General features: G+C 70.6%; 47 protein-coding genes and 3 pseudogenes (1 of these 50 only partly in view). 31 read left to right on the top strand and 19 right to left on the bottom strand.

The annotated features are described in order from the left end of the window. The first annotated feature begins 36 nt into the window (after positions 1 to 36). Positions 37 to 1302 carry a class I SAM-dependent methyltransferase gene (locus tag IL992_RS33220; RefSeq protein WP_193207279.1) on the top strand — a complete coding sequence of 422 codons (1266 nt, stop codon included), beginning with the start codon at positions 37 to 39 and terminating at the stop codon, positions 1300 to 1302. Between the two features lie 169 nt (positions 1303 to 1471). Further along, positions 1472 to 3436 (top strand): condensation domain-containing protein, encoded by a 1965-nt coding sequence (locus IL992_RS33225; RefSeq protein ID WP_193207280.1) that lies wholly within the window; start codon positions 1472 to 1474, stop codon positions 3434 to 3436. A gap of 139 nt (positions 3437 to 3575) precedes the next feature. Here IL992_RS33225 and IL992_RS33230 read toward each other — a convergent pair whose 3' ends face one another. Continuing rightward, the gene (locus tag IL992_RS33230) at positions 3576 to 4517 is read right to left on the bottom strand and encodes an NAD(P)/FAD-dependent oxidoreductase (RefSeq protein ID WP_226874206.1); all 942 of its coding nucleotides are present in this window, start codon (positions 4515 to 4517) and stop codon (positions 3576 to 3578) included. A 206-nt stretch (positions 4518 to 4723) separates the two neighbouring features. Between IL992_RS33230 and IL992_RS33235 the strand changes: the two genes are divergently transcribed. Beyond that, on the top strand, positions 4724 to 5458 hold the full coding sequence (locus IL992_RS33235) for a class I SAM-dependent methyltransferase (protein ID WP_193207281.1): 735 nt from the start codon (positions 4724 to 4726) through the stop codon (positions 5456 to 5458). Positions 5459 to 5667: 209 nt separating this feature from the next. Here IL992_RS33235 and rpsR read toward each other — a convergent pair whose 3' ends face one another. Together rpsR and IL992_RS33245 are read right to left on the bottom strand one after the other, a co-directional pair. Further along, positions 5668 to 5895, bottom strand: a complete 228-nt coding sequence (rpsR, locus tag IL992_RS33240; RefSeq protein WP_193207282.1) for a 30S ribosomal protein S18 — start codon at positions 5893 to 5895, stop codon at positions 5668 to 5670. Further along, the gene (locus IL992_RS33245) at positions 5892 to 7031 is read right to left on the bottom strand and encodes a CobW family GTP-binding protein (RefSeq protein ID WP_193207283.1); all 1140 of its coding nucleotides are present in this window, start codon (positions 7029 to 7031) and stop codon (positions 5892 to 5894) included. Before IL992_RS33245 ends, rpsR begins: the two co-directional genes overlap by 4 nt. 76 nt (positions 7032 to 7107) lie before the next feature. Between IL992_RS33245 and rpmG the strand changes: the two genes are divergently transcribed. From rpmG to IL992_RS33280, 7 genes are all read left to right on the top strand, one after another. After that, positions 7108 to 7272, top strand: coding sequence for a 50S ribosomal protein L33 (rpmG, locus tag IL992_RS33250; protein WP_142650039.1), 165 nt, complete (start codon positions 7108 to 7110; stop codon positions 7270 to 7272). Continuing rightward, the gene (locus tag IL992_RS33255) at positions 7269 to 7514 is read left to right on the top strand and encodes a type B 50S ribosomal protein L31 (protein ID WP_076443143.1); all 246 of its coding nucleotides are present in this window, start codon (positions 7269 to 7271) and stop codon (positions 7512 to 7514) included. Before rpmG ends, IL992_RS33255 begins: the two co-directional genes overlap by 4 nt. Then, a complete protein-coding gene (rpmB, locus tag IL992_RS33260) occupies positions 7514 to 7750 on the top strand; it encodes a 50S ribosomal protein L28 (RefSeq protein ID WP_193207284.1) in 237 nt (78 codons plus the stop codon). Before IL992_RS33255 ends, rpmB begins: the two co-directional genes overlap by 1 nt. Then, complete coding sequence (gene rpsN, locus IL992_RS33265; protein ID WP_193207285.1) at positions 7750 to 8049, top strand: 30S ribosomal protein S14; 300 nt, start codon at positions 7750 to 7752, stop codon at positions 8047 to 8049. Before rpmB ends, rpsN begins: the two co-directional genes overlap by 1 nt. A 2-nt stretch (positions 8050 to 8051) precedes the next feature. After that, positions 8052 to 8219: a 50S ribosomal protein L32 gene (rpmF, locus tag IL992_RS33270; RefSeq protein WP_193207286.1), complete on the top strand. Its 168-nt coding sequence runs from the start codon at positions 8052 to 8054 to the stop codon at positions 8217 to 8219. Positions 8220 to 8954: 735 nt separating this feature from the next. Beyond that, a complete protein-coding gene (locus tag IL992_RS33275) occupies positions 8955 to 9524 on the top strand; it encodes a hypothetical protein (RefSeq protein ID WP_193207287.1) in 570 nt (189 codons plus the stop codon). Positions 9525 to 9677: 153 nt separating this feature from the next. After that, positions 9678 to 11069, top strand: coding sequence for a PepSY-associated TM helix domain-containing protein (locus IL992_RS33280; RefSeq protein WP_193207288.1), 1392 nt, complete (start codon positions 9678 to 9680; stop codon positions 11067 to 11069). Positions 11070 to 11221: 152 nt separating this feature from the next. On the opposite strand, the gene IL992_RS33285 is transcribed toward IL992_RS33280, so the two are convergent. Further along, positions 11222 to 11614, bottom strand: coding sequence for a hypothetical protein (locus tag IL992_RS33285; RefSeq protein ID WP_193207289.1), 393 nt, complete (start codon positions 11612 to 11614; stop codon positions 11222 to 11224). 262 nt (positions 11615 to 11876) lie between these two features. Here IL992_RS33285 and IL992_RS33290 point away from each other — a divergent pair, with 262 nt between their 5' ends. After that, positions 11877 to 12494: a copper resistance CopC family protein gene (locus tag IL992_RS33290; RefSeq protein ID WP_193207290.1), complete on the top strand. Its 618-nt coding sequence runs from the start codon at positions 11877 to 11879 to the stop codon at positions 12492 to 12494. 59 nt (positions 12495 to 12553) lie between these two features. Here the strand turns inward: IL992_RS33290 and IL992_RS33295 are convergent, their stop codons facing one another. Beyond that, positions 12554 to 12769 carry a hypothetical protein gene (locus tag IL992_RS33295; protein WP_193207291.1) on the bottom strand — a complete coding sequence of 72 codons (216 nt, stop codon included), beginning with the start codon at positions 12767 to 12769 and terminating at the stop codon, positions 12554 to 12556. A 124-nt stretch (positions 12770 to 12893) separates the two neighbouring features. Here IL992_RS33295 and IL992_RS33300 point away from each other — a divergent pair, with 124 nt between their 5' ends. The 4 genes from IL992_RS33300 to IL992_RS33315 all read left to right on the top strand — a co-directional run bounded on the left by IL992_RS33300 (position 12894) and on the right by IL992_RS33315 (position 15747). Further along, positions 12894 to 13076 (top strand): hypothetical protein, encoded by a 183-nt coding sequence (locus IL992_RS33300; protein WP_193207292.1) that lies wholly within the window; start codon positions 12894 to 12896, stop codon positions 13074 to 13076. Positions 13077 to 13506: 430 nt separating this feature from the next. Further along, on the top strand, positions 13507 to 14436 hold the full coding sequence (locus tag IL992_RS33305) for an alpha/beta hydrolase (protein WP_193207293.1): 930 nt from the start codon (positions 13507 to 13509) through the stop codon (positions 14434 to 14436). 33 nt (positions 14437 to 14469) lie between these two features. Then, positions 14470 to 14925: a GbsR/MarR family transcriptional regulator gene (locus IL992_RS33310; RefSeq protein WP_193207294.1), complete on the top strand. Its 456-nt coding sequence runs from the start codon at positions 14470 to 14472 to the stop codon at positions 14923 to 14925. A gap of 9 nt (positions 14926 to 14934) precedes the next feature. Further along, a complete protein-coding gene (locus IL992_RS33315) occupies positions 14935 to 15747 on the top strand; it encodes a class I SAM-dependent methyltransferase (protein WP_193207295.1) in 813 nt (270 codons plus the stop codon). Between the two features lie 464 nt (positions 15748 to 16211). Here IL992_RS33315 and IL992_RS46805 read toward each other — a convergent pair whose 3' ends face one another. The 5 genes and pseudogenes from IL992_RS46805 to IL992_RS33335 all read right to left on the bottom strand — a co-directional run bounded on the left by IL992_RS46805 (position 16212) and on the right by IL992_RS33335 (position 19939). Next, complete coding sequence (locus tag IL992_RS46805) at positions 16212 to 16505, bottom strand: hypothetical protein (RefSeq protein ID WP_226874237.1); 294 nt, start codon at positions 16503 to 16505, stop codon at positions 16212 to 16214. Positions 16506 to 16567: 62 nt separating this feature from the next. Continuing rightward, positions 16568 to 17008, bottom strand: a pseudogene (locus tag IL992_RS49085) (DUF4158 domain-containing protein); the annotation flags it as partial. 135 nt (positions 17009 to 17143) lie between these two features. Then, entirely contained in the window at positions 17144 to 18328 is a 1185-nt protein-coding gene (locus IL992_RS33325; RefSeq protein WP_404804804.1) for an FAD-dependent monooxygenase, read from the bottom strand. Further along, positions 18277 to 18729 (bottom strand): GbsR/MarR family transcriptional regulator, encoded by a 453-nt coding sequence (locus IL992_RS33330; protein ID WP_193207298.1) that lies wholly within the window; start codon positions 18727 to 18729, stop codon positions 18277 to 18279. Before IL992_RS33330 ends, IL992_RS33325 begins: the two co-directional genes overlap by 52 nt. Positions 18730 to 19342: 613 nt before the next feature. Then, positions 19343 to 19939 (bottom strand): hypothetical protein, encoded by a 597-nt coding sequence (locus IL992_RS33335; RefSeq protein ID WP_226874207.1) that lies wholly within the window; start codon positions 19937 to 19939, stop codon positions 19343 to 19345. A gap of 282 nt (positions 19940 to 20221) precedes the next feature. Between IL992_RS33335 and IL992_RS33340 the strand changes: the two genes are divergently transcribed. Together IL992_RS33340 and IL992_RS33345 are read left to right on the top strand one after the other, a co-directional pair. After that, positions 20222 to 20863 carry a carbonic anhydrase gene (locus tag IL992_RS33340; protein WP_193207299.1) on the top strand — a complete coding sequence of 214 codons (642 nt, stop codon included), beginning with the start codon at positions 20222 to 20224 and terminating at the stop codon, positions 20861 to 20863. A gap of 186 nt (positions 20864 to 21049) precedes the next feature. Continuing rightward, positions 21050 to 21532, top strand: coding sequence for an STAS domain-containing protein (locus tag IL992_RS33345; protein WP_193207300.1), 483 nt, complete (start codon positions 21050 to 21052; stop codon positions 21530 to 21532). Between the two features lie 28 nt (positions 21533 to 21560). On the opposite strand, the gene IL992_RS33350 is transcribed toward IL992_RS33345, so the two are convergent. After that, positions 21561 to 22628, bottom strand: coding sequence for a LacI family DNA-binding transcriptional regulator (locus IL992_RS33350; RefSeq protein WP_193207301.1), 1068 nt, complete (start codon positions 22626 to 22628; stop codon positions 21561 to 21563). Positions 22629 to 22779: 151 nt separating this feature from the next. Beyond that, positions 22780 to 24252: an arabinosylfuranosidase ArfA gene (gene arfA, locus IL992_RS33355; protein WP_193207302.1), complete on the bottom strand. Its 1473-nt coding sequence runs from the start codon at positions 24250 to 24252 to the stop codon at positions 22780 to 22782. Between the two features lie 279 nt (positions 24253 to 24531). Here arfA and IL992_RS33360 point away from each other — a divergent pair, with 279 nt between their 5' ends. From IL992_RS33360 to IL992_RS33380, 5 genes are read left to right on the top strand one after another with little or no spacing between them, the layout of a single operon-like run. Next, positions 24532 to 25866 carry an ABC transporter substrate-binding protein gene (locus tag IL992_RS33360; RefSeq protein ID WP_319018983.1) on the top strand — a complete coding sequence of 445 codons (1335 nt, stop codon included), beginning with the start codon at positions 24532 to 24534 and terminating at the stop codon, positions 25864 to 25866. Positions 25867 to 25872: 6 nt separating this feature from the next. Then, a complete protein-coding gene (locus IL992_RS33365) occupies positions 25873 to 26799 on the top strand; it encodes a carbohydrate ABC transporter permease (RefSeq protein ID WP_319018984.1) in 927 nt (308 codons plus the stop codon). After that, entirely contained in the window at positions 26796 to 27629 is an 834-nt protein-coding gene (locus IL992_RS33370; protein ID WP_193207304.1) for a carbohydrate ABC transporter permease, read from the top strand. The genes IL992_RS33365 and IL992_RS33370 overlap by 4 nt, the downstream gene beginning before the upstream one ends. Before the next feature lie 12 nt (positions 27630 to 27641). After that, positions 27642 to 29120, top strand: a complete 1479-nt coding sequence (locus IL992_RS33375) for an alpha-N-arabinofuranosidase (protein WP_226874209.1) — start codon at positions 27642 to 27644, stop codon at positions 29118 to 29120. Beyond that, a complete protein-coding gene (locus IL992_RS33380; protein ID WP_319018985.1) occupies positions 29117 to 31162 on the top strand; it encodes an RICIN domain-containing protein in 2046 nt (681 codons plus the stop codon). Before IL992_RS33375 ends, IL992_RS33380 begins: the two co-directional genes overlap by 4 nt. A gap of 6 nt (positions 31163 to 31168) precedes the next feature. On the opposite strand, the gene IL992_RS33385 is transcribed toward IL992_RS33380, so the two are convergent. Next, a complete protein-coding gene (locus IL992_RS33385) occupies positions 31169 to 32158 on the bottom strand; it encodes a LacI family DNA-binding transcriptional regulator (protein WP_319018986.1) in 990 nt (329 codons plus the stop codon). A gap of 284 nt (positions 32159 to 32442) precedes the next feature. Between IL992_RS33385 and IL992_RS33390 the strand changes: the two genes are divergently transcribed. After that, positions 32443 to 34770 (top strand): AAA family ATPase, encoded by a 2328-nt coding sequence (locus tag IL992_RS33390; RefSeq protein WP_193207306.1) that lies wholly within the window; start codon positions 32443 to 32445, stop codon positions 34768 to 34770. Then, positions 34767 to 35111 carry a hypothetical protein gene (locus IL992_RS33395; protein ID WP_193207307.1) on the top strand — a complete coding sequence of 115 codons (345 nt, stop codon included), beginning with the start codon at positions 34767 to 34769 and terminating at the stop codon, positions 35109 to 35111. Before IL992_RS33390 ends, IL992_RS33395 begins: the two co-directional genes overlap by 4 nt. A 241-nt stretch (positions 35112 to 35352) precedes the next feature. Here IL992_RS33395 and IL992_RS33400 read toward each other — a convergent pair whose 3' ends face one another. Then, positions 35353 to 35568 carry a hypothetical protein gene (locus tag IL992_RS33400; RefSeq protein ID WP_193207308.1) on the bottom strand — a complete coding sequence of 72 codons (216 nt, stop codon included), beginning with the start codon at positions 35566 to 35568 and terminating at the stop codon, positions 35353 to 35355. Positions 35569 to 35777: 209 nt separating this feature from the next. Here IL992_RS33400 and IL992_RS33405 point away from each other — a divergent pair, with 209 nt between their 5' ends. From IL992_RS33405 to IL992_RS33425, 5 genes and pseudogenes are all read left to right on the top strand, one after another. Continuing rightward, positions 35778 to 37256: an LVIVD repeat-containing protein gene (locus IL992_RS33405; protein WP_193207309.1), complete on the top strand. Its 1479-nt coding sequence runs from the start codon at positions 35778 to 35780 to the stop codon at positions 37254 to 37256. Positions 37257 to 37333: 77 nt separating this feature from the next. Then, positions 37334 to 39313, top strand: a complete 1980-nt coding sequence (locus IL992_RS33410; protein WP_193207310.1) for a copper resistance CopC/CopD family protein — start codon at positions 37334 to 37336, stop codon at positions 39311 to 39313. A gap of 16 nt (positions 39314 to 39329) precedes the next feature. Continuing rightward, positions 39330 to 40082 (top strand): hypothetical protein, encoded by a 753-nt coding sequence (locus tag IL992_RS33415; RefSeq protein WP_193207311.1) that lies wholly within the window; start codon positions 39330 to 39332, stop codon positions 40080 to 40082. Positions 40083 to 40148: 66 nt separating this feature from the next. Next, positions 40149 to 41006, top strand: coding sequence for a YcnI family copper-binding membrane protein (locus IL992_RS33420; RefSeq protein WP_226874212.1), 858 nt, complete (start codon positions 40149 to 40151; stop codon positions 41004 to 41006). A gap of 85 nt (positions 41007 to 41091) precedes the next feature. Continuing rightward, positions 41092 to 41502 (top strand): annotated as a pseudogene (locus tag IL992_RS33425) (SDR family NAD(P)-dependent oxidoreductase); the annotation flags it as partial. A 405-nt stretch (positions 41503 to 41907) separates the two neighbouring features. On the opposite strand, the pseudogene IL992_RS49090 reads toward IL992_RS33425, so the two are convergent. The 5 genes and pseudogenes from IL992_RS49090 to IL992_RS33450 all read right to left on the bottom strand — a co-directional run. Next, positions 41908 to 42042: pseudogene (locus IL992_RS49090) on the bottom strand (LysR family transcriptional regulator); the annotation flags it as partial. A 96-nt stretch (positions 42043 to 42138) separates the two neighbouring features. Next, positions 42139 to 44391: a hypothetical protein gene (locus tag IL992_RS33435; protein WP_193207312.1), complete on the bottom strand. Its 2253-nt coding sequence runs from the start codon at positions 44389 to 44391 to the stop codon at positions 42139 to 42141. A gap of 13 nt (positions 44392 to 44404) precedes the next feature. Then, the gene (locus tag IL992_RS33440; RefSeq protein WP_193207313.1) at positions 44405 to 53794 is read right to left on the bottom strand and encodes a calcium-binding protein; all 9390 of its coding nucleotides are present in this window, start codon (positions 53792 to 53794) and stop codon (positions 44405 to 44407) included. Positions 53795 to 54315: 521 nt separating this feature from the next. Further along, on the bottom strand, positions 54316 to 55233 hold the full coding sequence (locus tag IL992_RS33445) for an aminoglycoside phosphotransferase family protein (RefSeq protein WP_193207314.1): 918 nt from the start codon (positions 55231 to 55233) through the stop codon (positions 54316 to 54318). A gap of 178 nt (positions 55234 to 55411) precedes the next feature. Beyond that, the gene (locus IL992_RS33450) at positions 55412 to 55990 is read right to left on the bottom strand and encodes a TetR/AcrR family transcriptional regulator (RefSeq protein ID WP_193207315.1); all 579 of its coding nucleotides are present in this window, start codon (positions 55988 to 55990) and stop codon (positions 55412 to 55414) included. Positions 55991 to 56074: 84 nt separating this feature from the next. Here IL992_RS33450 and IL992_RS33455 point away from each other — a divergent pair, with 84 nt between their 5' ends. Then, positions 56075 to 56956: an SDR family oxidoreductase gene (locus tag IL992_RS33455; protein ID WP_193207316.1), complete on the top strand. Its 882-nt coding sequence runs from the start codon at positions 56075 to 56077 to the stop codon at positions 56954 to 56956. 204 nt (positions 56957 to 57160) lie between these two features. Further along, on the top strand, positions 57161 to 57671 hold the 5' portion of the coding sequence (locus IL992_RS33460) for a metallophosphoesterase family protein (protein ID WP_193207317.1). 323 nt of this gene lie beyond the right edge of the window; the window shows 511 of its 834 coding nt (coding positions 1–511); its start codon is at positions 57161 to 57163; its stop codon lies beyond the right edge, outside the window.

The raw sequence follows: 57671 nt of genomic DNA on the forward strand, positions 1-57671 counted from the left end.
CGCGACGCTCATGCGGTACCCGACTGCCTGGCATCCATGGATCACGCCGCCCTGCTGGCCATGGCCCACACCCTGCACCGCGCCGGGCTCTTCGGTGACGACCGCTCGTACTCCACCGGGGAAATCCTCAGCGCGCTCGGGGCGGCCCCTCGCCATCACTGGATCGTCCGCCGCTGGCTCGCCGCTCTGACCCGCGAAGGAATGCTCCGCTCCGAGGCCGGGGAACATCACGGGCTGCGCCCGGTGTCGCGCCCGGAACTGGCCGCGGCGATGCGGAACCTGGAGGCCGGGCGACGAGGCATGGGGTATCCGGCGGCGATGGGCCGGTTCTTCCAGACCGCCCTGCGGAGCCTGCCGCATCTGGTCCGCGACGAGATCAGCCTGCAGTCGCTGCTTTTCCCCGGAGGGGAGACCGGTACGGCGCAGGGCAACTATCGGGACAACCTAGTCAGCCGCCACCTCAACGCGCTCGCGGCGACCGCCGTCGCCACAGCGTCCTGGGCCCGCGATGCGCAGGGAAGGCTGCGCGTGCTGGAGATCGGGGCGGGGGTCGGCGCGACCACGGAACTCGTCCTCGACGCCCTCGCCCATGTCCCCCTCGATTACCTCTTCACCGACGTCTCCGGCTTTTTCCTGGACGCCGCGCGCGAGCGGTTCGGCCACGTGCCCGGAATGCGCTATGCCCTGCTGGACATCAACGCCGGGATGTCCGCCCAGTTGTCGTCGGCCCGGTCGTCGTCGGCCCGGTTGTCGTCGGCCCGGTTGTCGTCTGCGCAGTGCGGCGGTGAGGCTCCCTTCGACATCGTCCTGGCGGCGAACGTCCTGCACAACGCCCGCCACACGGGCCGAACCCTGGCGTCCCTCCGTGACCTGCTCGCGCCCGGAGGGACGCTGGTGCTGCTCGAGTCCTGTATCGAGCATCACCTGGTCTCGACCTCGATGCATTTCCTGATGTCGCCCCGGGCCGAGGAGCCGCTGACCGGATTCGCCGACCTGCGGGAAGGGCAGGACCGGGTCTTCCTCACCCGCGCCGAATGGCTCCGGCAACTGGCGGCGGTGGGATTCCGGGACGTGCGGGTCCGGCCCGACCCCGACGACCCGCTCGCCGCCGCCGGACAGTACGTGTTCAGTGCCGTGCGCGGGGAGGGCGCCCATCGCCCCGACCCCGGCTCGCTTCTCGCCGCGGCCGCCGAACGCCTACCCCTGCACCTGGCGCTCCGCGAGATCCAGTCCGTTGATGCCCTCCCCGGCCCGGACCCCGGCATGGCGACGTCGCCGTGTCGTCGCCCCGGCGCCCGCTGACCGCCGTATTCGCACCGGACAACCGTCACCCTCATCCCGATGGGAGAAGCCCTTGCCGATCAGGCCCATGCACCCGCCCGCTCCAGCGGACGCGGTCTCCGCAGACGGTGCCCTCACGCCAGACCCCCGCTCGAACTCGTACGGTGCCACCCGTGCGGACGCGGAGGTCATGCTGCGCGGGATCTGGGCGGACGTCCTGGACGTCCGGGAGGATGAGATCGCTTCCGGCGACCGCTTCCTCGCTCTCGGCGGAGACTCCGTACTGGCCGTCCGCATGGCCGCTCTGGTGCGGCGACGGCTTGGAGTGGTGCTCGCGCTGTCCGACATCAGAGTCGAGCAGACCTTGGCCGAGCTCGCAGACGTCATCCGCGACCGTTCGGCAGGACGGACCGCCGACGCTCCCGACCTGCACATCACGCGACGGCCCGACCCGCTCACACCGTTCCCGCTGCTCCCGTTGCAGCAGGGATACTTCGTCGGCCAGCAGGACGGCTGGGAGCTGTCCTACGACTCAGCCCATCACTACCTGGACATCGGCCTCGTGGGTGTCGACGGTGAGGAAGCCCCCGAAGCACTTCAGGACGCGGTGAACCGGCTGGCCGCGCATCAGCCCACGCTGAGGGCACGCATCCTTTCCGACGGCCGCCAGCACATCCTCGACGTCGACGATCCGGCGGCGGTCGTGCCCCTTCGCGTCCACGACTGGCGCGGACTCGGTGAGCAGCAGGCCGCACGGCGCCTCGCCGAGCTGCGTGAGGAGATGCGCCGGCACGGCCCCGACCCGATGAGCGGGCCCGGCGTCGACCTGCGCCTGAGCCTTCTGCCGGGCGGTCGCGGCCGGCTGCACTCCGCCACCAGTCTGCTCCTTGTCGACGGCTGGTCCTCCGGGGTGTTCTACCGGGACCTGTTCGCCTTCGCCGCCGACTGGAACACCGTCCTGGCTCCGCTCGACGTCGACTTCGGGGACTACGTCACCACTGTCCAGCGGCTGCCCGAAACGCCCCAGTGGCAAGCCGACCGCGACTGGTGGTGGAGCAGGCTCGACGACTTCCCCCAGCCGCCGGCCCTTCCTCTGGCCGTCGAGCCGGATGCCGTACGGGTGCCGGTGATGGAGAGCCTGCACCAGCGGATGGACGCGTCTCGCTGGACCCGACTGCAGCAGCTGTGCCGCGAGCATCAGGTGACACCGTCGGCTGCGGCGCTCGCCGTCTACGCCGTCGCGCTCGCCCGCGCGGCAGGCCATCGGCGCTTCCTCCTCAACAGCCTCCAGCTCAACCGTCTGCCGCTGCATCCCGACGTGCATCGCATGGTCGGCGCGTTCTCGTCCACCGTGCTCCTGCCGGTCGACCTGCCCGAGCGCGGCACACTCGCCGAACTCGCTCACGCCTGCCAAACGCTCATCGGCGACGCGCTCGCCCACAACCTGGTCTCCGGAGTGGAAGTCTCACGGGAGCTCGCCCGCCGTAGGGGCAGCACCCGGCCGGTCGCCCCGGTCGTCTTCCAGAGCACCCTCGGCGTCGACGCGGCGATGGGCAGCACGATTCCCGACGAGGCCGGCCCCTTGGGCAGGATCGACCTGACGGACCACCACCAGGAGCTACGGACCCCCCAGGTGGCGCTGGAGGCGCGACTGTACGAGGCGCGCGACGAGCTCGTGATCGTCTTCTCGCTGGTGGCGGAGCTCTTCCACCCTTCGGTCGTCCGCGACCTGTTCTCGGAATTCACCGTCCTGCTGGAGTCCCTGGTCAGCCCATCAGGCTGGCAGATCGCGCACGAACTGCCGCAGGCGTTGGAGCCCGCGGCGGACGACACGGCACTTCGGCTGGACGCCCGGCCACCTGTCAGGACGGCGCAGAGCGGGGGTCCGCTATGCGACGACCTGGAGCGAGCGGTGGCGGCCTGCTGGCGCGAGGTGCTCGACCTGCCCGAGGGCGTCCCGCTGGACCGCGCCGCGGACTTCTTCGCGCTTGGGGGAGACTCTCTCAACGCCGTACGGATGCTCAGCCGCCTGGCCCGCTCAGGACTGCCGCATGTGACACCTCGAGCGTTCCTCGCCGCCCCCACGGTCGCCGGCCTCGCCGCTTCCATCCGCGAGAAACCGGGCCGCGGCGAGAGGTCTCTCTCTCCGCGATGACCTTCTCGGCCGGATTCCGCCGGGGCCACGTGACATCCCACGGCCCTGGCGGTCGCTCGCCCGGTCTCCTGTTCGCCACCTTGACAAGCGGGAGACCGGGCTCGCGCCGGCGCGTCGTCGCCTACCGCACCACCAGAGGTCAGGGCTGCGCCGGCGGGGTGAGGCCGGCGTCAGCGCGGAACAGCTCCTGGTCCACCCATATCGCGGCGCGCGCGCCGTCGGCCGCGCCCATGACCACGAACGTCAAGGCATCCGGGAGGACTGCCAGGCGGGCCATGTCACCCGCCGCGTAGACGCCGGGCACCGAGGTCTGCTGGAACTCGTTGACGCGTACGCACCCGTCGGGAAGTAGCTCGCACCCCAGTCGTTCGGCCAGGTCGGCGTGCTGACGGATGCGCGTCCGGTGGAACATCGCCCCGCGCGCGAGCGGCTTCCCGGCGGTGAAGACGACTTCCAGGGAGCCGAGCTCACCGCGTACCTCCGCGACCGGCTCCTCCCGCAGCCCAACGCCGGCCTTCTCCAGGCGATCCCGGTGCTCCTGCGGCAGTTCCTCCCCGTTGGTGCATAGCGTCACGTCCTCACAGAAGCGGTCGGCCACGTACAGGGCGAGCATCACACTCGGGAAGTCCGCCCCCAGAACGGCGAGCGGCCGATCCCGGGCCTCGTAGCCGTGGCAGAAGGGGCAGTGGAAAACGCTGCGGCCGAACCGCTCGGCCAATCCGGGGACGTCCGCGAGGACATCGGTCTGGCCCGTGGCGAGGATCAGCTTGCGAGCACGTTCTCGGGAACCGTCCGCCAGGACCACCTCGAACCCCTCGGCGACGGACCGCGCGTCGACGACCTCGGCCGACCGCACCTCGACCGTCGGGTAGACACGCAGATCCGCCCTCGCGACCTCTCTGAGGGCGGCCGGGCCGAAGCCGTCACGGCTCAGCAGCATGTGCGTCTCCTGCGCCGGCGCGTTGCGCGGCCGGCCGCTGTCGAGCAGGAGCACGCGGCGCCGCTGCCTCCCCGACACCAGGGCGGCGTTCAACCCCGCCGGCCCTCCACCGACAACGACAACGTCGAGCAGCGCGTCCATGCGCTCACGTCCTTCCGAAGGGGAGTAAAGTGCGACTCAAGAGACAACGATAATCATTTTCGTTCCACCGATGCCAGGGATCCATCGGGATGCCTGGCGGCCGGCCGCCTCTTCGCCTTCGCCGGACGATCGCTCGGTGTCTCACGGATGCAATCGGACGGCCACACGGCGCTTCTCCAGCCCGCACGAGCCCCCTGGAGGGAACGATGACCGATTCCTACGCCTGCACGGCCGAGTACTACCAGCTGATGTCGGAGCCCTACTGGGACGTGCTGCGGCCCGTGCTGGCCGGCGCCCTGGCCGAGGTGGACCCCGCGACCGGTCCCGTCGTCGACGTCGGGGCAGGAACCGGGCTGTCGACGCTCGTCGCCGCGCACAGCCTCCCACAGGCGCGAATCGTCGCGGTGGAACCGTCCCCGTCCATGCGTACCGTGCTGGTGACGCGTGTCGCCGCTGATCCTGATCTGCGCCGGCGGGTCAGCGTGCTTCCGCTGCCGCTCTCGGAGGCGGTGCTGCCCGAGAGGCTGTGCGCCGTCCTCGCCATCGGCGTCCTGCATCACTTCGACGCCGCGGGGCGACGCGAGTTCATGAAGGTGCTCGCTGACCGTCTCGCCCCGCGAGCTCTCGCCGTGGTCGAGGTTCAGGACCCACCCGAGGTCTGCACCGTGCCGTCGCAGCGCTATCACGTGACCACGGTCGGGGACGTGACCTACGAGGGCTGGATGAGCGCCCAGCCGAAGGACCAGACCGCGATGGAATGGACCATGACCTACCGCGCCGTTCGCGACGGACAGACCCTGGACGATCGCAGTGTACGTTTCACGATGTTCCCGGTGAGCCCGGCGACCGTGGTCTCGGAAGCGACGGCTGCAGGGCTCGCGGCCCGGGAACTCGGGCATGGGCTTGTGGAACTGCGACAGCCGGACGCGGCGGCAGGCTGAGCGGAACGCGCGTCCGCAGATGTGTCTTCGCCGGCACGGTGTCGGCCCCGGGGCGGAAGCATGCCTACGTCCCCGCCGGCCTGCTCCTTCTACCGGCTCGATCCGCGGCCGCAGCACACTGTGGTGCTACGGCCGCGGATTCGAACGGGCCGACGGTCAACCGGTCAGAGGACGTCGCCGACGTCCGACGACGCCGTCCGCTGTGCCGGTCAGGAACGCGGCCGGGAGGCGTAGGGGAGCAGGGCCATCTCACGGGCGTTCTTGATGGCGCGGGCGATCTGGCGTTGTTGCTGCACCGTGACGCCGGTGACGCGGCGGCTGCGGATCTTGCCGCGGTCGGAGATGAACTTCCGTAGCAGGTCGGTGTCCTTGTAGTCGATGTAGTTCACCCCGTGCAGCGGGTTGCTCTTCTTGCGGAGGGTGCGGCGGGGCTTCATGCGATCTCCTTGAGGTCGAGGATGTGGGCGAAGGGGTCGTCGTAGCCGGCCCACACGTCGGAGCCCGCCAGGGCCTCCTCCTCGGTGAGCAGGCAGGAGTCGAGCAGAGCGTGGAGGCGCTCGCGGTCGAGGTCGGGCCCGGTGAACACCAGGTGCTGGACACGGTCGCCGGTGATGTGGTCCCAGTCGAGGTCGGCGGCCGTGCGGCGGGCGGGGGAGATCATGTCCCAGGCGGCCTCCGGCAGCGCGGCCAGCCAGGGCCCGGCATCCTCGACCGACACGACGCCGGCGACCGCGTCCCAGGCGAGCAACCGATCGGGCCGGCTGGCCAGCCAGAACCGCCCGCGGGAGCGTACCGACCGGGTGACCAGCTCGTCCACGGCCTCGAACAGGCGAGCGGGGTGCAGCGGGCGCAGCCGGCGCCAGACGACCGTGGTGATCTCGTCGGTCTGCGCGTCGCAGGGAAGCTGGGCGGTGGCGGGGTCGACGCGTTCGGCCAGTTCCCGCGAGCAGAGCCGGGCGCCGATCACGCCCGGCAGCGACTCGGTGAAGACCGGGGTGCAGGGCGCGAGGTGGGCGAGCACGGCGCGGGAGAGCTCCGCGTCATCCTCATCGCCGCCGTGCAGGGTCAGGGCGGTGGCGTACTCGATCTGCCGGGTCAGGACTTCGGCGAGATAGCGCTGGTCGCCGGCCGCGGCCGGCTGACCGGTCTCGCTGAGGCGGTCGCCGCGGGTGATGTCGACGGGCATGTGCCCGGCGTGCAGCGCGGTCAGCACGCAGGTCAGCCGCAGGATGTCGTGGGCCTCCTCGCAATCGAGAGCCTCGGCGACCGAGCGTGGCTCGACCGAGTCCCACAGGTCGACCACGAGCAGCGACGCGGTGGCGGCGTGCCGCACCAGCTGAGGGAGAAGGTCCTCACGGACGGTGCAGGTGACACAGCCGTGCGCCAGTCGTACGTCGGCCAGGTCGAGCACGGTGGAGGCGTCGCGGACCACGCGTTCCACCCGGCCGGCGGTCACCTCCCGCAGATCGTGGTGGACGGCGACGGAGCCGGGATGGTCGCGCAGGAGGCGATCGACGACGGCCGTGCGAGCAGAGGCGTGCAGGCCCGCGACCAGGACGACGGGGGTGGACATGGAGGCCTCCGGGTTGCGGAGATGGAAATGATTATCGTTATCATTGCACAAGCAGACGGCGAGAGAGGAACGGCCCATGGCCAGAAACGAGCTACGCCCCGTGATCAAGCTGCGATCGAGTGCGGGGACCGGCTACACCTACGTGACCCGCAAGAACCGGCGTAACGACCCCGACAGGCTCACGCTCCGCAAGTACGACCCGATCATCCGCAGGCACGTCGCCTTCCGGGAGGAACGATGAAGAAGGGCATCCACCCCGGCTACCACCCGGTCGTGTTCCGCGACCCGGGCGCCGGGTTCGCCTTCCTCACCCGCTCGACCATCACCAGCGACAAGACGATCGAGTGGGAGGACGGCAACACCTATCCCGTGGTGGACGTCGACGTCTCCTCGGCGAGCCACCCCTTCTACACCGGGCGCAGCAGGGTGCTCGACACCGCCGGCCGCGTCGAGCGGTTCAACCAGCGCTACGGGAGGGCCTGATGTCCGCGCACTGCCAGCTCACGGGAGCCGCGCCGGTCTTCGGCAACCGCGTCTCCCACTCCCACCGGCGCACCCGCCGGCGATGGAACCCCAATATTCAGCACCGCCGCTACTGGCTGCCCAGCGAGAACCGCTATGTCCGGCTGACGCTCAGCGCCCGGGCGATCAGGACCGTCGACAAGATCGGCATCGAGGCCGCCGTCACCCGGATCCGCGCCAGGGGAGAGAAGGTCTGATGGCCAAGAAGAGCAAGATCGCCGCCAACGAGAGGCGCAAGGCCGTGGTGGCCCGCTACGCCCAACGGCGTGCGGAGCTGAAGAAGATCGCACGCACCGGCACTCCGGAAGAGCGGGCGGCGGCCGTACGCGAGCTGGCGCGCCAGCCGCGTGACGCGAGCGCGACGCGCGTGCGCAACCGCGACTCCGTCGACGGCCGCCCGCGGGGCTATCTCGGCACCTTCGGGCTGTCCCGGATCCGGTTCCGTCAGATGGCCCATCGGGGCGAACTGCCGGGCGTGACGAAAGCGAGCTGGTGAGCATGGCCGTCCCCAAGCGCAGAACCTCGCGTAGCAACACCCGCCACCGCCGCAGCCAGTGGAAGGCGACCCCGCCCGATCTGGTGCCGATCACCGTGAGCGGACGCGAACTCCTGGTGCCCCGCCGACTGGTCCGCGCCTATCAGCGCGGGCTCATCGTCCCCGACTAACGACAGCCGGCCTCCCCTTTAGGGGCGTGGTCATGGTTCTGTGAGGGCCTGGGACGAAGCGGCGGTGACGATGGTCGCGTGGGAACGATCTGCCGGCGCTGGGCCGCCCCAGGCCCTACGAGCGCCGGCCGAGGTGTGTGTGCCGGGTGTTCCGCCGCATCGCCCAAGTCCTGGAGCATTCGAAACGAGCCGGTGAACAGCCGTCGCGTGCCCTCGCGTACGTGTGCGCTTCGGCAACCGCGAGGCGGGGTCGGCCCAGCCTAACGGCGAATTACCGCAATTCCGGATCTTCTTGTTGGCGGTCCAACTGAAGGACGAGGAGTTGCCGAACCCCGACTACGCGGACACGTGCACCACCCCAGGGTCGCCGCCGTTGACGGTGGGTTCTTGCCGTGGGTCTTGGAGAATGTGCCACCAGGGTAGGCGGTGCACGTGCGCTGGTCCCGGTAGATCACGGGCTTTGCCTTGGTGAACTTGGTGAGCAGGTTGTGCACGCTGTAGGGCCGGCGTTCGGTGGGACCGACGGCCGCCGGGGAAACTGAGGCGGGTCAACGCACGGAATCTGTGCCAGAGCCACAATTCGAGCGTCGTTGACAATGAGGTCCTTCTGCTGTCACCGCGGCAGGCGGTGAAGCCGGGCCAGGCCTCCATACGGAGGGAATCGACACCCATATCCGATGGTGATCAAACAAGTCAAGAATGGAAGGCATATGGGCGTTATGGGACGATTGCGCCGTGTGTGTCGGCCAGTCGTCCCTGCGTGCGTTGCGTGCCGCGGTGTTCGCGGCAGCGTGCGTGCTGGTCTCGGCTGCTCTGCACATGCTGGCCGGCGGGGCTCCCGTGCATCCGGGAACCCTGGTCGCCGCAATGGCGCTGACCTGGCTGGGTGCGTTCCTGCTCGCAGGCCGTCAGCGGGGCATGGGAGTCCTGCTGAGCGCCTCCTTCGGTGCGCAGTACGGGATGCACCACCTGTTCACTCTCGGCGCCGCGCACGCGTCGCCGTCGCCGTGGACGGGTGAGCACGGCACCGGTTTGGGCATGCTGCTGATCCATGCCGCGATGGCGATCTTGTCCGCCTGGGTGCTGGAACACGGTGAGTCGGCCCTGGCGATGATCGTGCATCTGGCCGTCACACCCGTACGCGGACTGCGGGCCGTGTTGCGCGTCTTCGCGGGTGCGCTGGTCGACATCGCCCCGCCCACTCCCCGCCCGGTGGGGGAACATCCCCTCCCGGTCCCTCGTCGCTCCGACTTCGTCGTGGTGGTCGCTCGGCGCGGTCCGCCTCTGGCCGTCTCCGTTCTCTGATACGGGCTGCCGCCTGCCTCGGCGGCATCGGCTCGCCATGCCGTACGCCCGTTTCGCCGCCCTGAACCGCGCTGTACGCGGTCCGCGGCCCAACCCCCCTACTCAGGTGACGCGTACCTGTCGGTGTGCGCTCGCCATGAACGGAGAACCCCCATGACTTCTACCGCTGACATTCAGCGTGCCGTCGATCCGGCCCGGCCTCCCCACCCCAGGCGTGCGACCTGGGCGGCGCTGCGCCCGCTGGTGCTCCGCCTGCACTTCTACGCCGGAATCCTCGTCGCCCCCTTCCTGCTCGTGGCCGCGACCACGGGCCTGCTGTACGCCGCCTCTTTCCAGATCGAAAAGGTCGTCTACCGGCACGAGCTCACCGCACCCGTGAGCCAGAGCAGCCTTCCCCTCAGTCAGCAGGTCACCGCGGCCCGCCAGACGCTCCCCGAAGGGAAGGTCACCGCGGTACAGCCCGCGGCCGAGCCCGGCCGGACCACCAGGGTGCTGCTGGACGTGCCGAACCTGCCCGAAAGCACCCAGATGGCGGTCTTCGTCGACCCCGGGACCGGTCAGGTGCGCGGCACGCTGGAAAGCTACGGGAGCTCCGGCGCACTGCCCGTACGCGCCTGGATCTCCGACCTGCACCGTCGCCTCCACCTGGGAGAGCCCGGGCGGATCTACAGCGAGCTGGCCGCCAGCTGGCTGTGGGTCGTCGCCCTCGGCGGGCTGGCGCTGTGGCTGAGCAGGCGTCGCCGCGACGGCCGCCGCCTGCGCGGCCTGCTCACTCCCGACCGCGCCGCCACCGGGCTGCGTCGCACGCTGTCCTGGCACGGCTCGGTAGGCCTGTGGGCCGTGCTGGGCGTACTGTTCCTGTCCGCCACCGGTCTGACCTGGTCGAAGTACGCCGGAGCGAACATCGACGAACTCCGCACCGCCTTCGGCTGGGCGACCCCGTCGATCAGCGCGGCTCCCATCGACCACGCCGCGCACGCCGCGATGGGCCACCACAATGTCGACCTGAACTCTGACGTGGGCGTTGACCGGGTCCTGGAGGTCGCGACCGGCACGGGGCTGTCCGGTCCGCTGGAGATCACGTGGCCTGGCGAAACCGGAAGCCCCTACATCGTCAAGGAGATCGACAAGACCGCGCCCACGCGGCTGGACCAGGTGGCGGTCGACCCGGCGACCGGGTACATCGCGGGCGCGTTGCGGTTCGCCGACTACCCGCTGGCCGCCAAGCTCACCCGATGGGGCATCGACGCGCACATGGGGCTGCTGTTCGGCCTGGTCAACCAGGTCGTCCTGGCCGCGATCGCGGCCGGGCTCGTCACGCTGATCGTGCTGGGCTACCGGATGTGGTGGCAGCGCCGACCGACCCGCGGATTCGGCAGGCCCTACCCGCGCGGCGGTTGGCGGGCGGTGCACTGGGGAGTCCTGGCGCCGCTGGCCCTGCTCGCCCTCGTCGTGGGGTACTTCCTGCCCCTGATGGGCATCTCCCTGGCCGTGTTCCTGGTGATCGACACCCTGCTCGGGCTCCGCTCCAGGATGACCGGCTGAGCGCATCGCTTGTGAAGCCGGAGCTCGGATCCGCAAGGAACTCCGGGCTCCGGCTGCCGCACCCGCGATGTGGTGAGCGTGAGTGGACATGATCTGAGGTGCGTACGGCGGAGAGGGCGCGACCACGGACGTCGCGAACTCCCCGTCGCGGCTCAGGCGGCGAACAGGAGGAGCAGGCCCACGATGGTGTAGACCACCATCAGCACGAGCAGGGGGATCTGCCCGAGGACGGCGGTTCGCCGGGGGAACAGGGCCAGTGCGCGGTCGTGGGCCAGTACGGTGCCCAGCACGTGGCCGATGACGATGACCGTGACCTGGAGGGTGTCGCCAAGCACGACCACCAGTGCGGTCAGTCCCGGTGCAGGTTGTAGCCCGGCCATGCCGTCGAGGGAGTTGCGACAGGCCACGACGGCGTCGCGGCGTCTGTGCACGGGGACGAGCCTGCCGATGAGGTCGCTGTAGACCTCGAACGGATCGGCGTGGGAGGACCGCGGGAGCGGGCTCGGTGGTAGCCGGGGCAGCCGACTGGGCGGAGGTCGCGGCATCGGTATTCGGCACCGAAAGTGCGACCGGGACGCCTGTCCGTGATCCGCGAAACTCGCGCACGGGCCCGCTCGCTCTGCCCCGCCTCTCGCTTGAGCCGTTCTCTGCCCGGCAGGAGGAAGGCGCGGACCCAGCTCAGCGCAGGCCCTCAGCGGCGGACGCGCCTGGTGAAGAGCCCCAAAGGGCACTACGGCGGCGCTCAGGGGAAGGGGCGATCATCGCCGATAGCCTTAGGCGTTCCCCCTTTCTCTGGAAGGGCAAGCCGTGAGATACGCGCACATCGTCATCCGCTTGTTCGCAGCCGCCGCTGTCGTGACCGCCGTGATTGCCGGAGTGACGGGTCCCGCGGTCGCACACACGGAGCTGAAGTCGTCGACGCCCAAGGACGGCGCGACGGTGAAAAAGGCGCCCCCCCACGTCGAGCTGGTCTTCACCGAGAGCATCAATCGCCAGTTCGTCACCATCGCGGTGACCGGTCCGGACGGGCAGAAGGTCACCAAGGGCAAGCCGAACACCAAAGGGCCCGTCGTCACCCAGCCGCTGACCGCAGATCTGCCCAACGGCCGTTATGCGATCGCCTTCCGCGTGGTGTCCTCGGACGGCCATCCCGTCAGTGGGGAGCTTCACTTCACCCTGAAAGCCCCCGCGCCACCTTCTGCCACGCCGACGGTCGCGAGTCCGGCTGCCGGCCCGTCACCGGCCGGGGTGGCGACCCCCGCCGGGGCTGCGCCGTCTTCCCCGGCGGCAGGCACGTCGCCGGCCGCGTCCTCGTCATCAGGTGGCGGGTGGACCATCGCACTGGTTGCCGCCGTCTTGGTGGTGGCGGTAGCCGCAGGGACCGCGGTCGTGGGCCGGCGGCGGCGAGGCGCAGCAGGGTCGTGATGCCGCCGGGGGCTCGATGCGGCACAGAGTGGACCGCGCCGGGTTTGATGGAGGCCGGGTTAGATCACAGTGAGGGGCAACCTCACTGCTGATCCCGCATTCCGGTTCAGCGATGAGCGCGGCGTCGCGGTCGCGTCGTTCACCGTCGCGTCCTCCGCGCCGGTGAACGACCAGGAGTCGGGTTGGTTGTCGGATGCCGACACGTTGTTCCTGCGTTGCTCGGCATCCGACACACCTACCCGCCCGCCGCCATCCTTGACCAGCGTTTTCTCCACACGAATGGGACACCCGCGGAGGTATTTGCCGCGTACGCGGCCGACCACGGCCGCACCCTCACCGGGTCCTGAGCACGTACGGCCGGAGTACGACAGAAACACACCGCGTGGTGAAGGCGCCTTGGTGTCAGTGCTTGCGCCGTCGGGCAGCGGGGTCGTGCTCAGCGGTGATGCGGGCGGAGGTCTCCTCGCCCAGGCGTACGTAGCGGCCGAGGCTGGCCAGGTGCTGGTGGCGGGACTTGGCCTGCAGCTCGGGGGCGGTGCGGCCGGCGGCGGCCAGGTAGGTCAGCGCCGAGTGGCGTACTGATGCAGCGTCCAGCCGTCGCCGTGCGGGTCGAGTTCGGCGGAGGCGGTCTTGAACGGGTACTCGGCGCGCGGTAGGACAGGCGGCCGCGTCCGGTGACGGGGCAGACGTCGGCGGGCGCGCGGCGGCCGGAGGCAGGGGCCGTTCCCGTAGCGGGTGGCGGTCGTCGGTGGACAGCTTCTCCAGCCGGGCGGCGGGGATGGCGCGGCCGCGGCGGGTGGTCTTGCGCTGTTCCAGACGGCGGGCCGGGTTGGTGGCCAGGAGGTCTTGGCGCTGGGCCCAAATGGAAATTCCCTGTCACTCATAGATGCCGCCGATGCGCCGGAGTGAGCGGCGGTGTGCGCAACCTCTTCCCTGTACAGCCTTCCGGATTGACATCGCTAGATATTTCAGTCACGTTTGAAATAACTAGCCAACAAGTACGGAGCAAGCCATGGAACACGTGACCTTCAACAGCCTCGGCACCCGCTGCGCGGGCGATCTCTACCTGCCCGAGACGAGCGACCCGGTCCCCGGGCTGGTGCTCGGGCACAGCGGGGTGATGGTCAAAGAGGCGCTGGCGTTCTTCGCGCCGTACTTCGTCAAGGCCGGCTTCGCGGTGCTGGCCATCGACTACCGCACGGTCGGCTCCAGCGAAGGCGAGCCGCGCGGCCTGGACTACCCGGAGCGGCAGGTGGAGGACTTCCGCAGCGCCGTGTCCTACCTGCAGATCCGTCCCGAAGTGCAGCCGGAGCGGATCGGGGCGTGGGGGGTGAGCATCGGCGGCTCGGTGGCGGCCCAGGCCGCCGTGCTCGATCGGCGCATCAAGTGCGTCGTCGTGCAGAGCCCCAGCGTGTGGAACGGATGGCGGTACATGGAACGCCTCCTGGGCCGTGCCGGTGTCCACGCGCTGCGCGACCAACTGCAGCAGGACTGGCAGCGGCGCTACGAAGGCGGGCAGAGCGCTCGCGTGCCGCACCTGACGCTGGAGGGCGACAGTGTGAAGGACACCCCGGACATGTCGACCCGCCTGTTTCCCACCTACCGAAACGAGAAGACCCTCGACTCAGCCGAGCACCTGCTCACCTTCGCACCGGAGAACCTCATCCACCGGCTCGCGCCGACGCCACTGCTGATGATCGCCAACGGCGGCTGGGACCCGTACCACATGCTCGAGGAGGCGCAAAGTGCCTTCGCCAAGGCGGGCGAGCCCAAGAGGCTCGCGGTGCTGCCCTACGACGTGCTCGGCCTCTACACCGGCCCGGGCCTGGAGGAGGCGATGGCGCTCGCGATCGACTGGTTCGACCTCTACCTGCACAGGACCCGGCTCGCGGACATCACCCCGACACCCACCTACGAGTCGGTGGCCGCCATGACACAGTGAACCGGCACACGATCAACAACGGAGGATGCGACGATGAGCACTGAGGAACAGCAGGACCGGCTGCTCCGCTGGGTGGAGCGGGTGGCAGCCTTCTGCGTCGAGGAGTGGGGGCTGCCGCCCATCACCGGACGCATCCTCGGCTGGCTCATGATCTGCGATCCGGCCGAGCAGTCCGCCGGCGAGATCGCGGAGGTCATCCAGGCCAGCCGGGCCTCGCTCACCTCGAACATGCGCTTCCTCACGGCCATCGGCCTGGTCAAGAAGGTGAGAAGGCCCGGCGATCGCGTCTCCTACTACCGCATCGAAGACGACGCTTGGCAGAAGGTCATCCAGCGCAAGCTCGAAAGCCTGAGCGCGTTCGGCGAGATCGCCGACGAAGGGCTCGACATCGTGGGCGGCGAGGGGCACCGCACCGAGCGCATCAAGGCCGCCCACGACTCCCTGACGTGGCTGCAGAACCTCGCGGCCCGCCATCCGCTACGCCGTTAAGGAATCCCCATGCACCGCTGGCGACCCAAACTCGGGCTGATCCAGGAAACGCTGCTGCTCACTCTCCACGCCAGAGCCCTGGACGCCGGGCAGCCCAGCCCGATCCTCGGCGATACGCTCTCCGCCGACCTGGCCGGCAACATCGATTACGACTTCGGCAAGCTCAAGGTCAAGCCCAACCTCGTCCTCACCACGGCACTGCGCGCCAAGAAGCTCGACGGCGTCGTCCGCGCCTACATCGCCGCTCATCCCGGATGCGTGGTGCTCGACCTGGGCTGCGGCCTGGACACCAGGATGTTCCGCTGTGATCCCCCGCCCGGCGTCGACTGGTACGACATCGACTTCCCGGAAGTGGTGCACCTGCGGGCCGAATGTCTGCCCGGACGTTCCCACCTGGTCGGAGCCGACCTCACCAGCTCCGACTGGCTTACAGCCATCCCCGGTGACCGGCCGGCGATGATCGTCGCCGAGGGGCTGCTCCCCTTCATGCCCGGCGACTCCTTCCAGGCGATGACCCGCGCGCTGGCCGGCCATTTCCCTTCGGGCGAGTTCGCGCTCAACGGCTACACCCGCTTCGCGGCCTGGGCCATGAAGTACCACCCGACCATCAAGGCACTCGGTATCAATGCCGCCCAGGGCTTCGACGACCCACACGAACCAGAGTCCTGGGACGCCGGCCTCGAACTGATCGAGGAGCAGATCCTCACCCGCGCACCGGAAATAGCCCGGTTTCCGCAACCCCTACGCGCGCTGACCCGTCTCACCGCCCGCAGCACGGCCTTGTCTCGGCAAGGGGCACGCATTCTCCGCTACCGGTTCTGAGCCCGTGCGGGCGGCGGTGGCGACAAGCGGCGTTCCTTCAGGTTGTGGACGTGCCGCCCGAAGGCGCTGGGGTGATGGAACGGAAACGTACGCGAGTGCGCCCGCCCAACGAGATCGCACGCTATCAGTGACCTGGGCGAACGGGCCTTGGCGTACGTCCGTTCGCGCACACTCCGACGGCCGAGACGGGCAGTGCTCGATGGCGAGCTCGAGTGAGGTGCAGGCGCTCGCCTCTGGCGGTGAGGCCGGGAACAGCACGCGTGTTCGAGGTCGAGCCGGGTCACCGGGGTCTGCTCGGGTGGCGTCAGATCAAGGGTCCAGTTACCGAACCTGCGCACGGTGTGGGTGATGTAGGGCGAGATGGTGGCCAGGTCGTCCAGGTGGACGGTCCTGCCTTCGGCGGTGATGTCGTTTGGCGGCGTCGGTGATGTCGCAGGCGGTGGAGTAAATGACGCACTTCGCGATCAGCACACCTCCAGATGACGCCGCACCAGCATTCCCGGCCGGTTCTTGTCCCGAAGGATCTTGCGCGACTGTCCCGAGGCGAAGGCATCCACGTTGATCGTCGATGTCGCCGCGACCGGATCGCCCGCAGGCACTGGCCGCGCCACCATGAGCTCTTCAGGGACGAACATGGTCTTGGCGCCACGCAACGCGCGCACGAAGTCCACCGCCTCCAGCACGCTGCGCTCGGCCGTGGTGGCCTCCAGCCCAATCGCCTCCGAGAGCGCCTCATGCACGCCCGCCAGCGCCTCCACGCCACCGGCGCGCTCCAACGTCTTCGGTACCAGGCGCCCGGCCCGCTCCGCCGCAGCGCCACGTTGATCAGATCGGCCGGGTTGTCCTTGGACTGCACGGCCTTCCGGACAGCTTCCTCGGCGACCCGCCGGACCCGAGCCGCCTCATACGACACGCCCATGCGCTGGCGGACGAACGCCCGATGGCGGCTGGCCGTCATCGACGCGGCCTGCCGCAGCTCCACCTCATCGGCCAGCCCGAGCGCCCCGCGCACATGCCCGGCCACAGCGACCGGCACCTCAGTGATCTTCGGGAAGTGTCCCAGCCGCTGGTAGGACTTCAACCACACCACCAACATCAACAGATGATGCTCATCCTGGGGGTGGCCGCGAGCCCAGCCCACTCGGCATCGGACGGTGTGAAGTTCTCCGCCAACTCTCGCACCGAGATCACCCGCGCGAAGCGTGGATATGCGGTCCGGTCTATCGAGGTCGCCGGCAACCTCCCAGACCATCGTCAACATGACGACGCCCACCCTGACGATCAGTACCTGCCACGTGGTCAACAGAACGAACGCTGCGTGACGCGGCACTAGTCATTCAGGGTGCGCTGTTCATCTGGGCGCGGATCATGCTTGTCGTCCCCTGCTGAACGGGAGTCAGGTCAATCGCGGAGGCTGCCATCGCCAGGTGGGGTTTCCATCAGGCGAGGTACCCCTACGCCAGAGCGATGCGGGCACCAGACGCAGCATCGGCGTCATCAGCCGATATGCACCCTTGAAGGTGCTGCGGGCGCCGTCCTTGCGCGCGCCCATGGCAGTGGCCTGCGTGCGAGGGCGGCGCTCGGCGTCGTAACAGCGCAACGCGTCGTCGACGGTCGGCTCGTTGGCGATTGCCGCGGCGAGTACCACCGCGTCCTCCAGGGATTGGCCCGCGCCCTGGCCGCGGTCCGGGCTCATCGCGTGTGCCGCGTCGCCGAGCAGGACGACCCGGCCCTTGACGTATGTCGGCAGGGGATCGAGGTCGTGGATGTCGATGCGGATCACCCTTTCGGGCGCGGTGGCCTCGACCATGGCCGGGACGGGGTCGTGCCAGTCGCCGACGCGCTCGAGGAGTTCTCCCTTCTCTGAGTCGTAGCGGATGCCTGGCCGGTCGGCGGAGGTGACGTAGGCCCAGTAGGCGCGGTCACGGGCGACCGGGTGGATGAGGAAGTAGCCGCCGGGGCCGAGGGTCATGCTGCCCGGCATGCCGGGGGTTTCGGAGATGCCCAGCCAGGCGGTACGGCCGAGGAATCGCGGCGGCGGTGCATCCGGCCACAGCAGGCGGCGGGCCGTGCTGCGGATGCCGTCGGCGGCGATGACGAGGCCGGCGCTCAGCTCGTCGTCGCCGCATCGGACCGTGACGCTCTCCTTGTCCTGCCTGATGGCGGTGACCTCGGCACCTGGCCGGATCCATCCCGATGGGATGGCTTCCAGCAAGACCCGGTGCAGGTCGGCTCGGTGGAATCCGAGCAGCGGGGCCGGATCACCCGGGTGGGCACGCTGCAGGTAGCGCCCATCGGGTGTGCGCAGGTTGCCGGTCGCGTATGTCGGCACACCCACTGCCCGGGCTCGCTCGCCGACACCGAGTTCGTCGAGCGCGCGCAGCGCGTTCGGTGCCTGGGACATTCCTGCGCCGATCTCGCGTAGTTCGGGCGCGCGTTCGAGGACGGTGGCGTGCCAGCCGATCCGGTGCAGTGCCAGGGCCGCGGCCAGACCGCCGATGCCGCCGCCGATCACGACGGCGTTCGAGGTCATCGCTCCTCCTGCAGGGGCGGTGCGTTGTCGAAGACCTTGGCCATCCACTCGAAGGTGGCGTGCGCCTGGCGAATCCGGGCGGCTCGATCGTTGCCTGCGCCGACCAGATCGAGCCCCTGACGAGTGATGTCGAGGAACGCGGCGATCCCGGCGACCTGTCGGCGTACCACGACACCCCAGGCTTCGTCGGCCATGCGGTAGTACACGGTGCGCTCACCTGGCCTGGTCCGCCAGGTGAGGAAGCCCATGCCGGTCAGCAGCCGCAGGTTCGAGGTCAGCGAGGCGCGGCTGGCGCCGATGGCTTCGCTGATCTGGCCGGCCGACTGCTCCGGCGGGTCGCAGATCATGAGCCAGCCCAGCACACGGCCGGCGATCGGCGGCACACCGTCGCGCGCCAGGTACATGGCCACCCGTTCGGCCCATTCCAGTAGTTGATCCTGCTCAGTCATCCACCTCTCCTTTAGCTGTTTCAGTATCTACTGAAATAGATGAAAAGCAACAGGAGGGTGCGGATCTGAAGGTGCTCCCGCACGTTGAACATCGGTCTCAGCCGGGAGTGACGGCGGCAGGACCACAGGTCCCTGGCCGGATCTCCGTTCCTGACGGCTTGCGTCTGAGCGCGTCCTCCGGAGTCCGGGCCGGGGCGCCGCCTGGCCCGGGCCTCCCGAATCCGGCGAGGTAGCCGCGGCCGACGCCGGTGGCCGGCCCGAAGGGTGTGGTGAGTCACCCAGCAGGCCGATGGCCCGTGCGTTGGGGGTCCTGGAGCATGAACATGAACAGCCCGAACATCGCGGCGGCGATCGTGAACGCGAGGGCGAAGAGTCAGAGAAGGCGGCTGCGCCGTACTTCGAGCAGTGCGTATACCCCATCCCGAGTGGTCGGCACCGCCTCCCGACGGCTCTGCAGCTCGGTCAGAAGATCGTCCGACCGCATGCTGGGAATCAGCGAAGAGGGCTCCTTCCCCATCACGATGCGAAGTTTCGCATCGCAGACATGCCGGTGCCCACCCCCGGCAGCGGGGGCGGGCACTGGAGTTGACGGGCCGTGAGATCAGGGCGAGGTCTACGTGAGGATCGGGAGGCGGCGGACGAGGGGGGTGGTGGCCCACCACGTGCCGAGGCCGAGGGTGGTGCCGGCGCCTGCGAGGGCGAGGCCTGCCAGGACGATGGCGTAGACGATGTGCTCGTCCATGAAGGGGTTGGTGGTCAGGGGCAGTTCGGCGGCCCACATCGTGAGCAGGAGCAGTCCGCCGGTGGTGGCGGCGATGCGCATGCCCACGCCGAGGATGAGGGCGGCGCCGATGCCGGCGAGGCCGGTCATGAACAGCCAGTCGATCCAGGCCTGGCCCGCGAGGGTGGTGAACAGGCCGCCGAGGGTGTGGTCGGCGGTGCCCTTCAGGAAGCCGGTGGTCGGGCTGCCGCCGTTGATCCAGGCCTTGGCGGCGGGGGTGGCGAAGCCCCAGCCGAACAGTTTGTCCAGGAAGGCCCACAGGAACACCCAGCCGATCGCGATGCGGGCGGCGGCCCACACGTACCGGACCGGGCCGGCGCCGGTGGTGGGGATCGTCTCGCCGTGCACGCGGGGGGCGGGGACGGTGACCGCGGTGGGAGCGGCGGCGTGGAGGCGGTGCCTCTGGTTGCGCCCTTCGGTGATGGCCATTGCCGGCCCCTTTCAACGTCTTTTCTCTTTCGACATCTCAAGGAAACCGCGATCACCGGCCGTGCCGCAGGAGCCGTACGGCACGCGCCGGTCGTCTCGAAGTCCCCTGATCGTGGGACTTTCGGTCCAAATCCGTCGATCGACAGCCCTGAGGAAGGAGGCTCGGCGATGACGTGGCTGAATCCGGGTCGAAGCCGAGCGCCCGGGGTGACGACGAAGCCTCGGCAGGCGCTGGGAAGACCGGGCGATGCGACGGGCGGGGGCTTGGCCTAGGCTTCGGCCATGGCCGAGATCAAGTCTCCGACTCCCAAGGAAGCCTTCGAGCTGCTGCTGGCCGGCAACCAGCGCTTCGTTGCCGGCGCCCCCGAACACCCGAACCAGGATGCGGCACGCCGCGCCGAGATCGCACCGGGCCAGCGCCCGTTCGCCGTCCTGTTCGGGTGTTCCGACTCCCGGTTGGCCGCCGAGATCATCTTCGATCGTGGCCTGGGCGATCTGTTCGTGGTACGCACCGCGGGCCACGTGATGGGCGCGGAGGTGCTGGGCAGCATCGAGTACGGGGTGGACGTGCTGGACTGCCCGCTGGTGGTGGTCCTGGGCCATGACTCGTGCGGCGCGGTCGGCGCCGCGTGCGCCGCGCTGGAGGACGGGATGGTGCCGGCCGGGTACGTCCGGGACGTCGTCGAGCGGGTGACGCCCAGTGTGCTCGCGGCGCGGGCTTCAGGTCGAGTGGAGGCCGACGAGATCCTGGCTGAGCACGTAAGACACACCGTTGACCTGCTGTTGGACCGCTCTCGGGTGCTCGCCGAACGGGTCGGCGCCGGCCAGGCCGCCGTCGTGGGCCTGTGCTATCGCCTGGCCGACGGCAGCGCCCAGGTGGTGGCGGCCCGCGGGCTCGAAGTCACCGCCGGCTCCGCGTTGTGACCGGAGCTCCGCCAGCCGTCGCAGAGCGACGCTATGCCGTGCACGGCCCACGGAGCCGGTCACGTCCCCTATCCCGCTCCTCGCGTGCCAGGGGATCACCTCGGAGTCGGAGGTGCCCGCCCGAGGCGTGATGCGGCGAGTCCTGGGTAGTGATGTGCGTCTGGTGCATCGCGGCAGCCGCCGCACATGGTGGTCTTGCCGTACCTTCGTTATCGGCATTACCAGGACGTGCGGTGGGGCGCTTCACACCAGGGGGCGGTGATCGCGATGCCTCCCAAAGGGATCTCCTTCGAGGTGGACCATGGAGCCTTTGGCAAGTGGGCGGTTGTCCACGTGGCGGGAGATCTGGACTGGACCAGGTCTGCCGCGTTGCGGGTCACCGTAGAACGCCTGTGGGAGTCGCTGGCCGGTGGCACTTTGATTCTCGCTCTCGCCTCGATGACCTTCTGTGACTCCTCGGGCATCAGCCAGATGATCACTGCGTTCAGGGGGTGCCAGGAGCGCAACATCCGGATGGCTTTGGCGGCTCCACCGGCTTTTCTGCGCCGCATGCTCACCACCACAGGTCTGCACCAATTGTTCGAGGTGCATGACACGTTGGAGCAGGCGTTGGCGAGCGTGAAAGGCCGGGACTCGGACGCGGACACGGCCTCCGCTCCTTCAGCCTGATCGGCCGAGGTTCAACACCTGCCTGCTCTCAGCTCCGAACCTGCTGCCGGGGATCGCGGTCGTGGCCGATCCGGGCGGGGCCGGTGCTCTCCCGGACGACCAGCTCGGGCTCGACCAGGCGGCGGCGGGCCGGCTGGCCGCCGGCGATGCGTTCGCGCAGGAGCGCGAACGCGTGCCGGCCGACGTCGGCGAAGTTCTGCCGCACCGTGGTGAGCGGTGGCCAGAAGTACGCCGCCTGGGGAATGTCGTCGAAGCCGGCGACGCTGACATCCCCCGGCGCCCGCCGCCCGTTCTCCCGCAGCGCCCGCAGCAGGCCCATGGCCATCTCGTCGTTGGCCACGAGGATCGCGGTGACCTCCGAGCGCCGGGCCAGGCGCCGGCCCAGCTCGTAACCGGTTCCGGGACTCCAATCGCCGACCAGTGGCTCGGGGATCTCCCGCCCCTCGGCCTCCAAGGTGCCCCGCCAGCCGCTGACCCGCTCCCGCGCGTCGATCCAGTTCGGCGGCCCCGCCACGTGCCAGACCGTGTGGTGGCCGAGGCCGAGCAGATGCCGGGTGGCCCGCGCCGCCCCGGCGTGCTGATCGACCGCGACGGTGGGAACCGGGACTTCCTCGCCACCGCCGACGCTGACCACCGGCAGGTCCGAGGGCAGGTGCCGAAGGCCCTCGGCCGCCGACTCGTACGGCGCGATGACGACGATCCCGTCGACCGACTGCCGGCGCAGCCGCTCCACGCCCTCCTCGATCGACCCGCGGGTGAGGGCCCTGAGGCTGGCGATGTTCACCAGGTAGTCGTGTTCGATCGCGGCGTGTTCGATGGCGCGCAGGATGGACGCCGGGCCGTACTGTGTCGTGTCGAAGCTGACCACGCCCAGCATCCCGGAGCGCCCGGTGGCCAGCACGCGGGCCGCGAAGTTGGGGAGGTAGCCGAGCTCCCGTACGGCTGCCAGCACCCGGGCCCGGGTCTCGGGCCGCACCTTCTGAGGGGAGTTGAGCACGCGTGAGACCGTCATCGCCGACACGCCTGCCAGGGCGGCCACGTCGCCCATCACCGCGGCACGGGATGGTGGAGCGGGCTCGGGATCGACCGGCGTCATGACATCGTCCTCGTTTCGCGGCTTCCTACGGCGCCTGTCCGACGCATGCCGACCTGCGCGGACCGCCGACCTGTGCCGACCTGTGCCGACCTGCGTCGGCCTGGCGTCGGCCTCTGCCGGTGCCGGCTGGTCGAGCGGGTCGGCCCGCCCGCTAGGCGAGCCGGATGACGTTCCAGGAGACGGGCGGCAGGGTGACGGTCGTACCGTCGGCCGGCAGGGGGCGGGGGGTGACCCGGTCCGGGGTGTCGGCGCTGTTGCGGGCGTAGACGTCGGGGTCGGTCAGGGTGGTGGCGTCGACGACCCGCGTGATGGGGCCGTCGACGGTGACCGAGAGCGGCCGGTCCACGGATCGGTTGACGGCGAAGACGACGGTCTGGTCCCCGGTGGTGGTCGCGGTGGCGTGCAGCAGCGGAACCTCGCCGTAGCCGGCGGTGTCGTAGGTGGGGCTGACGGTCTCGACCCGCAGGACGTCGCCGGTGGCGTGGCGGGCGGCCTGGGCGAAGGGGTGGAAGGTGGTCTGCCGCCAGGCGGGACCGCCGGGCTCGGTCATGATCGGGGCGATGACGTTGACGAGCTGCGCGAGGCAGGCGGCGGTGACGCGGTCGCTGTTGGCGAGCAGGGTGATCAGCAGGGAGCCGACGGCCACGGCGTCGGCGAGGTGGTAGTGGTCCTCCAGCAGCCGGGGTGCCACGGGCCAGTCGGCGGGGACCGGCGCGTTCTGGAAGCGGGACTGATACCAGACGTTCCACTCGTCGAAGCTCAGGTTGATCTTCTTGCGTGACTTCAGCTTCGCGCCGACGGCGTCGGCGGTCGCGGTCACCGAGTCGATGAAGTGCTGCATGTCGGTCGCGCAGGCGAGGAACGAGCCGAGATCCCCGTCCTTCTCCTCGTAGTAGGCGTGGCAGGAGATGTAGTCCACCAGGTCGTAGGTGTGTTCCAGGACGGTGGCCTCCCAGGCGCCGAAGGTGGGCATGCCGGAGCTGGAGCTGCCGCAGGCGACCAGTTCGAGAGCCGGGTCGTACATCCGCATGGCCCGGGCGGTCTCGGCGGCCAGGCGGCCGTATTCGGCCGCGTTCTTGTGGCCGATCTGCCAGGGCCCGTCCATCTCGTTGCCCAGGCACCACATCCGCACGTCGTACGGACGCTTGGCTCCGTTGGCGACGCGCAGGTCGGACCAGGCGGTGCCGTGCGGATGGTTGCAGTACTCGAGCAGGGCCAGGGCCTCGCCCACGCCGCGGGTGCCCAGGTTGACGGCCATCATCGGTTCGAGGTCCGCCTTGCGGCACCAGCGCATGAACTCGTCGACGCCGACGCGGTTCGGCTCGGTGCTGTGCCAGGCGAGGTCGAGCCGGGCCGGGCGCCGCTCGACCGGGCCGACGGCGTCCTCCCAGCGGTGACCGGAGACGAAGTTGCCGCCGGGATAGCGGACCGTGGTGACGCCGAGTTCGCGGGTCAGGGCGAGGACGTCGGTGCGGAAGCCGTCCTCGTCGGCGGTGGGGTGGCCGGGTTCGTAGATGCCGGTGTAGACGCAGCGGCCCAGATGTTCGACGAACGTGCCGAACGTCCGCCGCCGTACGGGGGCGACGCGGAATGCGGGATCGATCGTGATGCGTGCTTCCAGCACTTGCGCTCCAGAGGGGACACGGACGTCACGCCCGCCAGCATCAAGCGGGGACATCCCGGGGTCAAGGCAACGGTTGATAACGATAACAACGACGGGCACCCCGGTAAACCTGAGGAAACGAGCCCTTGACGCTCCTGTTTGGCATCGTTAACAATCGAGCCTCAACGGCCGGGTTGGGCCGTGTGAACCAGAGGCCGGGTTCGCCATCCGTCAGTAATCAGGGAGATCGCCGTGGCCTATCCTCATGATCAATTGTTATCGCTAACGTCGCGCCGGGACGTGCTGCGAGGCCTCGGCGTCCTCACGGCCGGGAGCCTGCTCGCGGCCTGCGGGGTGCCGACGGGATCGGACAAGCCGGCGGCGCTCGGCTCGTCGACGGCCCCGTCCGCCGGTGCCGACGTACGCGGCCAGGTGACGCTCTGGATGCGCGACGACGACCTGCTGAAGGTCTTCCGCACGGTCGTCCCCGCGTTCAACGCCAGATATCCGAACGTGAAGGTCGACCTCAAGGGGGTCGACATCAACACCAAGCTCCCGCCGGCGCTGATCAGCGGTGCCGGGCTGCCCGACGGGTCCTTCTGGGAGGACGACCAGATCGGCCAGCACGGCGAGCACCTCTACGACCTGACCGCCCTTATGGCGAAGTACCGGGACGACACGATCCAGTTCAAGCTCGACGTCCTCACCCAGGACGGACGGCTCATCGGCGTCCCGTGGGACACCGACCCCGGTCTGCTCTACTACAACGACGCGGTCCTGTCCGGAGCCGGCGTCGACCCCGCCTCGCTGACCAGCTACGACGCCCTGCTCGACGCGGCACGCGCGATCAAGGCGAAGAACCCGAAGGCGCGCCCCATCCCGCTGGAGCAGGACGACACGCTCGGCATGATGTGGTACACGATGTTCCTGAACCAGCAGCAGGGACACGGACTGGTCGACCCCTCCGGCAACCTGACCCTGGACGGGGAGGCCTCCCGGCGCGCCCTCACCTGGATCAAGACCGTCGTCGACGAGGGGCTCGGCGCGCGGCAGAAGTTCGCGAGCACCGCCCAGATCACCATGCTGGACGAGCAGATCATCTCCCTCGTCCCCTGGGCGATCTGGTTCATCTTCATCCCGCAGTCGGGTCTGAAGAAGACCACCGGGCAGTGGCGGGTGGCCAACCTGCCCGCATGGACCCAGGGCGGCGCGCGGTCCGGGCTGATGGGCGGCAGCTCGTTCGTCATCCCCGCCAAGGCGAAGAACCCCGAGCTCGCCTGGCTGTTCTACGAGTTCGCCGTCTACGACCCCGAGGGCTACCGCAAGGTGTTCTCCAAGAACTCGGTCTACCCCACCGGTCTCAACACGGTCGTGCCGTCCGTCAAGTCGGCCCTCGACCCGGCCAAGCCGCTGGTCGAGAGGCTCCCCCAGCTCGGGGGAGTGGACAACTGGGCGATCAGCACCAAAGCCGCGCTCGACATCCCGGCCGGCTACACCGCCCCCACCTGGTACGGCCAGGCGGCCAAGTATCTGGGCGCGAACCTCCAGCGGCTCATGGACGGCAAGATGTCGGTCGACGAGGTGATCTCCAGATCGACGGCCGACATCAAGAAGAACCTCATCGACAGGAACTGACCGGCCGTGTCCCTCCTGGCGAACCGCGCGGCCCCACGACAGGTGGCCGCCCTGCCCAAGCGACCCGCCCGGCGCGGGCCGCGCACGGGCTGGAGGGGGCCGCTGCTGGTGGCCCCGTTCTTCGTGTTCTTCGCGGCCTTCGGCGCCTATCCGCTCTATTACGCCCTCCAGCTCAGCTTCATCGACTGGCATGGCGGGGCCACGTACAGGTGGGTGGGCCTGAGTAACTACACCTACCTGCTGACCAATCCGGACTTCTGGGGCGCACTGGGGAACAGCGCGATCATCTGGCTGCTCATCGTGCCGGCTCAGACGATCGGTGCGATCGTGGCCGCCGGGGCGCTGTCCAGGGCGAAGCTCCGTTTCAAACGGCTGCTGCGCACCGCCGTGATCATCCCGTACGTGACGCCGCTCGCGGCGATGGCCCAGGCCTTCGTGTTGATCTTCGACCGGGACTACGGCGTGGTCAACCACCTGCTGGGGCTGGCCGGCCTGCCGTCCGTGGAGTGGCTGACCTCGACCGGCTGGTCCAAGGTGACCATCGCGCTGCTGGTGCTGTGGAAGAGCAGCGGCTTCGCGCTGATCATCATGCTCGCCGCGATCCAGGGCATCCCCGGCGAGGTCTACGAGGCGGCCGCGCTCGACGGCGCGGGCCCCGTCCGCACCTTCTGGTCCGTCACCGTCCCGCTGATGCGGCACGCGATCGCGTTCTTCGTGGTCATCTCGACCCTGGGGATCTCACAGATGTTCCTGGAACCGTACGTGCTGACCGGGGGCGGCCCCTACAACAGCAGCACCACCACCGGGTTGTACCTCTTCCAGCACATCGGCGCCTCGGACCTCGGCACCGGAGCGGCCAACACCTTCCTGTTGGTGATCATGGTGCTCGGCCTCTCGCTGGCGGCCGTGCGTGTCTTCCGGGAGTCGAGATGACCGGCCTGCGGCGTGGCGCCGGCTACCTGCTCGTCGCGCTGGCGGTCGTCGTCTTCCTGTACCCGATCTGGTGGATGGTCGTCTCTTCGCTCAAACCGGGCGCGAGCATCCTGAACGACCCGCTCGGCGTCGGCCCCTTCACGCTGGACAACTTCCGGGCGATGTTCGGCTCGGTGCCGATCGGCCAGGCGCTGGGCAACACGGTCCTGGTCGTCGCGATCAAGGGCGCGATCACGATGATCCTGTGCCCCCTCGCCGGGTACGGATTCGCCAAGTACAGCTTCCGTTTCAAGGAACTGCTGTTCGGCGTCGTCCTGCTGACCCTCATGCTGCCGACGCTGACGCTGGTCATCCCGCTGCTGCTGGAGATGAAGCAGCTCGGCTGGATCAACACCTACCAGGCCCTGATCCTGCCCGGCGCGGTGGACGCCTTCAGCGTCTTCTACATGCGGCAGACGATCAGCCAGGTGCCCGACGAACTGCTGGACGCGGCCGCCATCGACGCCGCGGGCACGCTGCGGACGTTCTGGTCGGTCGTGGTCCCGGTGATCCGGCCGGGCCTGGCCGCGCTCGCCGTGCTGACCTTCTTCAACATCTACAACGACCTGGTCTGGCCCATCGTCGCGGTCAACGACCCGGCGCGGCAGACGGTGTCGGTGCTGCTGGCGGGCCTGGCCACCAATGTCACCGGCGGGTCCACCTCCAGCGGCTTCGACCTGTGGGGCCAGCTCATGGCGGCCTGCACCATCGCGACGATCCCCACCGTGATCATCTTCCTGCTCGTCCAGCGCCACTTCATCAAGGGGCTGCTGGCCGGGAGCGTCAAGTAACCGGGAGTCTCATTGCTCACCGCTGACATCACGCTCAGCACCCAGTTCCACCGTGGTCCGGTCGACCGGCGGCTGTTCGGGTCGTTCGTCGAACACATGGGCCGGTGCGTCTACACCGGGATCTACGAGCCCGGCCATCCCGGTGCCGATCCCCACGGATTCCGGACGGACGTGGCCGACCTGGTCCGCGAGCTGGGGACCACGCTGGTCCGCTACCCCGGTGGGAACTTCGTGTCGGGCTACCGCTGGGAGGACGGGGTCGGGCCGGTCGCGGACCGTCCCCGGACCATCGACCTGGCCTGGCGTGGCATCGAGCCCAACGAGGTGGGCACCGACGAGTTCCTCGGCTGGGCGCGGCGCGGCGGCCTGATCCCGATGATGGCGGTGAACCTCGGCACCCGGGGCGTCCAGGACGCCGCGAACCTGGTCGAGTACTGCAACGTCGAGGGCGGCACCCGCTGGTCCGACCTGCGCAGATCGTACGGCACGCCGCAGCCGCACCGGGTCCCGCTGTGGTGCCTGGGCAACGAGATGGACGGTCCCTGGCAGACGGGGCACACCAGCGCCACCGAGTACGGCCGGTTGGCCCGCGAGGCCGGCAAGGCCATGAAGATGATCGACCCGGAGATCGAGGTGGTCGTCTGCGGCAGCAGCCACCGCCACATGCCGACGTTCGGCTACTGGGAGGCCGACGTCCTGGAGCAGACCTACGACGTCGCCGACTACGTCTCCCTGCACGCGTACTACCTCAACGACGGGGAGCGTGCGGGGTATCTCGGGTCCGGCGCCGCCCTCGACGGCTTCATCCAGGACGTCGTGGCGACCGCCGACGCGGTCGGCGCACGGCTCGGCCGGCGCAAGAAGATCAACCTGTCCTGCGACGAATGGAACGTGTGGACCCGCGACCCTGTGGTCGACATCTCGGCCCGGGAACTGGACGTGGCCGTCCCGATCACCGAGCACGTCTACACCCCGCTGGACGCGGTCGTGGTCGGGGACCTGCTGGTGGCACTGCTGAACAACGCCGACCGGGTCAAGATCGGGTGCCTGTCCCTGCTGGTCAACGTCAGCGCGCCGATCCTCACCGAGGCGGGCGGTGCCGCCCGGCGGCAGACCATCTTCTACCCCACGGCGCTGGCGGCCCGGCTCGCCCACGGCCTGAGCCTGCGTACGGTCGTCTCCTGCCCTGAGGTCGCGACCGTACGGCACGGGGACGTCCCGGCCGTGGCCGTCGCCGCCACGTACGACGAGGAGACCGAGGAACTGGCGGTCTTCGTCACCAACCGGGCGGACGAGCCCGCCGAGGTGCGCCTCTCCCAGGCCGGTCCGGGACGGCTGGCCGTGCTCGACGGCTGGACGCTCACGGCCGCCGGCTCGGGTGAACCCGGGACCTTCACCGCGCACGCCGCCGGCGACGCCGGCGCCACCATCCTGCGGCTCGCCCCCGAGTCGTGGACCGCCCTTCGAATGGAACGGAAGGACACCGTGTGAAAGCGATCCTCACCACGCTCGTGCTGCTGGCCGCGTTACTGGTGCCGGTCCCCACGGCGCAGGCCGTGACGACCGGCAACGGCTCCCTCGTCTACTCGCCTCCCGCGGGAAGCGCCTTCGACGCCGCGGGCACCACGTACGCGAAGATCATCGCGCTGAAGAACAACGGGACGCACAACGGCGAGCTGCTCGTCACCTACGACCAGCTCGTCTACGTGAGCGGCCACCAGGTCTATCCCATCTACCGCAGCACGGACGGCGGCTCGACCTGGTCGCACGTCTCGGACGTCGTCCCCAGTTCGACGTTCCCCTCGCTCACGCTGACCTCGCAGCCGTTCCTGTACGAGCTGCCGCAGGCCGTGGGCGGCCTCGCGGCGGGCACCGTCCTGCTGGCCGGCAACCTCATGCCGGCCGACAGGTCCAGCAGCAGGATCGTGCTCTACAAGAGCACCGACCGCGGCTCCACCTGGACGTACCTGAGCACGGTCGACACCGGCGGTCCCGCCGTCTACGACCCGAGCCCGACGTCGACGACCACCACGGTGTGGGAGCCGTCCCTCATCATCGACGCGTCGGGCAACCTCGTCTGCTACTTCTCGGACGAGCGGCAGAAGGCGTCCGGGATCCTGCAGGCGGTCGTCTACCGCAAGTCCACCGACGGCGGGCTGACCTGGGGCCCGGTCGTGAACGTGGCCGCCGTCGGCAACAAGAGCGACAGGCCCGGCATGATCACTGTGGCCAAGCTGCCCAACGGCAAGTACATCGCCACGTACGAGGTGGTCAACCGGCCGAGCCAGACGCTGAACACGGCCCCCGTCTACTACAAGCTGTCCGACGACGGCGTCACCTGGCCCAGCGGGCTGGGCACGCAGATCAAGCTCGCCGACGGCCGGGGCATCGGCTCCTCGCCGTACGTGCGCTGGGTGCCGGCCGGCGGCCCGAACGGCATGATCGTCGTGGCGTCGAAGTGGGGCCTGGACAGCTCAGGCAATATCAACGGCGGCCAGGACTTCTTCGTCAACTACAACCTGGGGCTCGGCAACTGGGAACGGCTCCCGTTCGCGGTGACCTACGACGCCTCCGACACCCAGGGCGGATTCTTCTCCGGCTTCGCCCAGGGCATCGACGTCAGCCCCGACGGCACGACGCTCTACCAGGCGACCAACGTGGAGAACGCCTCCACGACGTACAACGACATCCGGGTCGGCACGATCCCGCTGAACGCCGACCACTACGAGGCCGAGCGGGCCACGGTGAACAACGTCTCGACCGTCACCCACGCCGACGCCTCGAACGGCGCCAAGATCGGCAACATCAACTACTCGACCAGCTACGTGCAGTTCGACGTGAAGGCTCCGGCAACCGGGACGTACACGGTCAACGTCCGCTACGACAACGGGACCGGCGCGACGAGCAGCCACCTCGTGAGCGTCAACGGAGGCACCGCCTTCACCCTGTCGTACCCGCCGACGTACGACTGGGGCCGGTTCCGCTGGGCGCAGTTCACCACCGCCCTGAACGCCGGCACGAACACCATCCGGTTCTCCTACAACGGCACCTACGCCGAGCTGGACTTCATCGACGTCCACCGGTCCGGAGTCGCGGCCCCGGGCGAGTTCAAGATCGTCAACCGCGGCAGCGGCAAATACCTCGAGATCGCGTCCGCCCTGACCACGGACGGGGCCGGGGCAGGGCAGTGGGGCGACACCGACCACATGACCCAGATCTGGAAGGTCTCGTCGACCGGCACCGCCGGCTACTACACCTTCACCAACAAGAACAGCGGCAAACTGCTGGAGATCCCGTCCGGCTCGACCGCCGACGGCACCCAGGCCGACCAGCGGTCCTCCAACGGCGCCACCTACCAGCACTGGTCGCTGACCCCGACCGACAGCGGCTACTACAAGGTCCCCAATCGCAACAGCGGGAAGCTGCTGGAGATCTACCAGAACTCCACGGCGGACGGCGCCATCGCCGACCAGTGGGGCGACACCGGCTGCGCCTGCCAGCAGTGGACCCTCGTGAAGGAAGGCATCCAGTAAGGCCCGTCAGCGTGCGGCGGTGCTGCGGCGTCGCACCAGCGTAGGGACGACGTACGGGGGAGCGGTGGCGTCCTGCTCGGTCTCGTCGACGAGACCGAGCAGGGTCGTCACGGCCAGGCGCCCGACCTCCTCGTGATCGGGCCGTATGGTGGTCAGCGGGGGAATCAGGTAACCCGCCTCCGGGATGTCGTCGAAGCCCACGACGCTCACATCCTCCGGAACCCGGATGCCCCGCTCGTGGAACGCGCGCAGCAGGCCGAGGGCCATGTGGTCGTTCGCGGCGAAGACGGCCGTGATGCCCGGCCGCTCGGCGAGTTCGAGGCCGGCCCGATAGCCCGACTCCGCGCTCCAGTCGCCCACGACGACCGGAGGCGTCGTGCGGCCGGCCTCCTCGAGCGTGGCACGCCATCCGTCGACCCGGGCCTGGGCGTCCAGCCTGTCGCGCGGGCCGGAGACGTGCCATACCGTCTCGTGGCCGAGCTCCAGCAGGTGCTGGACGGCGATCCGAGCCCCCGTTCCCTGGTCGATTCGCACGGTCGGGATCGCGTCGTCCGGGGCCGCTTCGACGGCGACGGCGGGGAGCCCCGCGGGGAGGCTGAGCAGCGCGGTCGTCGTGGCCGCCTGGGACGGGAAGACGACGACCACCCCGGCGACCGCCTGGCTCGCCAGCGAGGCGGCTGTGTCGACGATGCTGGACCGGTCGCCGCTCTCCGGAGTGAGGATCGTCACCCCATACCCGCGGGCCCGGGCGGCGCGCCCGATACCGAGCAGGGTCGTGGCCGGTCCGAACAGCACCGAGTCGAAGCTGATCACACCCAGCATGTGTGATTTCTGCCGAACCAGACCGCGGGCCATGAGGTTGGGGCGATAATCGAGCCTCCGCATCGCGTCCAGGACCCGATCGCGGGTGTCCGGCCGGACATTCGGATGCTCGTTGAGCACCCGGGAGACGGTCTGGTTGGAGACCCCGGCCAGTCGTGCGACGTCCCCGATCACCGCTGGACGTCCCGAGCGACGGCTACCTGCCACAAGACACCCTTTCCCCACCGACCCTGCCGATGTGAACGATACCAATGCGAGGGATGTCCATCTTAAGGGCTGACGGCCCTCGACCATGTTAACGATCACAACAGCCGCCCTGGTCCGGCCCATGGCCCGGCTCATGGCGGTAGCGCCGGGGTCCCCCGACGAATGGGACGAAATAACCGCGCACGTCAGAGCCCGGTAACACCGAGAGCGGCCCCCTTGATATCCCCCTGGAGCCAACTTCGAGGAGTGCCGTGTCCGAGACCCTGCGTGACCTGGTGGCCGCCCGCCTGGCGGCCTCCATGCTCGATCCCGCCGCACGGCGGATCCTGCTCGAGGCGCTGGGCGAGGACGCCGCAGACCGGGGGCGCCCGATCCGGCGGGCATATCTGCAGTCGGTGACGGTCAGCGGCTTCCGCGGCATCGGCCGTACCGCACGGCTCCCGCTCGCGCCCCGGCCAGGGCTGACCCTGGTGGTGGGCCGGAACGGCAGCGGCAAGTCCAGCTTCGCCGAAGCCGTGGAGATCGCGCTCACCGGAGACAACGCCCGCTGGAGCTCGAAGTCGGACATCTGGCGGCGGAGCTGGCGCAACCTGCACGAGTCCGCGACCCCGCAGGTGGCGGTGGAGCTGCTCATGGAAGGCGACACCGAGCCGAGCACCGTGGTACGCGAGTGGACCGGCGACGACGTGGGCGAGTCCCGCGCCGAGGTGGAGCGCCTGGGCGGCGATCCGGTGCCGCTGGCGGAGCTGGGGTGGGGGCCGGACCTGGCGCTGTACCGGCCGTTCCTGTCCTACTCCGAGCTCGGTCAGATGATCAGCGGCAGGCCGAGCGAGATGTACGACGCGGTCGCGACGATCCTCGGCCTGGAACTGCTGGCCACCGCCGACAAGAACCTGCGCGACCGGGCCGGAGACCTGGAAAAGGTGATCAAGCAGGCCGAGGCCGAACTACCCGACCTGACGGACACCGATGACCCACGGGCTCAGGCGGCGCACGCCATACTGCAGAGCAGGAAGCCGGACCTCGACCGGCTGGCTGAGCTGGTCGCGGGTGACCACACCGCAGACGACGCCGAGCTGGTCCGGCTGCGGCGGCAGGCGGAACTGTCCGGGCCGGACGTGGCCGCTGTCGAGGAGCGAGTGGTGCGGCTGCGCACGGCTCTCGCCGCCGCCGAGCAGGTACGCGGGACGTCGGCAGAGGACGCGCGGCACCGGGCCGAGCTGCTGGAGCGGGCGCTGGCGCGCTTTTGCGGCCAGGCATGCCCGGTCTGCGGGGGCGCGCAGCTGGATGAGGTGTGGGCCGGTCAGGCTCGGGACGAGGTCGCCAGGCTCCGCGGGGAGGCCGTCGCCGCCGATGACGCGCGCCGGGAGTTGCGGGCTGCGGCCCAAGCCGTACAGGAGCTGGTTGAGAACCCGCCCGCAGAGATGCCCCCCGAGGTGGGGGCGGCGTGGACGGCCTGCCGCACGCTCGCCGATCCGGTCGCACTGGCGCAGCAGGCGCCCCGGGCGGCCATGGCACTGGCGACAGCCTGCCGGGATGCGCGAGAGTGGGCGGTCAAGCGCCTGGCCGATCTGGACGGCCGGTGGAAGGCGACCGCGACGGCGCTCGCGGCATGGCTGGTGACGGCCCGGCGGGCGGAGGCTGCCAGACCCGAGCTGAAGCAGGTGAAGGCGGTGCGGAAGTGGCTTCGTGACGTTCACGACGAGCTGCGGGCCGAGCGGATGGCGCCTCTGGGAGAGGCCTCCCAGATGATCTGGGAGATGCTGCGACAGCAGAGCAACGTCACGCTTGGCCCGATTCAGCTTGCCGGTTCGGCCACCCAGCGTCGGGTGGTGATGGACGTGTCGGTCGACGAGATCGAGGCGCCCGCACTGGGGGTGATGAGCCAGGGGGAGCTGCACGCGTTGGCGTTGGCGTTGTTCCTGCCGCGGGCGGCGTCGCGGCAGAGTCCGTTCAGCTTCCTGGTGATCGACGATCCGGTGCAATCCATGGATCCGGCGAAGGTCGACGGGCTGGCCCGAGTGCTGGCGATGATCGCCGAGACGCGGCAGGTCGTCGTGTTCACTCATGACACGCGGCTGCCGCAGGCGCTGAAGTATCTACGACTGCCGGCGACCATCATCGAGGTCGTCCGCAAGGAACGGTCCGTGGTGGAGCTGAAGGAGTCCGCCGATCCGGTGGCGCGGGCCCTGCGGGACGCGCGGGCGTTGGCCAAGTCGGGCAAGGTGCCCGCCGATGTGGTGCGACAGGTGCTGCCTGGGCTGTGCCGTACCGCGCTGGAGGCGGCGTTCCTGGAGGTGGCGTGGCATCGGCTGCTGACCGCCGGACAGGATCACGGGTTGGTGGAGCGGCAGATCGGCGACGCGCACAAGCTGACCGAGCTGGCCGCCCTCGCGTTGTACGGGGACGCCTCGAAGTGGAGTCAGGTGCTGGGGGAGCTGAACCTGCGCTACGGCCACTGGGCGGGGGATCTGGTGGTGTTGTGCAACAAGGCCGCACACCAGGCGGTCGCGTTCGGCGATGTCGATGAGCTGGTAGGCCGGACGGCGCGGCTGGCCACGCTGGTGAGGTCGTCATGAGCGCGCTGGCGCTGCTGAGCTCGGCCGACCAGCTGCTGAGGACGTCGGTGGGAGTGTGGCCGCGGCCTGCGGCTCTGCTGTTGCGGTTGTCCCTGGAGCAGGGCTTGCGGGAGTACTTCCAGCGCGTACGGCCCGAGCTCAACACATGCACCATGCTCGAACGGATGCTCTGCCTCGAGGCGTATGCCGGACCCGGGTTGGCCCGGCAGTGCGCAACCCTGTGGTCGGGGCTGAGCCAGGCGTGTCACTACCACGCCTATGAGCTGTCACCGACGCCCGGTGAGCTGCGGCGCTGGCGGGAGGAGGTCGCCGCGGTGCTCAGTCTCCTGGGTTCTTCCTGAACCACGCCTCGGACTCGCGGCCCTTCGTGAGCTGGAGGTTGGAGTCGTCGGTCGGCCCGCTGTCGGTCGCGCGGCCTTCAAGCCGGGCCTATCCGGAGTCGTACGCGGCCATCGGCCCAGTCGCCGGGAAGCGGCTACGGCCTGCGGCGCCTCGGTCAGCGTCGAAGCAAAAGACGGGCCATATTCATCGGCAGTCAACTCATGTGACGAGCTCGGGAGCGCGCCGAATGGGATGCGATCCTCATGGCGGGTCGCCGACGCCGGACAGGTCGCCGCCGAAGGGCGCGGCTTGCGACCCGATCCCGTCGGGCGGCGGGACGCTGTTCACGATGACCGAGTCGGGAGGCTGCTCAAGTCGACGGAGTCCGGCTTCCGGGGGATCGGCCGGGAGGCCGCCGTCCTCGACCGGGTCGGCCTGGTCCGGGGGACGCCGGCGGGCCGGGAGGCGCTCTGTCACCCAGAGGGAGCCGTGGCCGACAGAGCGCCCATCGGTGGCCAAATGTGCCCGGACGGCCCTAAACCGTAGATCTTGCCGAGTTCCTATAGATACCTTTTTGAAACCTTTGCCCCGTGACATACACACTCGTCATCATTAGAGTCACTTTGCTTATGATCTTCGGCGATGCGGCTTTCCCCCTCCGCGTCGCTGCCCCCCAGGGAGGGTGTGTGAGAACGAAACCCCTCGTAGCGGGTGCCGTCGCCTTGCTGGCCGCGGCGGCACTGCAGATCTCCGGAGTCGGCCCGGCGTTCGCCGATGGGCCGTCCGATCCCAGTCCGTCCGACAACTCCGCCCACGGCGGACCGGTCCTGGAGGACGTCCACAACGCCCCGACGACCGCCGTCGCGAGCAACGTCACGTTCCTTGACAACGTCAAAGGCGTGAGTGGCTACTCAGGGCTGAACTTCATCAGCTACGACAAGTACGGCTACGACTTCATGTTCGCCAACGGCACCGGCGGCCTCGCCGTCTGGTCGCTGAAGGACCCCGAGCACCCGGCGCTGGTCTCCACCGTCACGGCTGCCCAGCTGCGCCAGCCAGGGGACACCCAGGACAGGTTCTGGGAAGGCGAGAACATGACCGTCGACCCGAAGCGCAAGCTGGTCTTCCTCAGCAGGGACCCGCGGGGCTTCGGCGGCACCGTCTCGACCGGCCAGTCGGGTGTCTACATCGTCGACGTGAAGAACCCGTGGAAGCCGGAAGTCGTCGTCTTCCAGCCGATCGCGGCCGGCCACACGGCCACCTGCATCAACGACTGCTCGTACCTGTGGTCGGTCGGACCGGCCAACACCGGCACGCCGGGCCAGGACCCGTCCTGGAAGGGCGTGCCGGTCCGGGTGACCGACATCCGTGACGTCAAGCACCCGAAGACCCTGGACCTGGCGCTCGACCTCGGCCGGTTCGACGGCGTCACGGACTACGTGCACAGTGTCGACGTCGACAAGAACGGTGTCGCCTGGGTCTCCGGCGAGGGCGGCGTCCGCGGTTACTGGACCAGGGGCAACCACTACGACCCGGTGCAGAAGGTCAAGCGAGTGGCGACGGCGTACGACCCGATCCCGTACGCGGGTGGCACGGCCCGCCCGACCGACCCGCAGGGCACCGCCTTCTTCGACTATTTCGACCACAACGCCTACCACAACACCGAGAAGCTCGGCTCCTTCGACAAGGGCGAGCTGGTCTACGTGACCAACGAGAACATCACCACCTGCTCGAAGGCCGGCGAGTTCAAAATCGTCTCGCTGAAGGGCAGCTACGACGGCGAGGGCTGGAAGTCCACGCCGGAGGACCCGCTCCGGCTCAACCTGGTCAGCCACTGGTCGCCGTGGGGCAAGGAGGGGTCGGCCACCAGCGGTAGCTGCTCCGCCCACTGGTTCACCGTGAACGGCAACATCGTGGCCATAGCGTGGTACGGGCAGGGCACCCGGTTCCTCGACGTGTCCGACCCGGCCAAGCCGACCCAGGTCGGCTACTTCCGGGTGCCGTCGGGCACGGGCGTGACCGCCGGCTCGGCGTCGGCGGCGTACTGGCACAACGGCCTGGTCTACGTCGCGGACTACAACCGGGGCGTCGACGTGCTGCGGTTCGACGGCAAGCTGGCCGGCGAGCCGGACGAGAAGATCTGCTGGAACTCGTGCGACAAGTAACCGTCTGAGCCGGAGCCGGCCCGAGCGCGAAACCCCGCTCGGGCCGGCTTCGCCGCTGATGGAGTGGAAGGTTGACGGTGCTACGCCGACATGGCACGCGGGGGACGGGAGCCGCCGCGCCCATTGCCGGGCCCATCGCCGGGCCCCGCCCGGCCCGGCTGGTCGCGCGGCTCGTGGCGGTCGTGCTCCTGGCCGCCGGCGGACTGGTCGCGGGCCTTTTCCCCGGCACGGCCGCCCGACCGGCGTACGCGCACGCCTACCTGCTGGAGAGCTCGCCCGTCGACGGCCAGGTGCTGGCCTCGCCCCCGGCTGAGGTCCGGCTCCGCTTCGACGAAGCGGTGAGCCTGGGCCGGCGGTCCATCCAGCTGCTCGACCCCACCGGCAAGGAGCTGGCGATCGACGCCGCGGGGTACGCGGACGGCAAGATCGACACTGCGCGGGCCACCCTGCCCCGGGACCTGGCCGAGGGAACCTACGTGGTGTCCTGGCGGGTCACGTCCGTGGACTCGCACGTGGTGTCGGGCGCGTTCAGCTTCAGTGTCGGCCACCCCAGTGCGACCGCCGCCCCCGTGGAGCGGGACACCGATCGCGTGGTCCCCGTCGTCGCCTCGGTCGGCCGCGCCGTGGCGTACCTCGGAGCGGCCCTCGCCCTCGGCGGCGGGCTGTTCGTGGCCGCGCTCTGGCCCGCCGGCCGCGACGACCGGCGCGGCCGGCGCGTCGTGTGGTCGGGTCTCGCCGCGCTGGCCGCCGGCACCGCGGTGGTGCTGCTCGTCCAGGGGCCGTACGCCGACGGCAGGCCGCTGACCGCGGTGTTCGACCCCAGCCTGCTGGGCGCGACGCTGTCCACCCGGCTGGGCCACGCGCTGCTGGCCCGGCTGGTGCTCGTGGTCGTCCTCGGCGTGGTCTTCCTGATCGCGGTGGGCCGGCCCCCGCTCGGCGCCGGCCCAGAGACGACGCAGACGACCGACCCGGAGACCACCGACTCGGAAACGACGGACCCGGAGACGACCGGTCCCGCATCGGCTGGTCCCGAGTCGGCTGGTCCGGACTCGGCTGGTCCGGGGTCCGCCGGTTCCGAGTCCGCCGGTTTTGAACCAGCCGACCTTGAGCCGGCCGCTGCCGCCCGCAGGATCGCGCTGCCCGCGGTCGCCGCCGCCGGCGCCGTCGCCCTGACACTGACCTGGACGCTCGCGGACCACGCACAGAGCGGCGCGCAGATCTGGCTGGCCGTCCCGGCGACCAGCCTGCACCTGCTCGCCATGGCGCTGTGGCTGGGCGGCCTGGTCGCGCTCGCGGTCTGCGTGCTCGCCCCGGCCGGCAAGCGGGGCCCCGCGCTCCTTTCTCTGGAGCCCGCGCTCCCCAGGTTCTCCCGGCTCGCGCTGCTCTGCTTCGCGGTGATCGCTGTCACCGGCCTGTACCTGTCCTGGCGGCAGGTGGGGACGTGGGGCGCACTCGGCGGGACCGACTTCGGGCGGCTGCTGCTCGGCAAGCTCGCCGCCGTGCTCGGCGTGCTGGCGCTCGCCTCCGGAGCGCGGCGTTTCGTACAGCGACGCGACCGTCTTCCCCGGGGCCCCGGCGCCGCGGTGCGCCGGCTGCGCCGCTCGGTCGCCGGTGAGGTCGTGCTCGGGGTCGTCGTCGTCTCCATCACCGCCGTCCTGGTCGACACGGCCCCGGCCCGCACCAGCTACGCGCCGCCGGTGGACACCACGGTCCCGTTCCCCGCCGCTGCCGCGAACGCGTCCGGCCCGTACGGCGGGCTGCGCGGCGGCTCGATCCAGCTGAAGATCGAACCGGCGAGACCGGGCAGCAACACGGCCGACATCTACCTGACCGGACGGGACGGCACGCTGATCCCGGTGCCCGAGATCTCCGGTGCGCTCGAATCGCGGGACCGCGCCGTACCGGCGCTGCCCGTCAAGGTGACGGCGGCCGAACCCGGCCACTACGTGGCGGGCTCGATGTCCATCCCCTACCCGGGGGAGTGGGTGCTGCGGCTGGACATCCGCGTTTCCGACTTCGACGAGACACGCGCGCGTGTCCCGTTCACCGCACATTGAAAGGCTGGTGACACGCATGCGAGGCGCTGACCGCAAGGCTCGCGGGCCGCGGGTGGCCCTGGCCGCCGCCGGCGCGATCGCCGTCGGTGTCCTGGCGGGGTGCTCCGGCGGGACGCCGCAACCGGCGACCAAGCCGCCCTACACCGTCGAGACCATCCGCTCCGGCTTCGTCAGCGCCGGCGACCTGGGCAAGGGCGCGGTCGCGTTCGAGGACAAAGACCACGCCTCGCATACCATCTACACGCCTCCGAACAGCATCCCCACCTGCCCGTACGTCCAGCGTTCCGACGACGTCCAGGTTCCGGTGGAAGCGGCGGTCGAGCCGGTGGGCGGGAACCCGACCGGCCGGTTCATCGTCGCCCCGCCGAAGGTGGGGCCGGAGACCCTCCCGGTCGTCACCCAGGGCGCGGTGGTCTTCGAGAGCACCACGCTCGCCGGCAACGCGATGGACGCCGTGACGGCCGAGTCGGCCAAGTGCCCGGCGACGTTCACCATTCTCGGTGGGCCGCCGTCCATCGTGGGCGATTACAAGACCAGCAGCCGCCCCTTGGAACTGGACGGGTGGCAGGGATTCGCCCAGCACCTCGTGCACACCCCGCCGGCGGGCCTGGGCTCGGACACCTATGACGATCTGGTCACCGTCGTGGTGCACAAGGCGAACGCGGTCCTCTACGTCGGCTACACCCAGATCAAGAAGGTGGGTGCACGATCCGACACCGAGGAGAAGGTCAAGGACCTGATGACGACGACGCTGGCCCGCCTCGGCTAGGTCGTCCCGGCGAGATCACCGATGGCAGGTCCGAGAACGGTGGGAGTCCCGCCGATAGGAGGAACGTTGAGCGGCAGAGCACTTCCGATGGGCGTGGCACCCGCCACGATGGGCGCCGGCCCCGCGTACCCGGTCACCAGGAGCACGGCACCCGTTCCGGCAGGCTCCGGCCCGGCCGGGGCCGCGGACGGCGCGGCGCGGCGTACGCCCCGGGGGGTGCGCACGCTGCGCCGCGCGGCACGCGGGCTGGTCATCGCGGCGGTGGCGGTCTGCCTGGTCGCCGTCCTGCCGGCCGCGGCGTTCGCGCATGTGAAGGTGACCGCGGACGCGGCCGTCCAGGGCGGCTACGCCGCGCTCACGTTCCGGGTCCCCAACGAGCGCGACGACGCGAGCACCACCAAGATCGAGGTTCAGCTCCCGGCCGACTTCCCGCTGGCCTCGGTCTCGGTGAAGCCGCACCCCGGCTGGGCGTACAAGATCGAGAAGACCACGCTGGCCACGCCTATCGAGTCGCACGGCGCGAAGATCGGCGAGGTCACCTCGAAGATCACCTGGACCGCGTCGGGCGAGGAGTCGGCGATCAAGCCGGGTGAGTACGACGAGTTCTCGGTGAGCGCCGGGCCGCTGCCCGAAACCGACCAGCTGACGTTCAAGACGCTCCAGTACTACGGCAGCGGCGAAGTGGTGCGCTGGATCCAGGAGCAGACCCCCGGCGACGAGGAGCCGGAGCGGCCCGCGCCGGTGCTCAAGCTCACGGCCAAAGGGGGCGCCGCGTCGGCCCCGGTTGCTGAACCGGCGGCCACCGCGGCCGAGACCGGGCCGGACGCGGGGGTCTCATGGGCGATCGGGCTGTCCGCGGCCTCGCTGGTGATCTGCCTGGGATGCGCGGCGGCACTGGCCCTGCGGTGGCGCCGGACGGGATAGGCGGACGGGATGGGCGGACGGCCGGCCGACCGTCCCCGTCCCGCCGATCCCGCGCCGCAGAAAAGCGGGTCGCCGCGACCGGGCTCTGGTCACGGGTGGTTCCCGCGGAATCGGAGCGGCCGTCGTACGCCAACTCCTGGACGCGGGCGCCGAGGTGCTCACGACCGCCAGGTCGGCGACGAGCACGGTGCCGGAGGGGGCCACCTTCGTGGAGGCCGACGTACGGACACGGACTGGAGCGGAGGCGCTCGCCGCGGCCGCGCAGAAGGCGCTCGGCGGCGTGGACATCGTGATCCACAACGCGGGTGGGGCGCGACCGCACATGGGGAGCTCGGCCATCCCCCATGAGGAGTGGCAGGACGCGCTGGACCTGAACTTCCTGGCGTCGGTGCGGCTGGACTCGCTGCTGACACCGGCGATGCGGGAACGCCGTTCGGGGGTGATCGTGCACGTCTCCTTGGCCGCGGTCGCCACCCCGGTAGCGCCGTTCCTGCACTACACGGCGGCGACCGCGGAGGCCGGGACGAGCGTCACCCCCAGCCCGTGGGCGGCCCAGCGCACGGCCGTCGACGTCTGGGACTTGCTCGCAGGCTGCCATCAGGGCGAGGTCCAGCACGCCCCGGCGCCCCAGCCGCTCCAGCTCGGCGGAGCTCGGCTCCTCGAAGACGGTGACCTCCAGCCGCGGGAAGCGGCGGCGCAGCGCGCCCGGCAGCTGCCGCGTGCCGAAGCCCATCTGCACCGCGACCACCAGCTCGCCCACCAGCTCGTCGGCATGGGCCCGCGCCGTCGCCCTCGCCCGCCGCGACGCCCGCACCGCGACCTCCGCCTCCCGCAGGAACGCTCGGCCGGCCACGGTGGGCACCAGTCCGGCCGGCGTGCGGGCGAACAGTTTCACGCCGAGTTCCCGCTCCAGGCTGCGGATCTGCTGGGACACCGACGGTTGGGCGACGTGCAGCCGCTCCGCCGCCGCCGTCACCGAGCCGTCCTCGGCAACGGCCAGGGCGTACTCGAACTGACGAAGGCTCATCGGCTCCATTCCATCCCTGCGGTGGACGTCCACGCCGTGCCGGCACGACGAAGCGGCGGCCTTTCCCGCTCGATCGGGAAGGCCGCCGCTCGGGCGTGGGACCGATCAGGTGCGGGTGAGGAGGAGGTTTCCCGCGCCGCTCTTCCTGATCACGATGATCGCGTAGACACCGGACACCTTGGGATCCTGGATCGAGACGCGTTCGGCCTTGCCCGGCCCTCCGCTGGCGGAACGGCTGGCCTTGGCGCGAGGCAAGCCCCACACGCTGGGATTCGGCGTCATCACGAAAAGGTCGATGTCCTGCCCGTCGCGGGGCGTGGCGATGAACGTCGCGGGCTCGCCCGGCTCGATCCGGGTCGTACGAATCTCGACCAGCCGGTCGGCGCCCATCGTGATCTCCTGCGGGGTTCCCTTCTGGAGGTCGCCGTCGGGCGCCTCGGCCACCTCCAGCGCGTACTCCTGATAGTCGACGTCCGAGGGGACGCTGGCGACGTAGGCGTCGTCGTCGGAGGCGGGCTGCACGGCGATGAAGTCCGGGTTGGAGGCGACCCCGTCCGAGCTCGCGAGCGGCACCTTACCGTGATCGACGGGGTACGCGTCGAGATCGACGTTCGCGCCGTTCGCCGGCGAGGCGACCGCCGCCACTACGGACCACTTGCCGGTCGTGGTGGGGAAGACCGGAAAAAGCGGGACGTTGGCGGGCCAGTGCGCGATCTTCCGGTCGAAGAGGTCCTCGTAGCGCGTGTGGCGGATGGCGTTCTGGAACAGCACCTGCTCCGCGAGAACCTTGTCCTGTGCGCTCAGCCCGGCCAGGAACTGGTCGATGTCGTTTGCCGGCGCCTTCCTGAAGGCGGCCACGACCGCGGCCGGGCCCAGGCCGCCGACGTCCCAGTACTTCTCGTCGCGCGGGCCGGAGTCGGCCAGGTCGAGGAGGGCGCCGGCCACGCGACCCTCGACCTCGGCCCCGTTGGACCAGCCCTCGCTGAACCAGGTCGGGCTCTCGATGTCGACCGGGGTGTCGGTCGGGCCCCACCGGTAGTGCGTGTCGTCGTAGGTCTGGACGGCGACCCAGTCGGCCCATCCCTCGGACCAGGCACAGGCCGGGCTCTCCGAGGTCTTGATGTAGTGGTCTTCACAGGAGGCGTCGTAGGGCGGCAGGCGGTCGTGGGTGTAGTCCATGATGAAGTGCCCCAGCTCGTGGGCGACTGTCATCTTCTGCAGGTGGGCCGATGCGCTCAGGTGGATCTGGAACCGGCTGGTGCATTTGCCGGCGATGACGGCCGGGCAGTAGTACGAGCGAGCGAGCACCTGGTCGGGGGCCCATTTCACGACCACCTGCCGGCAGGCGGCCTCGCCTGGTTTCCAGCAGTCGTCACCCGGCTGGTTCAGCCACCGGGTGTAGGCCTTCCACGTGTCGTAGGCCGCGGTGAGGATCCGTAACGCGCCCTCCATCTCGTCGCCGGGCTTGGCCGCGTAGTCGAGGGTCGTCTTGTCGGTGCCCCTGGGCACGTCGTTCACCACGGTGCTGTAGTCGAAGTAGAACAGGTTGTCGCCGGCGCCCGGCTCCACCACCTTCCAGAGCGGGCTGACCGTGTGCACCTGGAGATAGACGTCCTGCTCGCCGCCGTCTTCATCGGTCCCGGGGAAGCACACCTTGTAGTCCCCCGCGTCGTCGGTCAGGGCCTGCCCGAGCAGGTTGCTTCGTTCCGGGTCCTTGTCCCACGCCTCCACGGTGACTTTGGGCACGCCCCTGACAGCGCCGTCGTCCGCCTTCACGTGGGTGACGCGTCCGTGCACGCAGGTGTCACCGGCGAGGGCGGTCATGGACGCCTGCGGCGGCGCGGGTCGCGGCCGGCCGTCGCGCGGCCTGCCGAAGACCGACGACTTCTCCCCGATGGTGAGATAGGCGAGCCCTTCACTGCCCGGGCCGGGCCGCCCGTCGCGCGCCTGGACGCGGATCGAGGCGGGCCCGGGGGCGACCGCGGTGACCACGCCCTCGTATTGGACCGGCCTGCCGCGCAATACCCTCTCCGTACGGCTCGCGCGGTCCACGGGGCTGCGGCCGATCGTCGCCGCGGCGCGGGCGAGCCCGGCGGGCGGGCGCACCCAGCGCAGGTTCTCCGGCAACTCGATGATCGTCGTCGCGTCCGGCACGTCCTCCCTCGCGGTGACCTCCACCGTGAGCGTCGCCGTCTGTCCCACGGCCGGGGCGCGGTCGAGTCCCACGTCGACGGTGAAGCAGTTCCCCGGATCACACGAGGGCGGCTTCGCGGGGGCCGCGTGGGCCGGGGCCGCGGCGAGACCCGCCGCGGCCAGTCCGGTGGCGGCCAGGGCGGCCGCCATCAGTCGGCGTAGCATTCATTTCTCCTGATCAGCCCGCGCAGGCGACGGGCGAGTCGAAGTGTCCGGGTGAGGTGGGGTAGGGCGAGCCGTTGTCGTCTGCGGGGATCGCCAGCTCCCGCTCGGCGGAGGGGTCGCCCTGGGCGCGGCCCGCGCCGGCGCCCCAGGCCACCTTGGCGAGGAAGTCGCGCATCGCGGGCGAGTGCTGGCGGACGATGTTGTGCCCGCCGTTGGCCGGACCACAGTGGGTGTACAGGTTGAACGACCCGTTCCAGTCGATCATCTTGTCGCCCGGGTTGGGCCCGTTCGCGGTGCGGTCGCCCTGCAGCACGTCGCGGTCCGCACCGCCGTACTGCCAGTCGACGCCCTGGTGGTGCTGGTCGTCGGCGGCGGACGCGTTGTCCTTGTCCGTCATCCGGAACCACAGGCACGGGTCGACGACGGTGGTGAGCGTGCCCTCGGGCATGCGGCCGGGGGCGCAGTCGCCCGGGTAGGAACCGCGCGGGTTGTAGTCGAGCAGGTCCGCCCCGGCGCCGCCGAAGACGTGGTCGACGAACCGGTCGCCGGTGCCCCGGGCGGCCGGGTCGAACGCGCCGCCGCTGAGGCAGTCGGCGGTCGCCGCATCCAGGACGGGGTCGCAGCCCTTGCCGCCCCAGACGACGTCGTCGCCGTCGTCGCCGAAGACCTCGTCGCCGCCGCTGTCGCCGTTGATCAGGTCGTCGCCCGCGCCGCCGTGCATGCTGTCGCGGCCCGGCCCGCCGCGCATGCGGTCGTCGCCGCCCGTGGCGAAGCCGTCGTGCGGCAGGGCCGCGGCCACCCAGGTGTCGCCGTCCGCGTCGTGCATCAGGTCGGTACGGCGGTCGTAGGAGCCGGCCGGGAAGCCGCGGTAGGTCTCCTTCGGCGGGGCGTTGAGGCTGACGGTGAAGCCGAGCCGCTGGGCGTCGCCCGCGTCGATGCGCTCGTTCACCACGCCGCCGCGGTCGCCCAGCATGGCGTCCTCGCCGTCGCCGCCGTCCATCTCGTCGTCGCCGAGCTCGCCGAACATGTCGTCGTCGCCCGCGCCGCCGTACAGCCGGTCGTCGCCGTCCTGGCCCCACAGCCCGTCGTCGCCCTCGTCCCCGTAGAGGCGGTCGGCGCCGAAGGAGCCCTCCGGCTCGCACGTCGGCCGGGCCTGGGTGCAGAACCGGGTGGAGTCGCCGGGCAGGGCCGGGTCGTGCGTACGGCTGCGCGTCGCGTCCGCGGGCGCCTGGCCCGCCGGGTAGCGCTCGGTGTAGACACGCTCGGTGTTCCCGGTCAGCGTGCGGACGAGCGAGCCGTTGTCGCCGAGCAGCACGTCGGCCGCGCCGCCGCCCTCGATCGCGTCGCCCTTGTCGGGTGCGCCCGGCGTGGCCGAGCCGCCGATCAGGTCGTCCTGGCCGGGAGTGGCGTCGTCGCCCTCCAGTTCCGCGGGTTCGCTCGGGTTCCCCTTCCACCCGGGGTCGGCGAGCGGCTCGCTGGTCGTCTGAGTGGAGGCGGCCGACAGCGGGAGGTCGCCGCGGATCTGGTCGGCGCCGCCACCGCCCTCGGCGTGGTCGCCCTGACCGCCGCCGGAGATGTGGTCGTCGCCGTCCTGTCCCCACAGCACGTCGACGCCCGAGCCGCCGGAGACGCGGTCGTCGCCCGACTCGTCTCCCGGGCCCTCGCTCAGGAGCGTGACCGCCCGCGGGGTCATCGGCGTGCCGCCCGAGCCCAGGCGGACCGTCGCCCTGGCCGGGGTGCCCGCCAGCGTCACCACGGCGTTGTCGCCCGCGACGACGTCGTCGCCGGGGCCGCCGAACAGCGCGTCGGCGGCGTCGTCGGCCGCGGCGTGCGAGCCGCCCACGATGTCGTCGTCGCCCTGGTCGCCCTCGACCCAGTCGACGCCGGGACCGCCCTCGGCGTAGTCGTCGCCCGCCTGGCCGCGGAGCCGGTCGGCGCCGCCCTGGCCGAAGATCGCGTCGTTGCCCGCGCCGCCGTCGGCGACGTCCGCGCCGGATCCGCCCGCCAGCGGCTCCACCCGATGGGTGCGGAGCTGGCCGGGCCGTACGGCGACGGGGGTGGCCGTGCCGGACGTGCTCAGGACGGCGTTGTCACCGGCGATCACGTCGGGTCCGTCACCGCCGAGCAGGGTGTCGCCCGCGTCGGGATGCGGCCCGGAGCCGCCGCCGGCGAGTTCGTCCTCCCCGGCCTCGCCGAAGACCCGGTCGGCGCCGTTTCCGCCCTCCAGGTGGTCGTCACCGGCGTCGCCGTGCACCTCGTCGGCACCGATCCCGCCGAAGGCGGTGTCGGCGTCGGCCCCGCCGTGGATCACGTCGGGCCCGCCGGCCTCCTCCGGCGTCCCGTCCAGGTCGAAGGAGCCGGTGGCGTCTCCGTTGTCACCCACGAGGCGGTCGGCTCCGGCGTCGCCGTAGAGCGTGTCGCCCGCGTCGGCCTTCCCGGCGATGCGGGACCCGCCGACGAGCAGGTCGTCACCGGACCCGCCGAACGCGGTGTCCTCGCCGGCCTCGCCCGCGACCACGTCGTCCTGGGCTCCGCCGTACAGGGTGTCGTCGCCGCTGCCGCCGGTGACCTCGTCGGCTCCGTCGTCGCCGTAGGCGGTGTCGTCGCCGGAGCCGCCGCTGACGTCGTCGTCGCCCGCCCCGCCGTACAGGACGTCGTCGCCCTTCTCACCGCAGACGCGGTCCTGACCGCCGCCCGCCTCGACCCGGTCGGCGCCCCCACCGGCGGAGACGATCTCCTTGCCGGAGCCGCCGAGGACGAGGTCGCGGCCGTCGCCGTCCGCGCCGGTCCCTGTGCCGGTTTCGGTGCACGGCTCGTCACGCGGCCTGTCGCCGAAGACGGTGGCGCCGCCGTCGCCGCCCACGATGTGGTCGTCGCCGTCGCCGCCGACCAGCAGCTTGGCCGAGGGCTCGACGCCCGCGGGCAACGGCAGGTGGCGCACCCGCCTGGCCGGGCCGTACTCGTCGCGGCCCTGCGCCTCGCTCACGTCGGACGGCTCGGCGATCACCCAGTCGTCGCCGGGGCCGCCGAAGATCTCGTCCTTGCCGTGGCCGCCCGCGAGGACGTCCTCGCCGCCGCCGCCGAGGATCCGTACGGTCTCGCCGGGGTGGGAGTGTCCGGCGACCAGATCGACGGCCTGACCGCCGTACACCGTGTCGGCACCCGCGCCGGTGTCGACGTAGTTCGGTCCCGAGTCGGCCGGTCCGTTCGCGTCGGGCCCGAACTCGTCCTGCGGCCCGGTGTAGATCTCGTCGGCGGCGGAGCCGCCGGTGAGGATGTCGCCGCCGGGCCCGCCGACCAGCAGGCTCGGCTGGGCGCGGTAGCGGGGCGAGGGGTCGGTAGCGGCGAGCGGGTTGTCGGAGGCGACGCCGATGGTGTCGTTCCCGCCGTTGCCCCACAGCCGGTTCGCGCCGAGTCCGGCGGCGATGCGGTCGTCGCCGTCGCCCGGGCCGTCGTCCGGCGCGCCGGGCAGGCCCTCGGCCTTCCAGTCGGCGACCTCGACCGTGCCGACCTTCCGGGCCGCGGGGGTGAGGCGGCCGTCACCGGCCACCCAGCCGCCCGCGCCGCCCACGGTCAGGTAGTCGTCGCCCGGGCCTCCGGCCACGATCGGGGCCGTTCCGCCCTGCTCGTCGTACTGGTCGGCGCTGGTGATCTGGTCGTCGCCCTTGCCGCCGTCGATCACGTTCCTCCCGGCGCCGGCGAGGATCATGTCGTCGCCGTCGCCGCCGAAGGCGACGATCTTCCGGTCGAACGGGAACGGCGCGCCTGAGGCGTCGGCGTATCCCTGGAAGACGAGCCTGAGGCCGCCCTTCGCGCCGCGGCCGTCGGCCAGCACCCGGTCGAGGCCCGCCGTGTGGTGCTCCTCGCGGACGCCGAGGGCGTTGACCACGAACCCTTCGTCGCCGGGGAGTTGGCTGACCGTCCACTGCTCGGCGTCGTCGCTCGGCTTGGCGGTGCTGCCTCCTCTGGCCGCGCGCATCGGGCCGATGTGCAGCACCAGGGCGTCGCCGCTGACCGTGGCGAGCTTGGGCGGGGCCTCGTCGCACTTGGGTTTGGCCGAGAAGTCGAGCAGTGTGGCCTCGACGATCGTCCAGTCGAACCGCTTCTTGAAGATCGAGATGCCGATCTCCACCCAGGCCTTGAGATAGACCTTGAGCTTGCCGTCCATGGTGAACAGGCACAACGGGTTGCGCAGCAGGATTCCCGCGAACTCGAAGAACCTGAACTTGCCGTCGTTGGTGGGGTCGGCCCAGAGCATCGCGATGTCCAGGGAGATCCCTCCGCTCACGCCTGCCTTGACGAGCAGCAGGTCGACCCCGGCACCCGCTTCCAGCGTTCCGTACAGCTTGATCGCCGGCAGGGGACGGCCACGCTCGTCGGTGGTCTTCAGATACAGGCTGTCGAGGATCTGGAGGTCCACCTTGCCCTGCTCGATGGCCTTGCGGATGCCGTAGGTGTCGAAGCCCGCCCTGATCCGCGCCTCGACCCCGGCGGTGCCGGAGATGACCACCATGATGGGCGGCGGCGCGTAGACCGGGCCGAACGACTGGCTGTAGGTGAAGCCCAGGCGCAGCGGGCCGGAGTCGTACGCGACAAGCTCGACGTCCTTGCCCATCAGCAGGCTGAAGATCGACCGCCCGGCGTTCTCGAGCACGGGGAAGCTGAAGCCGGACTTCGCGGACTGCTGCATGGGCCCCTGCTCGGCCTCGGCCCCGGCCTTCGCGGCCTTGCCCTTGTCGCATGTCCTGGCGCCCTGGTCGAGCGCCGCGAACAGGTCGTCCGTCGTCGGCGACACGTCCGCGATCAGGGAGTCCGCCACGTCCGGAGAGTTCTCCGTGGTGAGCGCCTTGTCGCCGGCCACGGTGAAGCTTCCGATCGGGATGTGCAGCTCACCCCGGCAGTCGGGCAGCGAGGTGACCAGCTTGGTGATCTCGATCATCCGCTCGATGAACTGGGTCGTGCTGTTGCCGCCCAGGGTGTTGAACTTCTTGGCGATCGTCATCAGGTTCACGTCGCCGCCGCCCGCGGCCCGGCTGAGGTCCGAGAGCACAGGAATGGGCGCGTACAGCTGGTCGACGACCGGCCGCACCGGGTCGGTGACCCGCTTGACCTGGGTCACCACCGGGCCGAGAACGGAGCGGAAGAAGTCGCCGGCCTCCAGGTTCACGTCGGTGAAGGCGATGGACAGGTCGGCCGGGTCGGGAGAGCCGCCCTTGGTGAGGTCCCAGGCCAGGTGGAAGTCGCCGAACAGCCCCGGCAGCATCGGCGATCCGGGTGTCACCGTGAAGCGCCAGTCGACGGCCACGTTGGCGTGCAGCGACGTCTCCACCAGGTCGGAGGCGTCGGAGAGCCGCGCCAGGCCGATCCGGCCGACCGGCTTGAGCCCGACGGTGAACGTGCCGGCGAACAGGTCGGGAGACTGCGGCGAGCGGTTCTTCACCGTGACGTCGAGGATGGACAGCTTGGCGTTGATCTCCTCGGGCAGCGACACGTTGACGCCCACGGTGGCCTGCGGCCGCTTGTCGGGCGTGGCGTCGATGTAGAAGCCGTTGGTCCGGTCGAGGCCCACGGTCACCTGCACGTGCCAGCCGATCTCAGCCCGCACGCCCTTGCCCGGGCCCTGACGCAGTGCCAGGCCGGGGACGCCGATGTCCAGTTGTCGTTCCAGGGCCGCGCAACCCTCCACGCAGCCCTGCTGCGGGTCGACCACGCCCTTGCCGATGCTCATCGTGAACTTCACGCCGGTCAGCTCGGTGCCCTTGGCGGCGTCGCACGCGGTGGGGTCCGCGGGCTCCGGCGCCTGCACACAGGTGATCACCGGTTGCACGCCGGGGCCGACCTTGGGGGCCAGCTCGGCGTTGTACCACTCGCGCAGGTCCTTGCCGGTGGGCACCCGGCCGCCGTTCGGCAGCTTGGCGATCGCCGCCTTGATCTCCTGGCGCCTGGCGCCGACGAAGTCCGCGCCCTGCTGCAGGTCGTCGCCGACCAGGGGCAGCCTGCCGCCGTAGGAGGCCGTGCGCATGCCTGTCTCCAGCGCGGTGAGGTAGCGGTCGATGCCGTCGCCCAGGTTGGTCCAGTCGAGCTCCAGCCCCGCGGGCAGGGTGGAGAAGTCGAAGTCGGGCACCTCGAGCCGGTCGATGTCGCCGGGCAGCTTCTTCGTCAGGTCGAACATGTCCGCGAGCGGAGCGGCCCTGGGCAGGCGCAGGACGAGCGCGTGCCTGCCGTCCGCCGTGATCGGGCTGCCGTTGACGTAGGCGGGCAGCACCGCGCACAGCGCCAGGTCGGTCTCGTCGCGCCGGGGGTCGCGGTCGCAGGTGACCGGCTCGGTCGTCTCGTTGAGCGACAGGTCGAGCCCGGCGAAGAAGTCGGCCGGCGGCACGGCCTCCTGCGACCCGCCGTCGTAACGGAGGTTCACGCCGTACGCGAGCCTGGCCTGCATCGGGTCGTCGTCCGCCTTGCCGACGGAGACGGGCAGCGGGCCGATGTTCGCCTTGATCGTGCCGTCGAGCCGGGCGCTCGCCTCCAGGTCGAGGCCGGAGTCGGTGTCGATGAGCAGGTCTCGGGCGAGATCGAAGTCGCGCTTGAGCGCCACCCGCATCCCCAGCCGGATCTGCCCGCCGACGGAGGCGTCGAGCGTGCCGGAACCGGAGGCGGCGACCAGGCTGCTGTCCCCGAAGGAGAAGCGCAGCGGCTCCTTCAGCGCCGCCTTCTTGTCGTACGCGAGCGACAGGTGCAGCGCGCCGTCCTCGTAGCCGATGCGGACCTGGCCGCCCAGCGCCTTGTTCAGCTCGGCCACCAGCGCCTGCACGGTGTCCGGCGGGGCCGCGGTCAGCCGGTCGATCGCGTCCCTGAGCGGCGAACGCAGCGCGTACGCGGTGCCCGGCTCGGGACGAGCCTGGCCGAACTTCGCGGTGAACGCCATGGTGTGCTCGCCGCAGACGGCCAGGACGGTCATCACACGTGTGCCGATCACGACGCCGCGCCCGATGTGCGCCTGGGTGAACGTCCGGGAGGGATCCGTGACGAAGCCGTTCTCGCTTCCGCAGGCGCCGTCGCCGTACACGACGCCGGGGCCCGAGCCCATCTCGTCGGCGGCGACGAGGTCGGACAGCGAACGGCCGAGGAGCGGCAGCTTCGCCGTCATCGCCGTGCCGACGGGGCCGCTGGGCTGGACGTGGTCGAGGTAGGTGGCCAGCGCGCCCAGCGACTTGACCAGCGCGCCGAACAGCGCCTGCGGGTTGTCGGGGTCGAAGGCGAACTCCTTGACCTTGCCGATCTGGTCGAAGCCGCGGAAGACCAGGGTGTCCGGCGTACGGATGTCCGGCATCTCCACGTCACCGGTGACCTTGCCGCCGAAGAAGTCGGCCAGCCCGGGAACGCCGAGGGTGAGCCTGGCCCGGGCCGCGGCGTCCACCTGGGAGGTGAGGATGTCCGAGGGGTCGCTCGCCAGACGCTCGAACAGCCGCGTCAGCGGCACGTCCCCGACGTCCTTGAGCGCGACCTTCACCACGTCGCCACCGGCTCGGCTCGACAGGGACAGGTCGCCGGTGAGCCGTACGCCCAGGTAGCCGACGACGGCGTCCACGTTGACCGAGGTGACGACGGACATGCGCGCGCCGAACAGGTCGCGGCCGGTACGCAGCATGATCCGGTCGGCGGGCCGGGGCAGCTCGGTGACCACGGTCGCACTGCCGTCGGGGTTGACGTGCTTGTAGGGGCACGCCTTCTGCTGGCCGTCCGGCCGGGTGGCGCACTCCTGGCCGGTGGCCGGGTCGCCGAGGTCGAGCACGACCGTGGCGGCGGCGTGGTAGCCGCGCATCACCCCGGCGACCGAGGTGGTCGCGTTGGCCTGGGCGAGGCCCGCGCGGGCCTTGAAGGTGTCGCCGAAGGCGACCTGGCCGATCATGGGGTCGGCGGCGGCGATGCGGTAGGCCGCCCCGGCCGCCGGCACGCCTCCGCGCCAGCCGTCGCCGGTCAGCGTGACGACGTCGGCGGTGTTGTCGGCCACCATGCCGGTCGAGGTGCCCGCGGTGATCGTGCGGCCGGCGAACTCTCCGGGCGTCCACTTCTGGCCGGCGTGCCTGAGCGTCGTGGCTGTGTAGGTGACGCCGGTGCCCGCGCCGCTGGTGGCCTGCCCGGCGGGGTTGAGCGGCTCGGGCGCGGGGTTGACGGGGCGGTCGATCACGAGCGTGAAGGCGATCTTCTTGGTGGCGTCGTCGTAGCCCGCGTCGGCGACCTTGATGATCGCGCCGCCGGGCAGGCCGCGCGCCCTGCCGAGCGCGGCGAACATGTCCTGGATCGAGGTGAAGGTGGGCTGGCCGGTGTTCCGGTCGACGCTGTCGGCGACGAATTTGTCGATCGCCTCGGAGATGCGCACCGCGTCGGCCAGGGAACCCCGCATGAACGGCAGGTCCAGGTCGCCCTGGCCGCCCCAGCGGCTCCGCTGCACGGCGGTGATCGCGCCGGACAGATGCGTCAGCCCGTCGAGCAGGTCCTTCGGCGTGAGCGTCTGGAAGCGGTTCAGCCGGTCCAGGTCGGGCTGGCTCACGCTCACCTGCGGCTCGCCCGTCGCGAGGTCGGGCCAGTTCACGTCGACGGTCGCGGTGGCGCCCTCGACCTGGGCGCCGGCGAACGGCTGCGCGGTGACCGCGAGCCTGGCGGTCGCCGAGCCCTTCCTGGAGAAGGTGAACAGCCCGGCCGCGGCGCCGTCCGCGCCCAGCTCGCGCAGGTCGAGCCTGCCGTCGCCATCCGGGTCCGAGGCGGTGGCGGTGAACGTGGAGGTGAAGGAGAGCGACGAGCCCGCGGACAGGTCGACGCCGAGGATGCCGAAGGCGGCCGAGGGCTTGGCCCCCGCCGCCAGCCGCCCGTCGGCCTGCACCGTCACCACGGCGTCCTTGCCCAGCCAGGCGGTCTTGGTGGCGGGGTCGTAGGCGAAGGGCAGCTTCGCGCCGAGCTTCAGCGTGACGTCCACTCCACCCGAGGTGGCCAGCGAGACCCTGGGCTGTGCGCTGCTGACGGAGGCCGGCCTGTTGGCGACCGTCCTGGTCACCTCCAGGGTCAGGTCGAGGTGCCTGACGTCGCCCTGCGTGCTCGCCTTCGCCAGCAACCGGCCGGTGCGCGGACCGGAGAGCGGATACTCGTCCTCCAGGCCGGACAGGCTGGTGAGGTTCTTGAGCTGGTCGTACACCGCGACGTCGAACAGGTCGCCCAGGCCCAGGCCGTCCTCCCCGCCGGGGACCAGGCCGACGAGGGGTAACTGCTCGCCCATCGGGCCGAGCGCCGCCATGCCCCTGCCGACGGCGGCGAAGCGCTCGACCGCGGACACGAGCGCGGTGGTCTCCTCATCCCGTTGCGCGTCCGCCGACGCGGCCTGCGGCAGGCCGGTGACCAGACCCGCCATCATCCCTAGAGCGCACAGCGCGCTGATCAATCGCCGCCTCGACACCGGACCCCCAGAACCGACAGGTGACATATCGACGGCCTGTTCTAGTGACGGCGACTTGCGATCAGGTTGGAGCCGACTTGAGAGAGATCCACACGAGCAGGTCCGGGCCGGAGGCCGGGCGTCCGGCGGTCTGGGCACCGTGCTGGGCGCCGTGCCCCTCCACGCACTCCGCCTGGACACGGAGGAGGCGTGAGGCACAGCCTGCGACCGCGGCCGGCGGCGGTGCGGCGGAAAGCCGGAACGGCGGCGCGGTCGCCGGGCCCGCAGACCCGCCTCCAGCGCGGCCGGACCTGGACGCGGACTTCCACGGCCACGTGCTGCTGGCGGAGTTCGACGCCGACCTCGTGGCCGCCGTCACCGCCCGGGGTGGCACGGCCGCCTGTCGGCGCCCGTACGCGGGCAGGCTGCGCCCTGATCTGCTTGCGCAGCCTCAGCTCATTGCGTCAGGAGCTCTTGGCCGAGCGTGTGGAGGTGATCGATCAGCGACGGGCCGTTGCGATGAGGCGTCGCAGGGCCGCGTGGGCGGGTGGGCCCCACGTGGCCTTGCCGCCTGGGCGGCCGCGGACGCCGGCTTCACCGATGAGGATGCCGCTCAGGGCGTGCAGCACCGCCCATCCGCGGGCGCGGCGCAGGGTCGCGGCGTCCGGGGCCGGCCGGTAGGCGTCATTGAAACGGTCGGCGGCGCCGTCCGGCAGCAGAATCCAGGCGGCGGCGAGGTCGCAGGCCGGGTCGCCCGCGCAGAGGTCGCCGAAGTCGATCACACCGCAGAAGGTGCCGTCCGCGGTGAGGACGTTGGCGGGATGCAGGTCTCCGTGGAGCCATAGCGCCGGGCCTGCCCAGTCGGGCGCGGCGGCGTCGTCCCAGACCGCGCGGACGGCGTCCGGGTCGGGGATGAGCCCCATCTCCGTGGCCGAGGCGAGCTGCTTGGCGAACCCCTCGGAGCGGTCGGCCAGCGGCCCCCCGCGGCCGAAGCGGTCGGCGGGCGCCTCATCGGGGGCGGGTTGATGCAAAGCCGTCAGGAAGGCGGCCAAGGCGTCGGCCGCCTCCGCGGCGCGCGTGACGGGGGCGCGGTCGGCAGGCTCGCCCGGCACCCAGGTGGTGACGATCCAGGGTCGTGGAAACAGAGCCGAGGGCTCGCCGAGGCGCTGCGGGACGGGAACCGGCAGAGGAAGGCGCGGGGCGAGGAGGGGCAGCCAGGCGTACTCCTTGCGTAGCAGCGCGTCCGCGGACCGCGTCGCCCAGGGCAACCGGACGGCGAGGTCGTCGCCGAGCCGCCACAGCTGGTTGTCCCAGCCATGTGCGCCGAGCCGCAAAGGGCGATCGGCCAGGTCGGGGTGCTGGTCGCGCAGCAGATCCCGCACCAACTCCGCACTGATCACGATCTCGGTGTGAGTCATGCGAAGCAACAGTAACCGGATGGCGCTCTTATCCCCGGTTCAACGCCTTTCGGGGTTTCGGGCGCCTCCCAGGCTGTCAGCTTCAGGATCAGCGTCCTCCTGCGCGCACCGGATCAGCCCGGCGAGGGCATGATCGCCACGAACGGCCTACCCCGGTTCCTGGCCGGCACAGAGTCGGTCAACCCAGCGACGCCGTTGCCGTGCGCAGATCCTGCAGGGCGGCCAACGCATGGTGCGCGAGCCCTCGTGCGTCATCACGATCGTCCTCGGACCACTGGGCGTAGCCCCGCTTGAAGGCAAGGACTCCGAGCTCGGCCGCGAGGTGCGCGGTCGGGTCGGGGACACCGCGGGCGATGAGCGCGGCGGTCATGGCGGCAGCGAGACCGACGCTCTTGAGGGCGTCTCGCTCCTGAAGTTCCGTGCTGGCCGCTACGGCTGCTTTCAGCCGGGGACCGAGTTCGCGGTTCGTCGGCCCCATGGCGCTGGACGCGCGTTCGAGACCGGCTGCGACCGCCTCGAGCGGGCTGGCGTTCGGGGGCGCCTCGGCGATCCCCTCGGCGAGCAACCGGCTCAGGGTCTCCTGGCCGGCGACCAGCACCTCACGCTTGTCGGAGAAGTGCCGGAAGAAGGTGCTCTTGGTGACGCCGGCGCGCTCGGCGATCTGCGCCACCGTGGTCGCGTCGTACCCCTGCTCGGTGAACAGGTCGACGGCCGCGACGACGAGTCGCTGGGCCGTCTCCGGTTGCCATCGGGCCATGGACGACATCATAGGTGATGGGATAGTTGTCCCGTCGGTGTGTAGGGTGATGGGACAACGGTCTCGTCGCTTCGGGAGAGTTTCATGCACGTTTTCGTCACCGGCGGTACCGGCACCATCGGCTCCGCCGTCGTCGCCGAACTGCTCGCCAACGGTCACACCGTTCTCGCGCTGGCCCGCTCGGACAAGTCCGCGCAGGCCCTCACAGACGCCGGCGCCCAGGTGCTGCGCGGACGGCTGGCCGACCTCGACGTCCTGCGGGCCGGCGCCGCGCAGTCCGACGGCGTGATCAGCCTGGCGTTCGGCAGCGACTACAGCACCGACGAGGCCCTCGCGCGGTCGATCGCCGAGGAGAGCGCCGCTCTCGCCGCTCTGGGCGAGGAACTGCTCGGCAGCGGTCGTCCGATCGTCACCGTCTCGGGCACGCCCTGGGTGCCGGGCCGCCCCTCCACCGAGACCGACCCCGCGCCGACCGACGGACCGGTGGGCGGCCGAGGCCGTTCGGTCAATGCCCTGCTGGAGCTGGCCTCGCGCGGTGTCCGCGCCACGGCGGTCCGCATGCCGCGCACGGTGCACAACGAGGGCAAGGGCGGATTCGCCGGCCTGTTGACGGATCAGGCGCGCCGCACCGGCGTGTCCGGCTACCCCGGCGACGGCGCCCAGCGCTGGCCGGCCGTACACGCGCTCGACGCGGCGGTCCTGTTCCGCCTGGCTCTCGAGTCGGCACCCGCCGGGACGGCCTGGCACGCCGTGGCCGACGAGGGCGACGCGGTGCGAGACATCGCGACCGTCATCGGCCGGCGACTCGGCCTGCCGGTCGAGGCGGTGCCGCAGGAGAACTTCGGCCCATTCGGCCCGATCTTCGCCATGGACCAGCCGGCCTCCAGCGCCCACACCCGCGAGGTCCTCGGATGGCAGCCCACGCACCTCAGCCTCCTCGAGGACCTGGAGAACATCCAGCCCTGAGACCTCCTCACCCGCCGTAGCGGAGAAGTCGACCGCCGGACCTCGCGCGAGTGGGGCCGCGTCAACTGGACCGTCGGTCCGGTCAGGCGCGAGTAAGATCGGACCGGCAGTCCGAATGGCGACGGCGGGAGGCGGAAGTGGCGATCGGCGAGTCGATCCTCCGCGCTCCGCGCGTTCCGGCGAGGGCGCCCGCGGAGGCCGCCGTTGTCTAGCGCACGGCTCTTCGCCATCAGCGACCTTCACATCGGCTACCCGGAGAACCGGGCGATCCTGGAAGGCCTGCGGCCGTCCTCGCCGGACGACTGGCTGCTGGTGGCCGGCGACGTGTGTGAGTTCCTGGCCGACTTCGAGTGGGCGATGCGCCTGCTGTCCGAACGCTGGGCGAGGGTCGTGTGGGTGCCCGGCAACCACGAGTTGTGGACCCATCCCGGCGACCCGGTCACCTTACGCGGGGACGCGCGCTACCGCCGCCTGGTCGAAGTGTGCCGTTCGCTGGGCGTGACGACCCCCGAGGACCCGTATCCCGTCTGGGAGGGCGCCGGCGGACCCGTCGTGATCGCCCCGCTGTTCGTCCTGTACGACTACACGTTCCGCACCCCCGGCGTGCGGACCGCGGAGGAGGCGCTCGCCCTCGCGTACGAGACCGGGGTGGTGTGCAGCGACGAGATGTTCCTGCACCCCGACCCGTACCCGTCCCGCCAGGCGTGGTGTGCCG

It is taken from the genome of Microbispora sitophila (assembly GCF_014892245.1).
Taxonomy (GTDB): Bacteria; Actinomycetota; Actinomycetes; order Streptosporangiales; family Streptosporangiaceae; genus Microbispora; species Microbispora siamensis.

Coding starts and splice junctions, on each gene's coding strand:
- IL992_RS33285 (WP_193207289.1), bottom strand. CDS start 11,614: ATGCCGCGACCTCCGCCCAGTCGGCTGCCCCGGCTACCACCGAGCCCG.
- IL992_RS33335 (WP_226874207.1), bottom strand. CDS start 19,939: ATGGCCATCACCGAAGGGCGCAACCAGAGGCACCGCCTCCACGCCGCC.
- IL992_RS33280 (WP_193207288.1), top strand. CDS start 9,678: ATGACTTCTACCGCTGACATTCAGCGTGCCGTCGATCCGGCCCGGCCT.
- IL992_RS33455 (WP_193207316.1), top strand. CDS start 56,075: ATGCACGTTTTCGTCACCGGCGGTACCGGCACCATCGGCTCCGCCGTC.
- IL992_RS33435 (WP_193207312.1), bottom strand. CDS start 44,391: ATGCTACGCCGACTGATGGCGGCCGCCCTGGCCGCCACCGGACTGGCC.
- rpsR (WP_193207282.1), bottom strand. CDS start 5,895: ATGAAGCCCCGCCGCACCCTCCGCAAGAAGAGCAACCCGCTGCACGGG.
- IL992_RS33330 (WP_193207298.1), bottom strand. CDS start 18,729: ATGACTGAGCAGGATCAACTACTGGAATGGGCCGAACGGGTGGCCATG.
- rpmF (WP_193207286.1), top strand. CDS start 8,052: ATGGCCGTCCCCAAGCGCAGAACCTCGCGTAGCAACACCCGCCACCGC.
- IL992_RS33340 (WP_193207299.1), top strand. CDS start 20,222: ATGGCCGAGATCAAGTCTCCGACTCCCAAGGAAGCCTTCGAGCTGCTG.
- IL992_RS33315 (WP_193207295.1), top strand. CDS start 14,935: ATGCACCGCTGGCGACCCAAACTCGGGCTGATCCAGGAAACGCTGCTG.
- IL992_RS33415 (WP_193207311.1), top strand. CDS start 39,330: ATGCGAGGCGCTGACCGCAAGGCTCGCGGGCCGCGGGTGGCCCTGGCC.
- IL992_RS33225 (WP_193207280.1), top strand. CDS start 1,472: ATGCTGCGCGGGATCTGGGCGGACGTCCTGGACGTCCGGGAGGATGAG.
- IL992_RS33230 (WP_226874206.1), bottom strand. CDS start 4,517: ATGGACGCGCTGCTCGACGTTGTCGTTGTCGGTGGAGGGCCGGCGGGG.
- IL992_RS33395 (WP_193207307.1), top strand. CDS start 34,767: ATGAGCGCGCTGGCGCTGCTGAGCTCGGCCGACCAGCTGCTGAGGACG.
- IL992_RS33345 (WP_193207300.1), top strand. CDS start 21,050: ATGGTGGTCTTGCCGTACCTTCGTTATCGGCATTACCAGGACGTGCGG.
- IL992_RS33220 (WP_193207279.1), top strand. CDS start 37: ATGGATCACGCCGCCCTGCTGGCCATGGCCCACACCCTGCACCGCGCC.
- IL992_RS33235 (WP_193207281.1), top strand. CDS start 4,724: ATGACCGATTCCTACGCCTGCACGGCCGAGTACTACCAGCTGATGTCG.
- IL992_RS33310 (WP_193207294.1), top strand. CDS start 14,470: ATGAGCACTGAGGAACAGCAGGACCGGCTGCTCCGCTGGGTGGAGCGG.
- IL992_RS33305 (WP_193207293.1), top strand. CDS start 13,507: ATGGAACACGTGACCTTCAACAGCCTCGGCACCCGCTGCGCGGGCGAT.
- IL992_RS33450 (WP_193207315.1), bottom strand. CDS start 55,990: ATGGCCCGATGGCAACCGGAGACGGCCCAGCGACTCGTCGTCGCGGCC.
- rpmG (WP_142650039.1), top strand. CDS start 7,108: ATGGCCAGAAACGAGCTACGCCCCGTGATCAAGCTGCGATCGAGTGCG.
- rpsN (WP_193207285.1), top strand. CDS start 7,750: ATGGCCAAGAAGAGCAAGATCGCCGCCAACGAGAGGCGCAAGGCCGTG.
- IL992_RS33255 (WP_076443143.1), top strand. CDS start 7,269: ATGAAGAAGGGCATCCACCCCGGCTACCACCCGGTCGTGTTCCGCGAC.
- IL992_RS33445 (WP_193207314.1), bottom strand. CDS start 55,233: ATGACTCACACCGAGATCGTGATCAGTGCGGAGTTGGTGCGGGATCTG.
- IL992_RS33350 (WP_193207301.1), bottom strand. CDS start 22,628: ATGACGCCGGTCGATCCCGAGCCCGCTCCACCATCCCGTGCCGCGGTG.
- IL992_RS33370 (WP_193207304.1), top strand. CDS start 26,796: ATGACCGGCCTGCGGCGTGGCGCCGGCTACCTGCTCGTCGCGCTGGCG.
- IL992_RS33245 (WP_193207283.1), bottom strand. CDS start 7,031: ATGTCCACCCCCGTCGTCCTGGTCGCGGGCCTGCACGCCTCTGCTCGC.
- IL992_RS33440 (WP_193207313.1), bottom strand. CDS start 53,794: ATGATGGCGGGTCTGGTCACCGGCCTGCCGCAGGCCGCGTCGGCGGAC.
- rpmB (WP_193207284.1), top strand. CDS start 7,514: ATGTCCGCGCACTGCCAGCTCACGGGAGCCGCGCCGGTCTTCGGCAAC.